The organism is Streptomyces sp. AK08-02 (genome assembly GCF_033795085.1).
Lineage (GTDB): Bacteria > Actinomycetota > Actinomycetes > Streptomycetales > Streptomycetaceae > Streptomyces > Streptomyces echiniscabiei.
This window is the reverse complement of record NZ_JARAZV010000014.1, coordinates 1-57,348: the sequence shown is the minus strand read 5'-3', so window position 1 is coordinate 57,348 and position 57,348 is coordinate 1. Positions and strand designations below refer to the sequence as shown.

Genomic DNA, 57,348 nt, shown 5'->3' with positions numbered 1-57,348 from the left:
AGGGTGTTCGAGATCACGGGCGCGGACGCCGTTTTCACCGTCCACGAGACGCTCGCCGACGCCCTCGCCGATGGGCCGCCCGGGTCGCCCGAGCCCCTCGAATCCTCCTAGCCTTTCCGGCCAGGTTCTCCTGGCCGCCCGGGCCGGTTCTTGAGCGCGCTCTTTTTGGGGGGTGTTCTGTCGGTTACGCCGGGCAGGAGACATCCTGAATATGCACACAAGGGCGTGCGTAAAGGAACTGTGTTGAATGACGACCGTGTACGCGCAACTGGTGAATCGGTGAGGTGAAGCGCTGATGAGCACCACCCGGCCCGACTCGCCGGGCTCCTCGGAGTCCTCCGAGTCCTCCGAGCGCGGTGGCGCTTCCGGGGGTCGTCAGACCCGCAACCTGAGTTTCGCGGGTCAGAGCGGTGTCGTTCCGCTCGCCCGTGACTTCGCCCGGCAGGCGCTGTACGCGTGGGGCTGGCTGCCCGCCGCGACCGCCGACCGACGGGCCGCCGCCGAGGACGTGCTGCTGGTGGTCTCCGAACTCGTCACCAACGCCTGTCTGCACGCCGAGGGCCCGGACGAGATGTGGATCACCTGCGACAACAAGGTGATCCGCGTCGAGGTCTCGGACCGTGGCACGGGCCAGCCCGCCCCGCGCACCCCGCACCGTGCCGGGCGCCCCGGCGGTCACGGCATGTTCATCGTGCAGCGCCTGTGCCTGGACTGGGGAGTCGTGCGGATCCCCGGCGTCGCGGGCAAGAGGGTCTGGGCGGAGCTGGGCGCTCCGGCGTAGTTCCCGCCGTTCCGGCGGGATGCGCACCACCGGGATCAGGCCGAATTACCGCCGATCCGGTGTGTGCTGTGTCTTCCAACTGTTGGTCCCCCGGCGTACCTTGACGGCCGATCCGCGATCTGATGTGCCGTCAGAAATGCCGCCAGGACCGCCAGGAATGGGGGACGACGATGTCGTACCACCGGACATGCCGCCGAACGCACCCGAAACGCGGCGCCGCGCTCGCGTCCGCCGCGGCCCTGGCCGGATCGGCGGTACTGCTGGCCGCTCCCGCCGCCCGGGCCGAGGTCGTGGACGTCAACTACCGCTGCGACACGCCGATCGGCGTGAAGAGCGCCCTCTCGTCCATCGACATCAAGGCCGTACAGAGCGGCGCCGCCTACAAGGTGACGATGTCCTGGCAGAAGGGTGTCTCGTCCAGCCCGGTCGAGCTGGGCAAGGGCGCGATGAGCCCGAGCGCCACGATCAGACTCGGCGGCGCGGACAGCGGCACGCTGAACGTCAGCGGGCCCGCGAACGAGGCGGCGCTCCCCGCCAACACCCCCATCAAGATCAATGACCTGAGCGGCACGTACACGCCGTCGAAGAACGGCAAGGTCACCTTCACGGCCGGCATCCTGACGATCAAGGCCGCCGGCACGACCACCACGTGCACACCCACCAACAACCCCAAGCCGTCCCTGACGCTCGACGTCACGGGGGCCTCCGGCGGCGGCGACACGGGCGGCACGAGCAGTACAGGCGGCACGAGCAGCACCGGTGGTACCGGCGGCGACCTCCCGCAGACCGGCCCCGAGGACTCCTTCGTGGCGCTGGGCACGCTCGGCGGCACCGTGCTGCTCGCGGGCGCGGCGGGCACGCTGTGGCTGACCCGCAGGAACCAGGCGGGGGCGGTACGACGGCAGCCGACGGCCCGCCGCTGAGGACCGTACGAGACCCGTACGACTCCCGGGAGCCACCGATGCGTGTCCTTAGCCCCAGCCTCAGCCGCCACCGCCTTCTCGGGCTGCTCGGCCTCGTCGCGCTGCTGTCCACGGGGACGGCGGCCGTCGCCGACGAGGGCTGGTCCGTCACGCCTCTGGGCACCGGCCGGCCGTACTTCTACGCCGAGGGCGCCCCGAAGGCGGTTCTCCAGGACACGCTCTCCGTCCGCAACCCGACGAAGCGAACCCTCGACGTACGGCTGACCGGCAGCGGCTGGATCACCCTCGCCGCCCCGGAGGTGCGGGTCCCGGCCCGGACACGTGCCGACGTGCCCTTCACGGTGCGCGTCCCCGAGGGCACGCCTCCCGGTGACCGCGCCGCGACGATCACCGCCCGGGCGTCGGGCCGGACCGCGACGGTACGGGTCCGACTCCGGGTCGGGGGACCCCGGTTGGCCGCGCTGACCGTCGAACACGTGGCGGTACGCGGCGACCGCATCGCGTACGAGCTGGTCAACCGCGGCACCACCGACCTGACCCCGACCCTCGCCGTCCGCGCGGACGGTGTCCTCGGCCCCCTCCTCGACCGGGCCCCGCGCACCCTTCCGGTACGACTTCCGCCGGGCCGGCGCCTGGCCCTCACCGAACCCTGGCCAGGGCGCCCCGGGTTCGACGCCGTCGAGGTCCGGCTGACGGTCACCGCGGCGGACGGGACGGTGCGCGGCGAGGCGGGCACGTCGGTGCGGTTCGTGCCGTGGGGCGGGGTGGCGGGCGTCGCGGGGGCGCTGACGGCGGGCGCGGTCCTTGTGGCCGTACGACGGCTCGCACGCCGTAGGCGGGACGAACAGGTTTGCGCGCACCAGGAGTTGGTGGCCAGGACGGACGAACTGACGGGGGCGATGACGTGATGCGGCGGATTCCTGCACTGGTCGCGGCACTGGCGATCGCTCTGCTCTCGGTACCCACGACCACCGCGTCGGCCGCCGACGGGCCGACCGTCAAGGTCTCCGAGTCCCAGGCGGGAACCGGCGGTTCGCTCGTCGTGACAGGCACGGGCTGGCAGCCGAAGACACTGCTGATGATGCTGATCTGCGGCCGGTCCACGCCCGGCCGGGGAGTGATCGGCGGCACCAACTCCTGCGCCAACGCGGACGGACGGGCCGTCACCACCGACGCGAACGGCGGCTTCAGCAAGAGCCTGCCGGTGGTCGAACCGCCCGTGCCGTGCCCGTGTGTGGTGCATGTGGTGACGGTGACGGGCTCGTCCCCGGCGTCGGGCGACGCGGCGTTCCAGGTGGCGGGGCACCCCGTCGAACCGCTGCCCGCGCAGGTCGGCACGGGCCGGCTCGCGGTCCTCACCGACCCGCGACTCGACGGTTCGAGCGGGCTGCTGACCTGGTTCGGGGCGCCTCCCTCACGGACGCTGGCGGTCACCGTCGGCAACCTCGGCACGGGGGCGGTCAAGGACCCGGTCTTCCACATCGGCACCTCCCACGGGGTGTTCGCCCCGCAGTGGGACGAGCAGCAGTGGCGCGGCACGATCCCGCCGGGTGGGAAGGCGCGCGTCGAACTGCCGGTGTCCCTGGCGAGCGGGGCGCACGGCGACTACACGGTCTCGCTGAAGTACGGCGGGAAGGTGCTCGCCGAGCAGCCGTGGGGCGTCGGCCGGCCGTGGGGCGTGACCCTGTTCTGGGTCCTGGCGGGTGTCGTCGTACCGGCGGCGCTGTTCCGCGTCGGGATGGCGGTGGTGGACCGGGTACGGCCACGCGGAGCGGGCGGGCGGGCGTCGGCGCGTCGTGGCACGGCGCCGCGGAGACCCGAACCGACCCTCCGGATGCCGCGGTTGGGCGCGCGGAAGGGGCGGCAGGAACCCGAGCCGGTGACCGCTTCCACCACCCTGCCGTGGTTCACCCCCGAGACCGACCCGGGAGCGGCAGCGGGGGCCGGAGCGGGAGCGGACGTGGGTACGGGCGCGGGCATCGACACGGGCATCGACATGGGCGCGGGCACTGCGACGACCAACACGACGAAGACGAAGGGGAACACGTGAGAACGCAACGGAGACGGAGCGTGAGTGCGGCAGGGGCCCTGTTGCTGCTCGGCGGAGCGGGAGGTGTTCTGCTGGGCCTGGCCGCGGCGGGGCCCGCCCAGGCCGCCGAGGTGTCGTACGCGACCAAGTGCGTGCCGCCGGCGGCCTCCGGTCTTGAGCCGGTCAACGGCACGACCAAGGTGCAGATCACCGCGCCCGCGACGGCGAAGGTGGGCGACGAGGTCGACGTGGTCTGGCAGTTCACGCAGGCCGCGTCCAAGAACCCGGACCTGATCGACCTCCCGGCCAACTCGGTGCAGCCGAGCGGGGTGTTGAAGGCGGCGGGCGCGCAGACGGCCGACATCGCGATGGTGGGCCCGCGCCAGAACCCGGCGATCCCCAAGGGCGCGGCGATGGTCCTGTCCGCGATGAAGGGCAAGGTGAAACTGACGACGGCGGGCGACGTGACGCTGACGCCGGACGCGTACACGATCAACGCGTTCGGGACGGACACGAAGTGCACGCCGACCGAGCCGGTGCAGTCCTCGGCGACGATCAAGGTGACGGCGGGCGACGGCGGTTCACCGTCGACGTCCACCACTCCGACCCCGACACCGACGGGCACGGACTCCACGTCCCCGACCCCCACCCCGACCGATTCGGACGACGAGAGCGCGTCGCCGAGCAGCACGGCGAGTCCGACGGACGACGGCCAGACGGACTTCACCGGCAAACTCGTCAAGGTCCCGTACAGGTGCGTGACGCCCATCGGTGACAAGGACGTGACGTCCCCCATCCAGATCAACGCCAAGAAGAACGGCGGGAGTTACGACATCACGGTGCAGTTCAAGGGCTCCGTGATGAACAGCCCGGCCGACCTGCCGGCCAACTCGGTGAACCCGTCCATGGACGTCGTCCTGGGCGGCTCCGACACGGGCAAGGTCTATGTCGTGGGCCCGGCCAACACGGAGCCGATCAAGACCGGTGACGCGATGACGATCTCCGACATGACAGGCACGTACAAGCCGGGCGCGACCGGTCAATCGACCCTGGCACCAGGCGTGTTGACGGTGAGCGCCCTTGGCACGACGACCACCTGCACCCCGACCACGACCATGGTCTCCCTGACGCTGGACACGGAGGAACAGGCGAGCGGGGCGTCGGGCGGTTCCTCGACGTCGGGCGGCACGACGTCCGGTTCCGGCGGTACGTCGGGCGGCCTCGCCAACACGGGCGCCGAGAACAACGGGGCCCTGAAGGCGCTGGGTCTGGTGTCCGGCACGGTGATCCTGGCGGGCGTGGCGGTGTTCACGTTCATGCCGGGGCGGCGGCGCCTGCGCTGACCGCCCGGGTCGGGACCCCGCTCCGGAGTGTGCGGCCGGGCGGGGTCCGGCGTTCTCCCGCGCGGTTCACGTGCGGGGCGTGCGGCGGTCGGCCCGGAGCCCTACGTTCGCGGCGCTGACCGCGAGGCGTGGACCGATGGGCGCGGAGTCATGACGAACTCCGCCGTCCGTGGCCGTCGTGCTCCCGCAACTCCCGCTCGCAGTCGCCGACTTCGCTCGTACGTCCGGCCTCCCGAGCCGCGTCCCGCTGTGCGGTCAGTGCCTCGCACACGTCACAGGCCGGCGTCTGGGCAGGCGTGGGGGACGTGGCTGCCGTGTTCACACCGACCACCGTGCGAGGGCGGCCTCCAGCGAGCGCAGGACCTCGGGGGTGGGCGCCGCCCAGGCGCCGGACGGGGTCCAGGAGGGGGCGGGCGCGGTGCGGTGAGGGGTGGCGCGGGGGCGGCGGGGGAGACGGGGGAGGGAGGTCGACGTCATGCGGATCACTCCTCGGGTGGAGGCTCCGGCGCCGGGGCTGTGACGCACGCGGTCGCCGGATTACGGTGCGTGTTCAGGCAGGTATGACGAGCATGCCGCCTCGACAGGGCGGAAACCGCGTGGACAGGGCCGGATGCCCACGTTCGGCGGGCCTATTTCCCCTACGTACTTCAGCGACACAGAGTCACCATGGTCGTACGTCCGTCGTCGGGTGGGCCGAACTCCTCGCCCGCCGACGGACGTACGACCGGCGCGATCTCGGACCGCCGCGCCCACCCGGACACGGCGACTCGCGCTGCCCGCGCGCCGGTTCAGGGCGCAGGTGTCAGATTCCAGCTCTGCGCTCCCGCCCAGTCGGCGAAGCTCTGCCACCCCACCTCGGGGTGGTCCCGGCGCAGACCCTCGACGTCGACGTGGAGGCCGCTGGCGCCGAAGTAGCGGAACATGGCGGCCAGATCGGCGGAGTGCGCCTCGATCTGGGCGAGCGGAACCGGCGTGAACTCGATCGGACGGCCGCAGACGCCGGAGAGGATCTCGGCGATCTCCGAACACGTCACACGGTCGGAGGCCAGGTCGATACGCCGCCCGGCGAACTTTCCGGGGTGGCGCAGGACGAGAGCCGCGAAGGCGCCGATGTCGGCGGCCGGAATGAACGGCAGAGCCAGGCCGGCGGGCAGGGGCAGGGCGAACCGGCCCTCGCGCAGACCGCTCAGCGTCCACTCGCTGGTGTAGTTGTCCATGAAGAGGCCCGGTGCGATCACCGTCCAGGGGATGCCCAGCTTCCGCAGATGGAGCTCGACCCGGTGCTTGGTGTCGAAGTGGGGGATGCCGGTGCCGCGGTCCGCGTTGGCGGCCGAGGTGAACACGATGTGCCGGACGGTTCCGCTCGCGGCGGCGGCGTCGAGCAGCGCGACCGCCTGCCGCACCTCGGTGTCGGCGTCGTTCCCGACGTCGCCCCCGGTGTCGCCGTAGCGCGTGGACATCGCGAACAGTGCGTCGGCGCCGGCGAGCGCGGCGTCCAGACCGGCCCGGTCGTCGAAGTCGGCGTACGCCACCTCCGCGCCGAGCCGGCGCAGCTCCTCGGCGGCAGGGGACGACGGGCGGCGCGTCAGCGCCCGTATCCGGGACCCCTGGCGGAGCAGGGCCCGGGCGGTGGCGCCGCCCTGGGCGCCGGTCGCGCCGGTGACAGCGATGACGGGCTGATAAATTGTCTGCGTCATGCAGTAAACGTACACGCATTGTCTGCGCCGCGCAGATATTTACCCAGTGCTCGGCGACGAGTGATTCGAGTGATTGAGGAGGGGCCGTGCCCCGAGACGACCGGATGGCCGGCCTGGAGCTGGCCTCCCGCCGGTATGTGGCCTCGTACGTGCTGTTCAACCAGGCGGTCGCCGACCACCTGGGGATGCACCCGACGGACGTGCAGTGCCTCAGCCTGCTCGGCATCGAGCCGGGCCCCTTCACGACCGGCAGGATCGCCGAGCTGACCGGCCTCACCAGCGGCTCGGCGACCCGGCTCGTCGACCGCCTGGAGAAGGCCGGCTATGTCACCCGGCAGCGGGACGCGGAGGACCGGCGGCGGGTGCTGGTCGTGCCGGTGGCCGCGGCCATGCGACGCCTCGGCGAGTTCTGGGACACGCTCGGCGAGGGCTGGCGGGCGACCTTCGAGGGCTACACGGACGAGGAGCTGGCACTGCTCGTCCGGCACATGCGCCGGACGACCGAACTGGCCCAGCGGCAGATCGAGTACCTGCGTGCCCAGGAGTGAAAGAGACCTTCGGCGGAAAACGCCCCAAGATCCATGAGAGCCGCGAAAGGCTTCTTTCGCTGCGCAATGGTTCACAGTCGTAAATACGCGGACTTGAGATGTGAATCACAGGCGGTCGGTGGACGTCGGTCGCCCTTTCCAAGGTAAGAGAGGAGTTGCCCCCGTAGGGGCGCAGGTTCGGCCGGTGGTGGGTGGTGAGCGCGGGCCGTGACGCCCCGAGCGCCCTCGTCCCGGCGTCCGAAGGTAAGAAGCAAGAATGCCTGGTCACACCCCGGGCCGCGTCCAGGGCGGTCTACCATCAGGTCATGACCCGTGTACTGCTCGCTGAGGACGACGCGTCCATCTCGGAGCCGCTGGCCCGCGCACTGCGCCGGGAAGGTTACGAGGTCGAGGTGCGCGAGGACGGACCGACCGCGCTCGACGCCGGCATCCAGGGTGGTATCGACCTGGTCGTGCTCGACCTGGGACTGCCCGGCATGGACGGCCTCGAAGTGGCCCGACGGCTGCGCGCCGAGGGGCTGACCGTCCCGATCCTCATCCTGACCGCGCGCGCCGACGAGGTGGACACCGTCGTCGGCCTCGACGCGGGCGCCGACGACTACGTCACCAAGCCGTTCCGGCTCGCCGAACTGCTGGCCCGCGTCCGGGCCCTGCTGCGGCGCGGCGCGTCCGAGCCGCAGCAGCCGCCCGCCACGCACGGAGTGCGCATCGACGTCGAGTCGCACCGCGCGTGGATGGGCGACGAGGAACTCCAGCTCACGGCGAAGGAGTTCGACCTGCTGCGGGTGCTCGTGCGCGACGCGGGGCGGGTCGTGACCCGCGACCAGCTGATGCGCGAGGTCTGGGACACGACGTGGTGGTCGTCGACCAAGACGCTCGACATGCACATCTCCTGGCTGCGCAAGAAGCTGGGCGACGACGCGGCGAACCCTCGGTACATCGCTACTGTCCGGGGCGTCGGATTCCGGTTCGAGAAGAGTTAGCGGGGCTCGTCGACTACGCGCGTAACGTCCTGGGGGCTTGTGCGCGGTGTGCGGCTGCGGGCCCGGGGGGCTGGTCGCGCAGTTCCCCGCGCCCCTGGAAGCGCCCCTGCGGGGCGGCTTCCAGGTCGTGCTCGTCGTTCATCAGCCGCCCGGAGGGGCCGTGCGTCGTCGTCTGATCCAGTCCACCCTTGCCGTAGTGCTCGTCGTGATCGCCGTCTTCGGGGTGTCCCTCGTCATCGTCGAGACGCGGACCATCAGCTCCAGCGCCCAGGAACGGGTGGACTCCGAGGCCGTGCGGCTGGCCAGCATCGTCGACAGTCGCATCCTCGGCGACGAGCAGATCAACTCCAAGGTGCTGGGCGGCCTGGTCACCGGCGACCGGTACGCCGTGGTGCGCATCCCCGGCCGCGCGCCCATCGAGGTCGGGGACCAGCCCGTCGGTGACGTCATCTCCGCCGAGGAGGACGGCGAGGAGGGCGAGACCGTCCGGGTCGAGGAACCCCGCTCCTCCGTGACCCGTGAGGTCGGCCGGACCCTGCTGATCATCGGCGCCGTCGCCCTGCTCGCCGTCATCGCCGCCGTCCTGCTCGCCGTACGGCAGGCCAACCGGCTCGCCTCGCCGCTCACCGACCTCGCCGAGACCGCCGAACGCCTCGGCTCGGGCGACCCGCGCCCCCGTCACAAGCGGTACGGCGTCCCGGAGCTCGACCGGGTCGCGGATGTGCTGGACAGCTCGGCGGAACGTATCGCCCGGATGCTCACCGCCGAACGCCGACTGGCGGCGGACGCCTCGCACCAGCTGCGTACGCCCCTCACCGCACTCTCCATGCGCCTTGAGGAGATCACCCTCACCGACGACCCGGACACGGTGAAGGAGGAGGCCACCATCGCGCTCACGCAGGTCGAACGCCTCACGGACGTCGTCGAACGACTCCTCACCAACTCCCGCGACCCGCGCACCGGCTCCGCCGTCTCCTTCGACCTCGACGAGGTCATCCAGCAGCAGCTCGCCGAGTGGCGCCCCGCCTACCGCGGTGAGGGCCGCGCCATAGTCAGCTCCGGCAAGCGGCACCTGCAGGCCGTGGGCACCCCGGGGGCGGTCGCGCAGGTACTGGCCGCGCTGATCGAGAACTCCCTCATGCACGGCGGCGGCACGGTCGCGCTGCGCACCCGCGTCATCGGCAACCAGGCCGTGATCGAGGTCACGGACGAGGGGCCCGGCGTCCCGGCCGACCTCGGCGCCCGGATCTTCGAGCGGGCGATCAGCGGCCGCAACTCCACCGGTATCGGCCTCGCCGTCGCCCGCGACCTCGCGGAGGCCGACGCGGGCCGCCTGGAGATGCTCCAGGCCCAGCCACCGGTCTTCGGCCTCTTCCTGTCCCGGACACCGCTGAAGAAGCCGCAGGGGGACGACGAGGAGCGGACGGTCCGATAAAGCGCTCCCTCAGGTAAGCGCCCCTAAGGGGCGCGAGGAACTGCGCGACAAGCCACAACGGTGCCGCACTGGATCGGACCGCTCAACCCACCCGCTGGTGCTGGTTTCGGCGCTCCGGAATCGTCCGTCCCTCAGGGAGAGGCTCCAGGAACGACTCCGCGCTGGCCACCGCCTCGCGCGCCGGAAGCGTACGGAACACCCACGTACGGTACGACCAGAACCGGAACAGGGTCGCGACCCCGATCCCGACGAACTTGAAGACGTTGCTCTGCAGCGGGCTGTCCAGGCCGAACCCGTACGTCGCCGCGTAGAGCACGCCGTTCTCGATGACCAGTCCGACCGCGCTGAACAGCAGGAACAGCGTGAGTTCCTTCGTACGGCCGCTCTTGTCGCGGTCCCGGTACGTGAAGTAGCGGAAGCCGACGTAGTTCGAGCAGATCGCGACGACCGTCGCGGTCACACTGGCCCGGACCACCGGGAGATCGGTCGTCGTGCGCACCAGGTTGAACACGAGCAGGTTGACGAGAAGCCCCGCCGTGCCCACCGCCCCGAACTTCGCCACCTCGGCCGCGAACTGGTCGAATCGTCGGCGTACGGCGCTCCGGGGCGGGGTATGAAGCCCGTCGGAACCACCGGTGGAACCACGTTTGGAACTACGTTCCATGGTCTGTCGGCCCCCGTCTGTGGGATCGCAGTGTGGGATTTCGTCAACCCAGCCATGCTAACCACCCCCTCTGGGGGTTGCCTGTGCGCATCGAGTCACAGGCGTGTAATGCGTGCAATTCAGGCCGGGATGGCCGGGCCGATACTCTTGGCGGGTGACGTTCCCGGTAGTCGGCATGGTCGGCGGGGGGCAGCTCGCTCGTATGACACACGAGGCGGGCATCCCGCTCGGCATCAGGTTCAAGGTCCTCAGTGACACCCCGCAGGATTCCGCGGCGCAGGTGGTCGGTGATGTCGTCGTCGGCGACTACCGCGACCTGGAGACGCTGCGCGCGTTCGCACAGGGGTGCGATGTGATCACTTTCGATCACGAGCACGTCCCGACCGAGCATCTTCGGGCCCTGGAGGCGGATGGCATCCCCGTCCGCCCCGGCCCCGACGCGCTCGTGCACGCCCAGGACAAGGGCGTGATGCGGGCGAAGCTCGACGAGATCGGGGTGCCGTGCCCACGGCACCGGATCGTGCGCGATCCCGAGGACGTGGTGGCTTTCGCCGAGGAGGGGGACGGCTTCCCGGTCGTCCTCAAGACGGTCCGCGGAGGCTACGACGGCAAGGGTGTGTGGGTCGTCCGGTCGGCGGAGGACGCGGCCGACCCCTTCCGGGCCGGCGTGCCGGTCCTGGCCGAGGAGAAGGTCGACTTCGTACGGGAACTGGCGGCGAACGTCGTCCGCTCCCCGCACGGCCAGGCCGTCGCCTACCCGGTCGTCGAATCGCAGCAGGTCGACGGCGTGTGCGACACGGTCATCGCCCCGGCGCCCGGGATCGCGGAGGAGCTGGCCCTCCAGGCCCAGGAGCTGGCCCTGGGCATCGCCAAGGAACTCGGCGTCGTCGGCCACCTCGCCGTCGAGCTGTTCGAGACGCGCGACGGTCGCATCCTCGTCAACGAACTGGCGATGCGCCCACACAACTCGGGCCACTGGACGATGGACGGCGCGATCACGTCGCAGTTCGCCAACCACGTCCGCGCGGTCCTCGACCTCCCGCTCGGCGACCCTCGACCGCGCGCGAAGTGGACGGTCATGGCGAACGTCCTGGGCGGCGACTTCCCCGACATGTACTCCGCGTACCTGCACTGCATGGCCCGCGACCCCCAGCTGAAGATCCACATGTACGGCAAGGACGTGAAGCCCGGCCGCAAGGTCGGCCACGTCAACACCTACGGCGACGACCTGGACGACGTGCTGGAGCGCGCCCGTCACGCAGCCGGCTACCTGAGAGGCACGATCACAGAATGAGCCCCGTTGTAGGCATCGTCATGGGTTCGGACTCCGACTGGCCCGTCATGGAGGCAGCCGCCCAGGCCCTCGACGAGTTCGAGATCGCGTACGAGGTCGACGTCCTCTCCGCGCACCGCATGCCGCGCGAGATGATCACGTACGGCGAGCAGGCCGCCGACCGCGGGCTGAAGGCGATCATCGCGGGCGCGGGCGGCGCGGCCCACCTGCCCGGCATGCTGGCGTCCGTGACCCCGCTCCCGGTGATCGGCGTCCCGGTCCCGCTCAAGTACCTCGACGGCATGGACTCGTTGCTGTCGATCGTGCAGATGCCGGCCGGTGTGCCGGTCGCCACGGTCTCGGTCGGCGGCGCGCGCAACGCGGGCCTGCTGGCGGCCCGCATCCTGGCCTCGCACGACGAGGAACTCCTCGGCCGGATGCGGGAGTTCCAGCAGGAACTGAACGACCAGGCCACCGAGAAGGGCAAGCGGCTGCGCGCCAAGGTCGAGAGCGGCTCGGGTGGCGGCGGCTTCGGTTTCGGGAAGTGACGTCCGTGAGCTCACTGGAGCGGGCCCGGGAACTCCTGCGCGAGTTCCCGGTCGTCGACGGCCACAACGACCTCCCGTGGGCGCTGCGTGAGCAGGTCCGCTACGACCTCGACGCCCGCGACATCGCCACCGCCCAGCACGCCCACCTGCACACCGACATCCCGCGCCTTCGCGAGGGCGGGGTGGGTGCGCAGTACTGGTCGGTGTACGTCCGCTCGGACCTGCCGGACGCGGTGCCGGCGACCCTCGAACAGATCGACTGCGTACGCCGGTTGATCGAGCGGTACGAGGACGATCTGCGGCCCGCGCTGACGGCCGCCGACATGGAGGCGGGCCGGCGCGAGGGCCGGATCGCCTCCCTCATGGGCGCCGAGGGCGGTCACTCGATCGCCAACTCCCTGGGCACGCTGCGGGGGTTGTACACGCTGGGCGTGCGCTACATGACCCTCACCCACAACGACAACGTGGCCTGGGCGGACTCGGCGACGGACGAGCCGGGCGTCGGCGGACTGTCGGAGTTCGGCCGTGAGGTCGTCCGGGAGATGAACCGCCTCGGCATGCTGGTCGACCTCTCGCATGTCGCCGCGACGACGATGCGGGACGCGCTGGACACCTCCGTCGCACCGGTGATCTTCTCGCACTCCTCCTCGCGCGCGGTGTGCGACCACCCGCGCAACATCCCCGACGACGTGCTGGAACGCCTGCCCGTCAACGGCGGGATGGCGATGGTGACGTTCGTACCGAAGTTCGTGCTCCAGGCCGCCGTCGACTGGACGGCCGCCGCGGACGACAACATGCGCGCCCACGGCTTCCACCATCTCGCCACGACCCCCGAGGCGATGAAGGTCCACCGGTCGTTCGAGGAGACCAACCCGCGCCCGGTCGCCACGGTCTCGACGGTCGCAGACCACCTGGACCACATGCGCGAGGTGGCCGGAATCGACCACCTGGGCATCGGCGGCGACTACGACGGCACGGCGTTCACCCCGGACGGGTTGAACGACGTCTCCGGTTATCCGAACCTGATCGCGGAGCTGCTGGACCGGGGCTGGTCGAAGGACGACCTGGCCAAGCTGACCTGGGGGAACGCGGTGCGGGTGCTGGGGGCGGCGGAGGATGTGGCGCGTGAGGCGCAAGGGAGGCGTGGGCCTTCCAACGCGACGTTGGGGGAGTTGGACGGGTGAGGGGTGCCTGAACCCTCAGAACACGCCAGAGGGGCGACCGTCTGTTGAACCATGGCCACAACGGGTAAGAACCCTAGGCACGTTCGGCGTTTCTCGGAGCGGGGCGAGAGTTGGAGGGGGCGGCGTTGGCTGCGGATCGGGGTGCGGTCGTTTGGCGGAAGAGCAGCTACAGCGCTAACCCGGAGCCGAACTGCTGCGAGGTTGCCGTGCTTCCCGGGACGGTCCGGGTGCGTGATTCCAAACGACCCGGCAGCGTGCCAGTGAGCTTTACCGCGGATGCCTGGCGGGCGGCGATAGCGTTGTTTCTTCTCCCGGACTCAACCGGGCGGGACCACGTATGACGCAGTGGTGACGCGGACCGAGTACACAGGATGTGAGATGAGCGGCGAACGCCGAGACCAGGTGACCGGCTATCCCGGGCTGGCCGGGTACTGCGTCGTGACCGGTGTGCTCGCCATGGCCGCCGGGGCAGGTGTCTCGCTGCTGGGCGGAAGTTCGTGGATGCGCCTCGTGATGTGGCTGACGGTGCTTGTCACGGTGTCCGCGGCTGCGGGTTGGTGGTGGGTGCGCTCACCGGCTACGGCCCGCCACTGGACGGTGGATCTTCTGGTCCGTCCGGCAGCGAGGAACGTACCGTCTCGAAGGTCCTGACGAACGCCCAGATCGTGAGAGGTCCTCCTCCGAAGGCGATGGCCAGGCAGAACCAGGGCGGCATACCCATCCCGACACCGGCGAAGGCCACCAGAGGCAGGGTGGCCGAGGAGAACACGACCAGTCCCGCGAGATTGCGCAGAAGCCTGAGCGCGTTGACGGTCTCGCCATCGACCCGCCCGCGCCGGTGACCGGGCGGGCGGGCAGGAGTTCCGGCGCCTTCGTCGGCAGTGGCTCCCGACTCCAGGAAGATGTTGTAGCTGGGCCCGGTGCGGCGAGAGCGGCCGGGATCCAACTCCGGTCCCTTGCACTCGTCGTCGCTGGTCATGGTGTCCCCCGGGCCTAAGCGCACACTGACTGGGTATCAGGAGCGGTGGAAGTTCTCGATCAGATCGTCGAGGAATGACATCGTGTCCTCCTCGGCGAGTGCCTTGTTCTGTAGATCCTCGAAGCATTCCTGGTAGCGGGCGACCAACTCCCGGTCGTCCCGGTTGGTGAGCGTGCCGCCGGGGCCGGCGACATACACGACGTCCTCGTCGTCGCGGAAGCCCAGGAGGGTGAAGCTGCTGTCCAGGCTGGCATGCGCGCCGGCGGTGAGCGGCAGGATCCGCAGGACGGCGCGCTCGTCGGTGACAAGACTCTTGAGGAAGGCAAGTTGGCGCCGCATGGTCGCCGGGCCGCCGATCTGGCGGCGCAGGGCAGCCTCGTCCAGGATCATCTCGACTCGGGGGCCGTCCTCCTGGAGGGCCCTCTCCTGCCGGGCCAGCCGCAGGTCGATGAGTTGCCTCGCCTTCGCGACGGGTTCGCCGACCTCGAAGAGCGCGCTGATGTAGTCCGAGATCTGCAACTGGCCCGGAATGAGACTCGGGTGGTAGCCCCGGATGACGTTCGCCGCGCTTTCGTAGCCCAGGTATTGGTTGAACGGCTGGCTGATGACGTCGTTGTACGCGGACCACCAGGACTGCCCCTTGCTGCCTCTGGCAGCCTCTTCCAGGTCCGCGACGACCGTGGGGTCATCCACGCCGTACTCGAGGAGCATCGCGCGCAGGTCCGTGACGGACAGACTGACCGTGCCCGCCTCGATGCGGATCAGCTTGGACAGCGACCACTCGAGCGCGTCGGCCGCGTCGCGCTGCGTCAGACCGCGTTTGTCGCGGGCTGTCTTCAGCGCCAGTCGCAGCTTGCGGCGATTGAGACTCGGGTCCACGGCCGTGGGCATGATGCTCCCTAATAATCTTGACAGCGGCATTTAGGCACGTGTCGTGCCGAACCTTTCATCGTTAGTAGGTCGACTAGCGTTACGTCAACCCGCGCACTTCGAATCGGCGTCACTCGAATGGCTATAAGCAAGCCGCTGCCTTCGTAATGGGCGTACCCAATCGACACATGTCTAATCGACGGCGGCTGTCGGAGTGTGGCGAAGTTGCGCAGCTCGCACGCACGGGAGGGGAGAGTGCGGTGAGTGAGCGAGGAGTGACTCCTGTGACATACCCCCGAACGCCCCACCCACCAGGAAGCCCTCCCGCCACCGTGCGACGGTGACCGTATTGCGATCACGAGGTAGATCACGACGTACGGGAGCCCGTCATGGCCGACCTGCAGGACGAACTGCGCACCACAGCCGAGGTCGGGGACTACGACCCGCCGGCCGCCTCGACCGTCCCCCTGCCGGAGCCCGACCAGTACCCCGACGAACCGCCCGGCGACGGCGGTGCGGCGGAGCTCGCGCTCGCCCTGCTGGCCGACCCGGACGCCGATCCCCTCGACCGCGCCCACGCACTCCTCGCCGCGAACCCCGTGGCCGACGGCTACAGCGGGCTGCCCTGGGCGTTGCGGCACCTGCCCTGGTACGACCTGGAGCTCGGTGAGAGCACCGTCGACACCGATGTGCCCCGGATGCGACGCGGCCACGTGGGCGCACTGTTCTGGGCGCTGCACCTCCCGGAGGGCCTCGCCGGTGACCGTGCCGTGGGCGCCACCCTGGAACAGCTCGACCTGGCCAGGACCGTGGCCCGGAGCCACCCCGAGGGCCTGCGGCTCGCCGGTACCGCCGGGCAGGTCACCGACGCGCGCAACTGCGGACGGGTCGCCGTCGTCCTCGGGCCCGCCGCCGCGGCCGCCCTCGACGACTCGATCGCCATCCTGCGCGTCCTGCACTCCCTGGGCCTGCGCGTGCTCACCCTCTCCGGGACGTCCTGGGCGAGCGAGGCCGGGCTGACCCGGTTCGGCGAGGAAGTGGTCCGTGAGATGAACCGGCTCGGCGTACTGGCGGACCTCTCGGGCGCCTCCCCGGCCACCATCAGCCGTGCCGTCACGATCTCCAAGGCGCCGGTCCTGTGCACCCGCTCCGCCGCCCGCGCTCTGCGCCCCCACCCCGCCAACCTCCCCGACGAGACGCTCGCCGAGCTGGGCGCGGCCAGAGGCCTGTGCCTGGTGCCGCTGACGGCCGAGCAGACCGGGCCGTCCGTCCGTGACGTCGCCGACCATCTCGACCACGTCCGCGCGGTCGCGGGCCCGGAGTGCGTCGGCCTGTCCGGCACCTACGACTCCGGCAGCGCCCACCCGCAGGAACTCGGCGACGCCTCCTGCTACCCGAACCTGATCGCCGAACTCCTGCGCCGAGGCTGGACCGAACCCGACCTCACCCTTCTCACCTGGGGGAACGTCCAACGCGTGCTGCGCAGCGCCGACTTCACGGCCAAGGCCGCCCAGCAGCGCCGCGAGCCGTCGACGGCCCGGATCGCGGCGCTGGACGGCTGACCCGCCTGTTCAGGAGTGCTCGACCCGGCAGAGGCAGAACGGATGCCCCGCCGGATCGGCGTACACCCTGAAGTCCCGTTTCCCGTCCTGGTCGTCCAGGTCGAGCGGGCGGGCGCCCAGCGCGAGGACCGCCTCCTCGGCCGCGTCCAGCTCCGCCCAGGTGGAGCCGGCGTCCAGGTCGAGATGGAACTGCTGGGAGCCGTGGTCGGCCCGCGGCCACTCGGGCGGGACGTACCCGGGCGCCCGCTGGAAGGCCAGCCGCGGCCCGTCAGGGACGTGGAGGACGACCCACTCGGGGTCCTCGTCCGCGGGCGTACCGCCGACGACCCCGGCGTAGAAACGGGCCAGCGGGCGAGGCTCGGGACAGTCGAGGACGACGGTCCGGAAGCGGGCTACGGGTGTCCCGGGCATGGGGGTTGCTCCGTCCGTTCGTTGCCTCTGTGGTGGTCTTCGCTCAGCCGATGCAGAGGCAGAACGGGTGCCCCGCCGGGTCCGCGTAAACCCTGAAGGAGCGGGCCCGGTCCTCCGTGTCCAGCGGCTTGGCGCCCCGCGCGAGCACCTCCCGCTCGGCCGCGTCCAGGTCGGCCACGGTCACGTCCAGATGGAACTGCTGCGAGGCGTCGGTGGACGGCCACTTCGGCGGTACGTACCCGGGGGCGGCCTGGAAGGCCAGCTTCGGCCCGTCCGGGATCCGCAGGTCGACCCAGTCCTCCTCGACCTCGGGGGTGCCGCCCAGCAGCCCGGCGTAGAAGGCGGCGAGCGCGCCGGGGTCGGGACAGTCCAGGACGACGCTGTCGAACTTGGCGATGGGCATGAGTTCCTCCGTTGTCACCTGATGACGGATACCGGCGGGTATCGGATTACCTGTTACCTGTTGATGGGCCTCATACGGTAACGGTTACCGGATGCCCCTGCATAGGAGGTAACGCAAGGAGGTACCGTCGCCGGTATGAGCGAGATCGGGTCCGCGCCCGGAGGGCTGGCCCTCGTGGAGGCACTGGTGAACACCAGGGGCCTGGAATCGGGCCGGGACGCGCTGAACACCGCCGAGGGGCGTGCCGCGTTCGGTATCGCGGAGATCGCCGAACGGGAACTGGCCGCCGTGAAGGAACTGCGCGAGTCCCTGCGCGCCGTCTGCCTCGCGCACGCCGGACATCCACCGCACGAGGTCGTCACGCCCCTGGGTCGACTGCTGTCCCGCGCCCCGCTGTTGGTGACCGTCGACGAACGGGACGGCTCGGCCCGCCTGACCGCCGCCGAGGAGGGCCCGCTGCTCTCCCGAGTGGCGGCGGCCGTCGCCGAGGCGCTCACCGACGGCACCTGGCTGCGCCTCAAGGCCTGTGAGCTGCCCGAGTGCCACTGGGCGTACTACGACCGCAGCCCCGCCCAGCGTCGGCGCTGGTGCTCCATGGCGGGGTGCGGGGCACGCGCGAAGATGCGGCGGTACCGCGCCAGGTAGCGGTTTCGCGAGAAGCGACCGCCCGGGATGTGGAATGCGCTTCCCGAAGTGTGGCCGGGATGTGGAGAATGGAGCGGGCGCCGGTCCGGCCGACTGAGCCTCGGCCGGACCGGCGTTCTTCCCGAGGGCGTACGACCGGCGCCGGCCCCCGTTCAGGCGGTCGGACGCCCCATCGCCCGGTACGTCCACCCGGCCCGCCGCCACAGCTCCGGGTCGAGGGCGTTGCGCCCGTCCAGGACGAGCCGGTGGGCCACCGCCTCGCCCAGCGCCGCCGGGTCCAGCTCGCGGAACTCCCGCCACTCCGTCAGGTGCAGTACGGCGTCGGCGCCCCGTACCGCCTCCATGGCCGTGTCGGCGTAGGCGAGCGTCGGGAAGACCTTGCGTGCGTTGGCCATGCCCTTCGGGTCGTACACCGTCACCTGGCCGCCCTGGAGGTGGATCTGCCCGGCGACGTTGAGGGCCGGCGAGTCGCGGACGTCGTCCGAGTCGGGCTTGAAGGTGGCGCCGAGGACCGCGACCCGCTTCCCGAGGAACGGGCCGCCGCCCAGCGCCTGCCGGGCCAGCTCCACCATCTGGCCGCGCTGACGCATGTTGATCGAGTCGATCTCGCGCAGGAAGGTCAGCGCCTGGTCGGCGCCCAGTTCCCCGGCGCGCGCCATGAACGCCCGGATGTCCTTGGGCAGGCAGCCGCCCCCGAAGCCGATCCCGGCCCGCAGGAACTTCCTGCCGATCCGGTCGTCGTACCCGATCGCCTCGGCGAGTTTCGCCACATCGCCGTCGGCGGCCTCGCAGACCTCGGCCATGGCGTTGATGAACGAGATCTTGGTGGCGAGGAAGGAGTTCGCGGAGGTCTTCACCAGCTCGGCGGTCGGGAAGTCGGTGACGACGAACGGCGTCCCCTCCTCGATCGGCGTGGCGTACACCTCGCGCAGCAGCTTCTCGGCCCGCTCGCTCCGGACCCCGACCACGAGCCGGTCGGGGTGCAGCGTGTCCTGGACGGCGAAGCCCTCGCGCAGGAACTCCGGGTTCCAGGCCAGCTCGGCGTCCGCTCCGGCGGGGGCGAGCCCCGCGATGGTCCGGGCGAGCCGGTCCGCCGAGCCGACGGGCACGGTCGACTTGCCGACGACGAGAGCGGGCGCGGTCAGGTGCGGGGCGAGGGACTCGATCGCGGCGTCGACGTACGACATGTCGCTGGCGTACTCGCCGTGCTTCTGCGGGGTGTTCACGCAGACGAAGTGGATGTCGCCGAAGGCGGCGACCTCGGCCCAGTCCATGGTGAAGCGCAGCCGCCCGGTGGAACCCTCGATCCCGGCGACATGCCTGCGCAGCAGCTCGTCAAGCCCGGGCTCGTACATGGGGGCCTGGCCGCGCCGGAGCAGGTCGATCTTCTCCTCGACCACATCCAGTGCCAGCACCTCGAAACCGAGTTCGGCCATGGCGGCGGCGTGGGTGGCGCCGAGGTATCCGGTGCCGATCACGGTGATCTTGAGAGCCATGGGTGCTCCTGGGGTATGGCCTGGGGGGCGGCCTGGAGTGTGGTCGTGTGTGCGATGGCGAGCATAGTCGCGGGCCTGTCAGGGGCTGTTGCGCCCCTGAGCCGGGCAGAATCCCAGCTGTCGCCAAGCTCACGTATCACTGGGGTGGGCAGGCCCTTAAAATCTGGATTGTCTACAGGGTTACTTAACGGTAGTTAGCGTCAGTCACACAGCGTCTTTGGAGCGTGAGAGACCTTGGCCGGATCGGCTGATTTCGACCTGTACCGCCCGTCGGAGGAGCACGACATGCTCCGCGACGCGATCCGCTCCCTGGCCGAGGCGAAGATCTTGCCGTACGCCGCCGTGGTGGACGAGGAAGCCCGCTTTCCCCAGGAGGCGCACGACGCGCTGGTGGCCAACGACCTGCACGCGGTACACGTACCCGAGTCGTACGGCGGCGCCGGCGCCGACGCGCTGGCCACGGTGATCGTGATCGAGGAGGTCGCACGGGTGTGCGCGTCCTCGTCCCTGATCCCGGCGGTGAACAAGCTCGGCTCCCTCCCCGTCATCCTGTCCGGCTCGGAGGAGCTGAAGAAGAGGTACATGACACCGCTCGCCAAGGGCGACGGCATGTTCTCCTACTGCCTCTCGGAGCCCGACGCGGGCTCGGACGCGGCCGGCATGAAGACGAGGGCGGTCCGCGACGGCGACTTCTACGTCCTCAACGGCGTGAAGCGCTGGATCACCAACGCGGGCGAGTCCGAGTACTACACGGTGATGGCGGTGACGGACCCGACGAAGCGCAGCAAGGGCATTTCGGCCTTCGTGGTCGAGAAGTCCGACGAGGGCGTCTCCTTCGGCGCCCCCGAGAAGAAGCTCGGCATCAAGGGCAGCCCGACCCGCGAGGTCTACCTCGACAACGTTCGCATCCCGGCCGACCGCATGATCGGCGAGGAGGGCACCGGCTTCGCCACCGCGATGAAGACGCTGGACCACACCCGCGTCACGATCGCCGCGCAGGCGCTGGGCATCGCGCAGGGCGCCCTCGACTACGCCAAGGGGTACGTCAAGGAGCGCAAGCAGTTCGGCAAGCCGATCGCCGACTTCCAGGGCATCCAGTTCATGCTGGCCGACATGGCGATGAAGATCGAGGCGGCCCGCGCCCTGACCTACCAGGCCGCGGCGAAGTCCGAACGCGGCGACAAGGACCTCACCTTCCAGGGCGCGGCGGCGAAGTGCTTCGCGTCGGACGTGGCGATGGAGGTCACCACGGACGCGGTCCAGCTGCTCGGCGGTTACGGCTACACGCGGGACTACCCGGTGGAGCGGATGATGCGCGACGCCAAGATCACCCAGATTTATGAAGGCACGAATCAGGTTCAGCGGATCGTGATGGCGAGGAACCTTCCGTAGCAGGGAGATCGCAGCGCAGCCCGAGGGACGAACGCCCCCGCCGGCAAGGGCGGGGGCGTTCGTCTGCCAAGGGGACGCTCAGTTGCCCGAGACCGTGACCTTGTCGTCGTTCTTCAGTTCGGTCACCAGTGTCTTCACCTTCGTCTTGTCCCAGACGAGGTTGCCGCCGGTCGAGCCCGAGATCGGCATGTTCATGGACTTGCCGTCGCCGCCCGTGACGCCCTTCATCGCCCAGAACATGTCGCCCAGGTCGAACAGGCTCATGTCCTTGTCGACGATCAGGGTGTCGAGGCCCGCGCTCATCGTCGGGTACAGCTTGAACGGGTTCAGGATCGTGCCCGGCGTCGCGGTCTGGCTCGCCAGCGCCGCGAGGAACTTCTGCTGGTTCTTCGTACGGTCGAGGTCGCTGCCCGCGAGGGCGTACCGGGTACGGACGAAGGCCAGGGCCTGCTCGCCGTTGAGGGTCTGCTTGCCCGCCGTGAAGTTGGCGCCGGACTTCGTGTCCTTCATCCCGCCCTTGGGGATGGTCAGCTCCACGCCGCCGACCGCGTCCACGATGTTCGCGAAGCCGGCGAAGCCGATCTCCACGTAGTGGTCGATGCGCAGACCGGTGTTGAACTCGACCGTCCGGACGAGGAGTTCGGGCCCGTCCGTCGCGTACGCCGCGTTCAGCTTGGTGTGCTTGCCGGTGCCCTTGTACGTCTTGCCGGACTCGGAGCCCACGAACGTGGGGATCTCGACGTCCGAGTCACGGGGGAGGGAGATGAGTGTCGGCCCGTTGTCACCGGTGTGCAGGATCATCATCGAGTCCGTGCGCTTGCCCTCGGCGGAGCCGGTGTGGAGCGCCTTCTTCTCCTCGGCCGACATGCCCTCACGGCTGTCGGAGCCGACGATCAGATAGTTGGTGCCCTTGCCGCCGTCCGGCCGCTCGATGACCTTGGACAGGTCGACCTGGCGGTTCAGCTTGCCGTCGGCCCAGAAGTACGTACCGACGGACACCACGACCAGGAGCGTGACCACGGTGATCGCGGTCCACTTGATGCGCTTGCGCCAGTCCGGGGCCGAGCGGGGGCCACTCATCGAACCGGGCCCGCCCTGTCCGCCACCGGGTCCGCCGCCGCTCGGGGCGCCGCCGTAGACCTGGCCGGTGTTGTAGCCGCTGTCATAGCCGTCCCCGTTTCCGTTTCCGTACGGGTCCTGGCCGTGGCCACCGGCGTACGGCTGCTGCTTCGGGACCCCGCCGCCGTAGGGCGGGGCGCTCGGGTTCTGGCCGTACTGGCCGCCTTGGCCGCGCTGGACCTGCCGCATCACGCGCGCACCCTCGGGCTGTGCGTTCGCGCTGCCGCGTCCGTGCCGGTTGTTGCGGTTGTCGTCGGACCACGCGTCGGGCCAATCGTTCATGCCGACCAGTGTGCAGTGCCCGACTGTGCCCTTCACAAGGGTCGAGGGAAATTAGGAACAGTGCTGTTGCCAAGCTGACACAAATCGCCCAGGTGTACGTCAGGCATAAGGTGGACGCCATGACAGACCAGGCCGGCGGGGCGGAAACGGCGCCCCCGGGCAAGCCGACCTCCGCCTCCCGCACCACCCTCAGCCACATCATGACCCACGCCGACACCAACCTCCTGGGTACGGTGCACGGCGGTGTGATCATGAAACTGGTCGACGACGCGGCGGGCGCGGTGGCCGGCCGGCACAGCGGTGGTCCGGCGGTCACGGCGTCGATGGACGAGATGGCGTTCCTGGAGCCGGTCAGGGTGGGCGACCTGGTCCATGTGAAGGCACAGGTCAACTGGACCGGCCGGACCTCGATGGAGGTCGGGGTACGGGTCCTCGCCGAGCGCTGGAACGAGTCGACGCCCGCGACGCAGGTCGGCTCGGCCTACCTGGTCTTCGCGGCCGTGGACGCCGACGGCAAACCCCGCCGCGTGCCCCCGGTCCTCCCGGAGACGGAACGGGACGAACGGCGCTGCCAGGAGGCCCAGATCCGCCGCACCCACCGCCTGGCGAGGCGGCGGGCGATCCTGGAACTGAGGGAACGGAGAGCGGCGGAGGGCCTGGCCGACTAACGGACCGCAAACGGTTGGGCGGGTGGGAGACAAGACCTGGCCCGCACCGACCTCACCCGATTCACCGGCACACCACCTCGTCCCCCGTGCTCACCCCGAACTCCCCGACCCGAACCTTCCGGACCCCCCGGTAGTCCGCCCCGACAGTCACCTTCAGCAGCGCTCCCTGTCCCCGCACCACCCGCAGCGAACTCCCCGGCAACGCCGCCGCCAGCGACTTCGCCGAACGGTCCCACCGGGGGTCGTACGCGATCACCGTCCGCGTCGCCGACCCCCGCTGCCGCGCGTTCACCGGCACCCGCGTCGTCCGGAACCCGGTCGCGGCCAGCTCCCGGTCCACCTTCCGGCCCAGTCCCGCCGTGAGGGTCCCGTTCTCGACCTGCACCCGGATCTGCTGCGGTGCCACCTCGACCCGCAACGGCGCGCCCTTCCTGCCGCCGCCGCCCCCACCCTTGCGTACCGCCAGCGGCTCGTCCTCGCGCAGGGCCCGGAACAGCCGGCCCGCCTTCGCCTCGTCCCACTTCAGCGTCGAACCGATGCCCTTGACGGCGAACCCCATCCGCCCGATCGGCACGGTCGTGAACTCGGACGACGAGGGGGAGAAGTTCCGCATGGCCCGCCCGAGGTCCAGCAGTTCACCCGTGCCGAACTCCTTGTCCGCCCGCACCGACCCGAGGACCGCCCGTGTGATGTCCCGGAACTTCATCGGGTTCAGCAGGACCCCGGACGACGTGGACTGTGCGATCAGCGCCGCCATGAAGCGTTGCTGGCGCTGCATCCGCCCCAGGTCGGAGGAGCCGTCGGCGTGCCGTGAACGGACGTACTGCAGGGCCTCCCCGCCGTTGAGCTCATGCTTCCCGGCGGTCAGGTCCAGCCCCGTGTAGGAGTCCTTCAGCGGTCGCGGCGTACAGATCTCCACGCCGCCGAGCACATCGACCGTCTTCATGAAGCTGGTGAAGTCGATCTCCAGGTAGTGGTCGATCTTCACGTGCGTCATGCTCTCCACCGTCCGCACGGTGAGGTTCGGGCCGCCCTCCGCGTACGCCGCGTTCAGCTTGATCACATGCCCGCCGTGCCGTCGTCCGGTGGTCCGGTCGATGTGCGGGGGCGTCTCGGCGTACGAGTCGCGCGGCAGGCTGACCACGCTCGCGCGCTCCCGGTCCTCCGAGATGTGGGCGATCATCATCGTGTCCGTGCAGTGGCAGGGCGCCCCGCCGAGCCGGTACTTCCGTCGCTCGGCCTCGCTGATCTTCTCCCGGCTGTCCGTGCCGACCAGCAGCACGTTCATACCGTGACCGGCCCGCGGACGGTTCTTCATGTCCTTGAAGGGGTCGACCCGGGCGATGTCGGCGTCGAGGCTGGTGACCACCGCGTGCCCGATCCCGGCCGCGGCGAGCACGACGACGGACAGTGTCGTCACCGCCCGCATGGCCCAACGGGGTTTCCTGCGCCGTACGGGGGGACGCGGGCGCCCGGACGTGGGTCGTGGCCGGCGCTGCGGCGAACCGGGGGAGCGGGGGGATGCGGGCATGGGGGGACACCTCCGCGAAGGCTGGCCGGGGGGAGGGAAGGGGAAGACCGAGGAAATACGGGTGGAGGGAGGGGAGCGGCGAGGGGAGGAGCGAGGGGGAAGAGGGGGAGAACGGAGGGGGCCGAACGTGGGATCCGTGAGCACCGTAGGCCCATACGATCTGTGGACCGGTTCGGCAAGCGGGCGGCGCGCGTCGGTGTCCCCCGTTCGCGGTAACGTGAGCCCCCTATGAACGCCAAGCCCGACGTGCAGCTGCCCGCCGTGTCCGTGATCATGCCCGTCCTCGACGAGGAGCGGCATCTGCGCGGAGCCGTCCAAGCGATCCTCGCCCAGGAGTACGCGGGCGAGATGGAGGTCGTCATCGCCCTCGGTCCGTCCAAGGACCGCACGGACGAGATCGCCGCCGAGCTGGTACGGGAAACGGCCGGCACGAGCAAGCGCGTCCAGACGGTCCCCAATCCGACCGGCCGTACGCCCGCCGCGCTGAACGCCGCGATCAAGGCATCCCGCCACCCCGTCGTCGTACGCGTCGACGGGCACGGCATGCTCTCGCCCGACTACATCGCGACCGCCGTACGTCTCCTCGACGAGACCGGCGCGCAGAACGTCGGCGGGATCATGCACGCCGAGGGCGAGAACGCCTGGGAGCACGCGGTGGCCGCCGCGATGACCTCGAAGATCGGGGTCGGCAACGCCGCCTTCCACACGGGAGGCGTGGCCGGGCCCGCCGAGACCGTGTACCTCGGAGTCTTCCGGCGCGCCGCACTGGAGCAACAGGGCGGCTACAACGTGGAGTTCATCCGCGCCCAGGACTGGGAGCTGAACTTCCGGATCCGCGAGGCGGGCGGCCTCATCTGGTTCTCGCCCGAACTGAGGGTGTCGTACCGGCCGAGGCCCTCCGTGCGCGCGCTGGCCAAGCAGTACAAGGACTACGGCCGTTGGCGCCATGTCGTGGCCCGCTACCACGAGGGTTCCATCAACCTGCGCTACCTCGCTCCGCCCACCGCCCTGATCGCGATAGTGGCGGGCGTGCTGCTGGGCGCCGTACTGACCCCGTGGGCCTTCCTGGTGCCCGGCGGCTACCTCGCGGCGATCACGGCGGGCTCGGTTCCGGCCGGCAAGGGACTCTCCCTGAAGGCCCGGCTGCAGATCCCCGTCGCACTCGCCACCATGCACATGTGCTGGGGCTGGGGCTTCCTGACAAGCCCCAAGTCGCTTGCCAGGAAGGTGATCGCGGCCCGTCGGCCGGCGGTGCCGGCCGGCGCGAACGCGGCCTGAACGACAACGGGGGCCTGCCGTCAGCCACTGACGGCAGGCCCCCCGTCCATGTGCGCGCCGCCTCTACCAGCGGTAGGGCGAGTAGACGTCCATGCACGCGCCGGTGTCCGAACCGACCACCTTGTCGGCGCTGGCGGGCAGTTGGCCGGCCTTCGGAGCCGTCTGCTTCGGATAGGCCTCGCCCTCACGCCAGTCGGCGCCCACGATCACCGTCACACCGGAGACGTCCGTCGACTTCCGCACCGAACTCGCCGGAATTCCGAGGGACTTCGCGACCAGCTGGGCGTCGCCCGCCAGATCGGCGCTCGGGTAGCGCACGACCGTCTTCTCCACGGACAGCGAACCGGAGGTGTCCGCCGCCGCGTTCGTGAACCCCTTGCCCGAGAGGACCCCGCTGATCGCGGTCGCCCGGCCGCCGACGGCGGCCAGCGTGGCCGTCCGCGTGCCGTTCTGCACGAGCACCCCGATCTTGCCGGGGGCAGCCGCCGGGTCCGTCGAGGCCGTCGCCGAGGCCGCGGCCGTCGGAGCCTTCGTCGCCGCGGCGCCGCCCTTCCCGTCGAAGGCGATGTCGTCGCGGAGCATCGTCCACATCGTCTCGGCGTCGGCGTCGGCCGTCACCAGATGGTTCGCGTTCTGCGGGTCCTCGACGGTCGGGATCGTCGTCATCGTGATGCGGTCGGTCGGCACCGACTTGAGCTGCATGCCCAGGTCGTACAGCTCCTTGACCGTGCCCAGCTCCTCCGACACCGTCAGGGACTTCGTGGCCGCCTCGGCCAGACCGGTCAGCCGCCCGGCGTCCGTGAAGACGTTCTGCGCCTTCAGCGTGCGGATCATCGAGTTCATGTACATGTGCTGGGCCTTCGCGCGCCCCAGGTCGCTGTAGAAGGCGTGCCGGGTACGCAGCCACTGCAGTGCCTGCTTGCCCTGGACCATGTGCTTGCCGGCCTTGAGCTTGAGCCCGGAGCCGCCGGACACGCCCGGCAGCGGGCGGTCCCACACGTTCTGTTTCACACAGACCTCGACGCCGCCGATGGCGTCGGCCATCTTCACCACGCCCGCGAAGTCGATCGTCATCCAGTGGTCGATGTAGACCCCGGTGAGGTTCTGCCAGGTGGCCAGCGTGCAGCCGGCGCCGCCCCGGGCCAGCGAGGTGTTGATGATCGCGTTGGTCGCCGCGAACTTCTCACCGGTGTCGGGGTCCGTGCACTTGGGTATGTCGACGCGGGTGTCGCGCGGAATGCTCACCACGGCCGCGCTCTTGCGGTCGGCGGAGACGTGGACGAGCATCTGGACATCGCCCAGCGGCGGATTGCCGCGGTTGGCCCTGTCACCGCCCAGGGACACGTTGGCGTCGGAGTTACGGCTGTCCGAGCCGATCAGCAGGATGTTCAGCGGGGTCTGCCCGGCCGCGTTCGGCTCGGTCTTCTCCGCCTTGGAGTCGCCGCTGCTGCGCTTGCCCTTCTGGATGTTGCTGTTCAGGTGCTCGTAGTACAGGTATCCGGCCCCGGCCGTGCCGAGTATCAGCACCGAGAGGGTCGCCGCCGACCAGCGCAGCAACTTGCGTCTGCCGGGCCGGCGTTGTCTTCCCGCCGAACCACCGCCCCCGTTGCCGCCACCGCCACCGCTGTCGCCGCCGCCGGAGTCACCCTCCTGCTCGTGCTCGTGCTCGTGCTCGTGCGAGCCGTCTCGTTGCCCCGGAACCCGAGCAGGCCGGACGCCTCGTCGCGTCCCCTCCCCGTGCACACTGCTCTGTGTCATTCCCCTGCCTCCCCACCCTTGCGCCGCCGTCGAACAGGCCTGCCTCGCGTCGGGTAAGACGCAAGGCAGGCCTGTCAGGTCAATCGGCGCACCAAAAACTTCTGGCGCAGACGCCCACTAGTCGATCGGTGTACTCAGCTGGCGCACTTCACCTTGTCCGCCGTGGACTGTCCCTCCACGGTCGGTGCCTTCGCCGGCGCGGTGAGCGAGACGCCGGCTCCCTTGAAGTCCTTGCCCAGGGTCAGCGTCATGGTGGGCAGCCCCTGGGAGTTCGTCACACTCTTGCCGGGTTTCAGCGCCGCACCGGACAGCCCCATGATGGCGGCCAGCCGCCGGGCCTGGTCGGCCTGGGCGGGCGCGTACTCCAGCGTGGTCTTCGCGAGCTCCGCCGAGGCGTTGCCCGCGTTCTCGGACTTGGTCACGCCCTCATCATTCTGCAGGTAGTTAAGAGTCTCCTGTGCGGAGCCGGCGACGGCACCGCCGTTCAGGATCTGCACCCGTACGTCGGCAGGGGCGGACTTGGTGCCCTTGAGGCGGGCGGCGACGGCAGCCGCCTCCTTGGCCTTCTGCTGCTTGACGGCGGTGAACGACACGTCATTGGCGATCGCGTTGAACACCTCGGGACCCGTGACCTGGTTGACGATCACCGTCTTGCGTACGACGCCGTCCGCCGGGTTGTCGATGACCGGCACCGTCATGAAGGTGATGTTCTTCGTCGGCACCTTCTTCAGCTCCAGCGCCACGTCCTTGAGCGTGGAGACCTTGCCGAGGCCGGTGTCCACGGTCAGCGCCTTGGTGGCCGCCTCGGCGAGCTTCAGCAGCTTGGCCGGGTTGGTCAGGGTGTCGCTGGAGGACATCTTGCGCATCAGCGAGCCGAGGAACTGCTGCTGCACCTTGATCCGGTCCAGGTCGCCCTGGTTGCCGAAGCTGTGTCGCGTACGGACGAAGGCGAGCGCCTGCTCTCCCTCGACCGTCGACTTGCCGGCGGGCAGCTTCAGCTTCGACTCCTTGTCGTTGACGGCCTTGGTCACACAGACCTCGACACCGCCCACCGCCGTCGTCAGCGTCTTGACGGCGTTGAAGTCGGCCATCATGAAGTGGTCCGGAGAGATGCCCGTGACCTCCTTCACCGTGCGCATCGTGCAGCCCGGGTCGCGCTCGTCCTGCCCGAGACTGGTGTTGAAGCGAACGTTCTGGGTGCCGCCGATGATCTTCTCGGACCCGTCCTTCAATATGGTCGGACAGTCCGGGACGTCGACGATCAGGTCACGTGGAATGCTCAGCGCGGTCGCGTTCGTCCGGTCCTTGGAGACGTGCAGCAGGATCGTCGTGTCCGCGTGCCCGACGCTGCCCGCGTCGCCGTAGGCCTCGTTGCCCGCACCGGTGCGCTTGTCCGTGCCGATGATGAGGATGTTGAAGGCCTCGTCCTTGCTGAAGCCGGACTTGCCCGCCGTGCCGATGTCCGTCGTCTGGACGTTGCCCTCAAGGTGCTTGAGGTAGAAGTAGCCGCCCGTGGCGGCGGCCACCATGACGAAGGCCATGGTCCCGCCCGTCCAGAGCAGTACCTTCTTGGCCTTCGACTTCTTCTTCTGCGGGGCGCGCGAACGGCGCCGCCCGGGCAGCGGATCCTCCTCGGGCACACCACGACGCCGTCTCGGCGGCGGTACCTGGCCGGGTGCGCCGGGCACCCCGTGCGTCTCTCGGTTCTGCTCCCGCTCCGGTGCCGCCGAACGCCCGCGTCCCGCACCCGCGTTGGCGGGTGCGGGACGACGAGGTCCCGGGACCGCTGATTGCGGTGCGGAGGGAGTCAGTCGCAGTTCGTATTCGCCGGTGCTCGGGTTGAGCACCCACTGGTCTGCGGGGTCGATGTCGCCCGCCTGCCCACGGCCTTGCGCGTCCACGGTTGTCTGCATCCTCCGTCGGGGCCACGCGGCGCCTTTCCCCCTCCAAAGGCGCTCGGGTCTCGGTCTGCCGGTGTGCACACGACACGTGTCCTGACGCACCGGATCGCTCACACTATCCGTCCAGTTGGGCGTCAAGTGACGGCGGTGACAAATTCCACGTCCCTACAACTGGGCAATCCACCCATTTTCTTGAACTAAGGTTCGCCGACTTGGCAAGCGCTTTACCCGCAGACGTCCTGGGCGGCCGTGCTCCCGCGAAAAACGGGTACCCGGGTGTGCTGGGGAGTCGCGGTGGAGGTATCGCCCGGAACCGACTTCTCCGCCCTTACCGTGACCGGGGAGTCCGTCCGCAGCCGCTTGAACAGCCGCCCGGCAGCCGGCTCGATCAACTGGTCGCGATTGGCGTCGTAGGCGTACGACTCGCGTGGAACGGTCAGGAACTGCACACGTTCGGTAGGAATGTCGCGCATACCGCGCACCAATTGATACAGGCCGCGCAGACTGGCCAGGGCGGGGTCCGTCGTCAAAGACGATGTCGCGGCGTCGAGGACCGGATAGAGCTTCACCGGGTTCAGCAGGACGTCATCGCTCTGCACCTTGTTGACGAGCGCCCCGAGGAAACGCTGCTGCCGGTCCATCCGCCCGGTGTCGCTCCCGTTGCCGAGGGACTTGCGCGCCCGCACGTACCCGAGCGCCTGTTCGCCGTCGAGAGTCACCTTCCCGGCGGGCAGCCGCAGTCTGGCCTCCCGGTCGTCGACCGGCTTCGCCAGGCAGACCTCGACCCCGTCGACGGCGTCGACCATGTCCTTGAAACCGTGGAAGTCGACGACCATGTGATGGTCGATCCGGATGTCCGTCAGCTTTTCGACGGTACGGATCGTGCAGGCCGAACCCCCCTGCTGGAAGGCCTGGTTGAACATCGTGAACACCGGCTTTCCGCGACTCCCGTCCGGCCGCAGACAACTCGGCACGTCCACCATCAGGTCGCGCGGCAGGGACATGGCGGTGGCGTTTCTGCGGTCGGCGGCCAGATGCAACAGGATCGTCGTGTCCGACCGCGCGGTCCCCGAGTCCCGTCCGTACTCACGGTTCCCGTCCCCGGCCCGTGAGTCGGACCCGATCAGCAGGATGTTCTGCGCCCCGCGCACGAGCGAGGTGGGCCGCTCCTTCTCGTACCGGGCGAGCTCGGCGGCGGCGTCGTCGTCCGGGGTGATGTTCCCGTCGAGCTTGGCGTAGACCCCGACCCCGACCCCGACGGTGGCGAGGCACAGGACGCCGATCCCGAGAGCGGCCCGCCGCACCCAACGCCGCCGCACGAGCCGGGTGGCCCCGTTACCCGGCCCGAGGGCACGTGCGGTCTCGGTCACGACTGGCCCACCCCTCCATGGCGTGTACGTGTTCTACGACCATGTCCCCGCGGAGGGGTGAGGGCGCCCGCTGTTGGGCCGAACGAATGACTGCCGGGGTGAGGTCACCGGCCCGCGGCCGGGGTGAGCGCCCCCTGTTCACCTATCTGCCTATTTGGTCTGTCCGTCTATCCGTCTATCCGCGGCGCGTAGCCGTGACGCGCTCGTCCTCCACCCGCTTGGCCACCACGCCCTCGTCCGCCCGCTCAAGATGCCTGCACAGCACCACGGACCCCCCGGTCGCGAGAGGCGAGTACAACCCCGCGCTGACTCCGTCCCACGTGTCGTAGCCCAGGCCCGACAGCAACCGCGACCCGGGCCCCGTGAGCCCCAACTCGACCGCGTCCGCCCGCGCCCGTTCGACGACCTCCGCACCCGTGAGCTGCGCCCCGGCCACGATCAGTGCGGGCGCCTCCGGGTCGACGGGCGCGTACGGCGCGAACCGGTCGCCCTGCCCCGGCACCTCCACCGCGTAGTCGGCGAAACCGGCCGGAGCCTGTGGGAACCGCCCGCCCAACGGCCGCAGCGCGAGCGCGATCCGCTCGCCGGAACACGCGCGCGCCGCGTCCAGCGTGTCCGGCCCGCTGACGACGATGTCGGCGGCGCCGGGCTCGCCCGCCAGGTCGGCGACGACACCCACCGACGAACACGCCAGCAGCCACACCGCCGTCTGCCAGTGCGCGGGCAGCAGCAGCGCGACCCGGTCACCGGGTTCGGCGGACAACTCGCCCTGGAGGAGATTCGCGGTCTTGGCCACCCAATTGGCGAAGGTGGCCACGGACAATTCGACACGTTCACCCGTGGCGTCGTCGTAGAAGGTCACCAGGGGGCGCGCGGGGTCCGCGGCGAGCGCGGAACGCAGCAGGTGGGCAGGGGTGCGGTCGGTGGCGTTCACCCGCGCAAGAGTACGCAGGAGCGCGCGCGGCCGTGGGCCGGGGCAGCCCTGCGGAGCCACCGGTTCGGGTGAACGCGCCGGACTGTCCGTCAGTTCATCGTTGGACAGGTATGTATGACTATGTCCAGGATCAGGGGCATGCGTGGATACCTTTCTTCTTCCATCGGCGTCGTATGTGCAACAGCCCTGGCGCTTCCGCTGACCCTGCCCGCAACCCCGGCTTCGGCCTCGGCGAGACCCGCCGAGACGCGACCGGCGACAGAGGCCCCCGCAGTCCCTGTGGCCGCCGCTGCGCCGGCCGTCCCCGGCAGCACCCAGTCGCTCCCGCTCGCCCCCCGCCCCGGTGACCGTACGCTCGGCCCGGCCGCCGAACAGGGCCTGTACCGTCCGGACGTACGGCACTTCTCGCTGGTCGGTGTCATCTGGGACAACCCGGACACCGAGCTGTACGGCAAGGTCCAGGTCCGCACCCGGGAGGCCGCCGGCGGTCACTGGTCCGGCTGGCAGGACGTCGAGACCCACAACCACGAGCACTCGGCCGACCCCGACACCGCCGAACGCGTCTCGGGCCGGGTCCGTGGCTCCACGGCCCCGCTGTGGGTGGGCGACTCGGACGGCGTCGAGGTGCGCGTACGGGCGGACGGCGAGGGCCGCGCCTCGGAGACTCGTTCCCCCCTTCCCGCAGGTATGCGCCTCGAACTGGTGGACCCAGGCATGGCGCCCGCCGACCCCGCAGGACAGCCCGCCCGCACCACGGAACCGACGGGACAGACAGGACAGCCGGGACAGGAAGGGCAGGAAGGGCAGACGGGATCGAGGGGAACGACGGAGACCGAGTACGCCACCGCGTCCGCGCGGTCGGCCGCTGAGTCGGCCGCGGCCAACGGGGACCTCGCCCCTCTGGGCGCGACCGAGATCCCGGCACTGGACAGGCAGCGGACCGAAGAGGAGGCGCTGACCCTGCGGGGACAGGAGGCCCGGCCGGAAGAGCGACAGGTGACGCCGTACATCGGCCCGCGCCCGCGGATCGTGACCCGGCGCGGCTGGGGTGCGGACGAGGGCCTGCGTGAAAGCGGCTTCGTCTACACGAAGACGGTGAAGGCGGCCTTCGTGCACCACACGGCCTCGGGCAACAAGTACTGGTGCTCGGAAGTCCCCTCCCTCATCCGCAGCATCTACCGCTACCACGTGGAAAGCAGCGGCTGGCGGGACATCGGCTACAACTTCCTCGTCGACCGGTGCGGAAACATCTACGAGGGGCGGGCCGGCGGTGTGGCGAAGCCGGTGATGGGCGCGCACACGCTCGGCTTCAACACCAACAGCATGGGAATCGCCGTCCTCGGAACTTTCGTCGACTCCAAGCCGTCCAAGCGGGCAGTGGGTGCGATCGCCCGGCTCACCGCCTGGAAGCTCGGTCTGTTCGGGGGCAATCCGAACGGAAAGACATACCTGACGTCAGGTGGTGGGAATCTGTACCCAAAGGGAAAGAACGTACGACTGAACGTGATCTCCGGCCACCGGGACGGCTTCGCCACCGAGTGTCCGGGCCGACTGCTCTACGGGAGGCTCGGCTCGGCGCGCAAGTCGGCGGCCGCGTACCAGGGGCGCTGAGCACCTTCAGCGGGCCACCGGAGTTCGGTTCTGCATACAAACGGTCTGCATACACTGGCCGGCCGAACGACGTTCGGTCGGTCCCGGCAGGAAGCAGAGACGACAGGTGACAGAAGCGATCCTCCTGGTCGGCGGCAAGGGCAGCCGACTGCGTCCGCTCACCGTGCACACCCCGAAGCCGATGGTCCCGGCCGCCGGTGTCCCCTTCCTCACGCACCAGTTGGCGAGAGCGAGAGCGGCGGGGGTGGAGCACATCGTCCTGGCGACCTCCTACCTGGCTGAGGTCTTCGAACCGCACTTCGGTGACGGCTCGTCGCTCGGCCTCCATCTGGAGTACGTCACCGAGGACGAACCCCTCGGCACGGGCGGCGCGATCCGCAACGTGGCCTCGCGTCTGCACTCCGCTCCCGACGACCCGGTCCTCGTCTTCAACGGCGACATCCTCACCGGCCTGGACATCAGGGCACTGGTACGCACCCACGAGTCGACGTCGGCGGACGTCTCGCTCCACCTCACCCGGGTGACGGACCCCAGGGCCTACGGCCTCGTCCCCACCGACGAAACCGGCCGGGTGACGGCGTTCCTCGAGAAACCCCAGACCCCCGAGGAGATCGTCACCGACCAGATCAACGCGGGGGCGTACGTCTTCCGCCGCTCGGTCATCGACACGATCCCGGCGGGCCGCCCGGTCTCGGTGGAAAGAGAAACGTTCCCTGAACTCCTCTCCATCGGCGCACACCTCCAGGGCCTGGTCGACTCGACGTACTGGCTGGACCTCGGCACCCCGGCGGCCTTCGTCCGCGGCTCGGCGGACCTCGTCCTGGGCCGGGCCCCGTCCCCCGCGGTGCCCGGCCGCTGCGGCGACCGGCTGATCCTCCCCTCGGCCCGGGTGGCCCGCGACGCCAAGCTGACCGGCGGCACGGTGGTGGGCGAGGGCGCGTTCGTGGCGGAGGGGGCACGCGTCTCGGGCAGCACGATCCTGGCGGGCGCGGTGGTCGAACCGGGCGCGGTCATCACCGACTCCCTGATCGGTACGAGGGCCCGCGTCGGCGAACGCTCGGTCCTCACCGGCACGGTGATCGGCGACGGCGCCATCATCGGCGCCGACAACGAACTGAGGGAGGGCGTACGGGTCTGGTGCGACGCCAGAATCCCAGCGGGGGCGCTCCGCTTCTCGTCGGACCAGTAGCCAACGCAGGGGCCGGCCCCCCTTCCAACCCCGGCCCGCACACTCAGCCCGTCCGGCGTTTGAGGACGAGGCCCGTTCAGGGCCGTTGGGGGGTCTGGGGGCGCAGCCCCCAGGTCGAGGATGGGACGGGTAGGGGCGGCGGGGGCGAGAAACCGCCCCGCCGCCTCAAAGCCGCCCGATATCCCCCTTGCGCATACGCGGCGCCCGCCTCCCCGGCGTACGCCCACTCAGCAGAATCAACCGAGCCGCCCGATGCCGCTGCCCCGCATACGGCTCCAGCAACGACAACATCACCTCGTCATCCGCGTCCCGATCCCCCGCCAGCGCGAACCCGACGATCCCCGGCAGATGCAGATCCCCCACAGTCACCGCGTCCGCCGCCCCATGACTCCGCTGCACCACCTCCGCCGAGGTCCACGGCCCCACCCCCACAACCAGCTCCAACCGAGCCCGCGCCCGCTCCGGATCCAGCGCCACAGCCTCCTCCAGCCGCGCCGCGACCCGAACCGCCCGCAGAATCGTCGACGCCCGCTTGTTGTCGACCCCTGCCCGATGCCACTCCCAGGACGGAATCAGCGCCCAGTCCCGAGCCGCGGGCACAACGAACAACCCTTGGGGAACCTCTGGACCTACAGGCCCAGGAGCCGGCTCCCCGAACTTCCGTACGAGCAACCGCCAAGCCCGATACGCCTCGTCGGTCGTGACCTTCTGCTCCAGTACGGACGGAATCAGCGACTCCATGACCAGGCCGGTCCGCGTCAGCCGCAACCCGGGGCGCCGATGCCGTGCGAGCGCGACAATCCGGTGCCGAGGCGCGAACGCCTCGGGGTCGTCGGCCGCCCCCAGCAACTCGGGCAACTGTTCCAGCAGCCACTCGGCCCCGGGCCCCCACGCCTCCCCCCGGACCACCCCGTCCCGCAGTGCGACCCGCAAGGTCCCGGGCCCGGCGGGCGTACGGCAGGCCCGCCACACCGACCCGTCCGGCGCCGCCCGGAACGTGGGATCGCCCGGCCCCCGCCGCAACGGCCCCAGCACCAGCCCGAGGTCGAGCGCCACCCCGGGCACCCAGGTCCGCGTCCGCCCCGGCGCGTCAGCCTGCCTCGGCACCCCACCGGGCACGGCGACATGCCCACCCCGCACAGTCGTACGAGTGGGCAGGGAAGGCTGGGAAGGCCGAGAAGCAAACAAAGCGAACCCTCTGAACTGAATAGGACAGAACCCCTACGGAGTCAGCTCACCGAACCTCAATAAACGCCCCCGCATCCCGATCCACCCGAGCCCGCGGCGCCTCCGCCGGATGCCCGACCGCGACCGCCCCCATCGGATCCCACCCCGCGGGCAGCGCCAGTACCTCCCGCACGACATCCCGGCAGAACATCGTCGACGACACCCACGCCGACCCGAGCCGCTCCCCGGCCAGCGCGACGAGGAAGTTCTGCACCCCGGCCCCGGTAGCCACCACGAACATCTCCCGTTCGGCAGCGTCCCGCCGGGCGTCGCCGTACGTGTGCGACCCGTCCATCACCAGACAGGGCACCACCAGACAGGGCGCCCCCCGCAGCACATCCCCACGCCGCACCCGCTTCTCGACGGACGCCTCGCTCTTCCCGTCCCGCCGCAGATCCGCGATCCAGGCGTCCCGCATCGCGTCGAGCAGCTCGGTCCGCGACCGCTCGGACTCCAGCAGTACGAAGCGCCAGGGCGTCGTGTGATGCGGAGCGGGAGCGGTCACCGCTGCGGCGACCGCGCGCCGTACCGCACCGGGGTCGACGGGCTCGTCCGTGAAGGCCCGTACCGTACGCCGCTGGGTCACGGCCTCCCGTACGGCCTCCGACGTACCGAGCCGGAACATGTCGTCGCGGGCGTCGCGCACCAGGTCCCGCGCCCCCGACCCGTCGGGGTCATCGCCCTCGACCACCACATGCGGCAGTCCGCGCACGACGGCGACGGGCAGCCCCGAGGCCTTGCCCTTGACGAGATCCCCGGCGGCGGCCAGCTCATCGGCGGTCGCCACGACCGTCGCGGAGAGCGGGTTGCCGTAGGCGTCCGTGCCCCCGCGCAGATCGTCGAGCACACGTACGCCCGCGGCGCCGATCGCCACGTCCGTGAGCCCCGCGCGCCACGGTCGCCCGAAGGTGTCGGTCACGACGACGCCGATGTTGACGCCCAGCGCGTCCCTCAGACCGTCCCGGACCGCACGCGCGGACGCGTCGGGATCCTCGGGCAGCAACAGCACTGTCCCTGAGGGCGTGTTGGAGGCGTCGACGCCGGCCGCGGCCATCACCAGCCCCTGCCGGTTCTCCACGATGCGCAGGGCTCCGCGGCGGGCGACGACCCGCACGGTCTCGGCGTCGATGGCGGCCTCCCGGTCCGCCGCCATGACGACGCGTCCCTCGGCCTTGGACACGATCTTCGACGTGACGAGCAGCACGTCCCCGTCGAGCAGCCCGGGCTCAGCGGCGGCGATGAGCTTCGAGAGATCGTCCCCGCGCTGTACCTCGGGCAGCCCACCCACGGCCCAGACCCGATACCCGCCCCCCGAACCAACACCACCGTCAGAGGCGCCCGGACCCCGACCGCCCTTCCCTTGGACTCTGTCGTCAGGGACGCCTGGGACCCGCCCACCCTCGCCCTGGACTCCGTCGCCAGGGGCGCCCGGAACCCGACCGCCCTCCCCTCGGACTCCGTCGCCAGGGGCGCCCGGAACCGAACCGCCACCGCCCTGGACTCCGCCGTCAGAGGCGCCCGGGACCCGCCCGCCCTCGCCGCCGACTGCCCCCTCAGAGGCGCCCCCGACCGGACCGCCCCCGCCACCCGCACCGGAAAACTCGCCGTTCACGCGCCCCGCACCTCCTCCGCCAGTGCCAGCGCCTCGCGCGCCATCTGCGCCGACGCGTCCACGTCCGTCATCATCAGCGGCACGGCACGGCAGCGGATGCCCGCCGACTCCACCCGCGCCACCGCGCCCGCGTCGACCGTGTCGACGAGCCAGCCGTCCAGCAGCCCGGAGCCGTAGTGCTCGGCGACGGCCGCCGCCGTGGACTCCACGCCCACCGCCGCGAGCACCTTGTCGGCCATCCCGCGCACGGGCGCGTCCCCGACGATGGGGGAGAGGCCCACCACGGGCACCCCGGCCTCGGCGATCGCCTCGCGGATCCCGGGCACGGCCAGGATCGTGCCGACGGACACGACCGGGTTGGACGGCGGGAAGAGGATCACATCGGCGTCGGCGATCGACTCCAGGACCCCCGGCGCCGGCTTCGCCTGCTCCGCGCCGACCGGCACGATGGCCTCGGCCGGAACGGAGGCCCGCAGCCGCACCCAGTACTCCTGGAAGTGGACGGCCTTGCGCTCGCCGTCCACCTCGACGGCGACATGCGTCTCCACGCGGTCGTCGGACATCGGGATGAGCCGCACCCCTGGCTTCCACCGGTCGCACAGCGCCTCGGTGACGGCGCTCAGCGGATAACCCGCGCCGAGCATCTGCGTCCGCACGATGTGCGTGGCGAAGTCCCGGTCGCCGAGACCGAACCACTCCGGCCCGACGCCGTACGCCGCGAGCTCCTCCTTCAGATGGAAGGTCTCGTCGGTCCGCCCCCAGCCCTGCTCCTCGTTGATGCCGCCGCCGAGGGTGTACATCACCGTGTCGAGGTCGGGGCAGACCTTCAGCCCGAAGAGGTGAATGTCGTCCCCGGTGTTGCCGATGACGGTGATGTCGGCGTCAGGCACGGCCCGCTGAAGACCGCGCAGGAACCGGGCACCGCCGATGCCGCCTGCCAGAACCACAATGCGCATGCCGCCAAGTCTTGCAGGCGGGTACGACAACGCGTCGACCGGTCGTCGAGCCGTGGACGGGGGCCCGCCCTCAGCCGGTCACGGCCGCCGCCGGCGCGCAGCGCGCCGCGTGCATCGGCATCTCCGTCAGGCCCGGGAAGTAGACGTGCAGGCTCACGGCCGGTTCAAGGGTGTCGTTGACCACCTCGTGCACGTAACCGGGCGCGAACGCCCTCTGCGCACCTGCCCGCAACGCGCGCGTGCCGCGCTCCGTCCGCTCGGTCAGCTCCCCGTCCAGGACGGTCAGGACGCCCGACGAACCGCCGTGGTCGTGCGGCCCGCTGCCCTGCCCGGGAACCCACGACAGCAGCCACACCTCGTATCCCGGGCCGGTGCGCAGCCGGTGGTACCAGCGCGACGTCGCGTCGTACTGGACGAGGTGCTCCCACTGCGAGCGGTCCCCGGCGATGGCGCGGGCCAGACCGACGAAGTCGGCGACGGTGGCCGGGTGCTCGCGCGGGGCCTGGAGAAGGTGCGGTACTTCGAGGATGTCGCCGGCGATCTGGAGGTCGCTGTCGCTGTTCATGGAGTGCGGAGGTCCTCGGCGGGAGAAGTGTGGGGGTTGGCTGGGTGTCGCGTACCGTCCGCCCGGGTCGCGGGCGGGAAAGGCATCGCCCTGATGTGGGCTTCGAGGGAGCAGCAGCCGAGTCGCGGTGGACTCAGAGGCAGCCGGAGCGCGTTGGGCTCAACAGCTGGAACAGCGACAACAGCTACAGCGAGCAGCACCGAGGGACCGCGCAAGGCGGGTCGAGGTGAGTGCCGGGTTCGCGAGCATGCCCACAAGGACACCGGTTCACACCTGCACTGTCAACTCGACACCCGGTATGTGGGACGAGTTTCACCACATCCGGTCCATCTCGAAGGTGAAAGGTTTGTGCGTCTGCCCCCGGGGACACATGGCGCACAACCGGGCGTACGGACCCCACCGCGACCCAGTGATCCGCAGGCGACCCGCAGGCGGTCCGATGTGATCCGGTTCGCTTCGGCGCGTATGTCGGAACGAGATCGAACTTCTGGGCGTCATCCCCTGTACAAGCTGCGCGCGGGGGTAGTCGCCCTCCAGGGGCCTCTTCTGCCCTGTCAAGGTTTATGCCGATTTGAACACTTTCCGCATGGCCTTGGTTCCGCAGAGTGAATAAGGGGCCCAATAGCAGATCTCAGCTTGACTCGCCCGGAGCAGCACACTTGTAATTTCACTCGTGTCGTTCGGCCGATATCGGTTGACGGCAACCTCACGGGGACGCGAAAGACAGACGAGGGGCGCACATGACCGAGACGGTGCAGCAACTGCTGGTCGACGACGCGGACGAGGAACTCGGCTGGCAGGAGCGCGCACTGTGCGCCCAGACCGACCCCGAGTCCTTCTTCCCCGAGAAGGGCGGCTCGACCCGCGAGGCCAAGAAGGTCTGCCTCGCCTGCGAGGTCCGCTCCGAGTGCCTTGAGTACGCCCTCGCGAACGACGAACGCTTCGGTATCTGGGGCGGCCTGTCCGAGCGCGAACGCCGTCGGCTGAAGAAGGCCGCCGTCTGAGACGTACGGCACCGGGTTCCACGTAAGCGACACGCACGCAACGCACGACGCAACACAGCGAACGGCCCGTCGCGGGTGGTTGTCCACAGGCGGCGGGCCGCCGTGCTGCCCAGCCGATAGTGTGGCTGCTCGTCCGAGACGCCCCGCCGCTCACACAGGGCACAGGCGTCCACCGCAGTCCACCGAACCGGGGCCCGTACCTCGATGTCCGCGCACAGCCACACGGCAGCCGACTACGGCACTGCCACCACGCCCGAGTTCCCGCGTCACGTGGTGACCGCGGTACTCGTCTCCCACGACGGCGCCCGCTGGCTGCCCGAGGTGCTCGCCGGGCTGCTCGGGCAGGAGCGCCCGGTGCAGAACGTCATGGCGGCCGACACCGGTAGCGCGGACCACTCCGCCCGACTGGTCACCGACGCCCTCGGCGCCGACCGCGTCCTGCACCTCGCCCGCCGCACCGGCTTCGGCCAGGCGGTCGAGGAGGCCAACCGCACCGCGCCCGTCCTCACCCCGGACGAGCTGACGTACCTCAAGCGCCCCAGCGGCTGGGACCCCGTCACCCGCAGCTGGCGCGACGACGCGTACGACATGCCGGAGCTTCCCCACGGGGAACCGGTGCAGTGGCTCTGGCTGCTCCACGACGACTGCGCCCCCGACCCGGACGCGCTGGCCCAACTGCTGCGGGTCGTGGAGAGCGAGCACGAACTGGGCCGCGACGACATCGCGGTCGTCGGCCCCAAACTGCGCGGCTGGTACGACCGCAGACAACTCCTCGAAGTCGGTGTGACCATCGCCGACTCCGGCCGCCGCTGGACCGGCCTGGACCGCCGCGAGCAGGACCAGGGCCAGCACGACCACGTCCGCCCGGTGCTCTCCGTGTCCACCGCGGGCATGCTCGTACGGCGCGACATCTTCGACGAACTCGGCGGCTTCGACCGCCGGCTGCCCCTGATGCGCGACGACGTCGACCTGTGCTGGCGCGCCACCACCGCCGGCCACCGCGTCCTCGTCGCCCCCGAGGCGGTCGTACGGCATGCCGAGGCGTCCTCCCGCGAGCGCCGCACCGTCGACTGCGTGGGCCGTACCTCCGCGTCCCCGCACAAGGTCGACAAGGCCGGCGCCGTCTACACCCTGCTCGTCAACAGCCGTACGGCGCAGCTGCCCTGGGTGCTGCTGCGGGTGATCCTCGGCACGATGGTGCGCATGGTGGCGTACCTCGTCGGCAAGGCCCCCGGACAGGCCGTCGACGAGATCCGCGGCCTCCTGGGCACTCTGCTGCGGCCCGAGCGGATCATCGCCGGACGCCGCCGACGAGGTGTTTCCCAGATCGACAAGGGCGAGCTGCGAGCCCTGTTCCCGCCGCCCGGCGCGACCGTGCGGGCCACCATCGAACAGGTCGCGGGCGACCTCCTCGGCCGCTCCGACCCCGAAGTCACCTCCGGCGCCGGCCGGCACGGCAACGCCGTGGAGTCCGGGCCCGGCGGCGACGACGCCGACTTCCTCGAGGTCGAGCAGTTCGTCCGCCTCAAGCGCATCGCCCGCAAGCCCGGGCCGGTGCTCTTCCTCGTACTCCTGCTCGTCTCGCTCGTCGCCTGCCGCGAACTGCTCGGCGGCGGTGCCCTCGCGGGTGGCGCCCTGCTGCCCGCCCCGGCAGACTCCGCCGACCTGTGGGCGCGCTATCTGGACGCCTGGCATCCGGTGGGCGTGGGCGACACCTCGTCTGCACCCCCCTATCTGGCGCTCGTCGCGATGCTCGCCTCCACCTTGTTCGGCTCGGCGGGCCTCGCGGTCACCGTCCTGCTGATCGCCTCGGTGCCGCTGGCCGGCTTCACCGCGTACTTCGCCTCCCGTCCGCTCGTCGAATCACGGCTCCTGCGCGCGTGGGCGGCCGTCGTCTACGCCTTCCTGCCCGCCGCCACCGGCGCCCTCGCCGGCGGCCGGATCGGCACCGCCGTACTCGCCGTCCTGCTGCCCCTGATGGCCCGCGCGGGCGTCGCGGCAAGCGGCCTCACGCATGCGTCGGGAGCGCGCGGCAGCTGGCGCGCCACCTGGGCGTACACGCTGCTCCTGACGGTCACCACCGCCTTCACACCGATCGTGTGGCCCATCGCCCTGCTGCTCGGCCTCGCGCTCCTCGTCGTACGGCGAGGCGAGATCACCGCCTACGGGCTGCGCTTCCTGGCCCAGTTCGGTGTGCCCCTGCTGGTCCTCGCCCCCTGGTCGCTGTCCCTGCTCCCGTTCGGCTTCTTCCAGGAAGCCGGCCTGGAGTACGGGTCCGGCGCCGCCGGCGCCCTCGACCTCCTCAGCGCCAGCCCGGGCGGCCCCGGCACGGTCAGCGGGCTGATGCTCATCGGCATCGTGCTGGCCGCACTGGCCGCCCTGCTGCGCACCGAGCGCCAGTTCGGCATCTGGACCGCCTGGACGGTGGCCCTGGTGGCGCTAGTCTTCGCGGTCCTCTCGAACGCTTCGACGTGGGCCGGACCCGCCACCCTCGTCTACGGCCTCGCCCTGCTGGCCGCCGCCGCGCTCGGTGCCGACGGGGCACGCTCGCGCGTGGCCGAGCAGAGCTTCGGCTGGCGTCAGCCGGTCGCCGCCCTGATCGCGTTCGCCGCCGCGGCGGGCCCGCTGCTCCTGGCCGCCGGCTGGATGATCCGCGGTGCCGACGGGCCACTGGAACGGCGCGACCCGGTCCAGGTGCCCGCGTTCGTCGCCGAGGAGAGCGGCACCCGCGACCAGGCCCGCACCCTGGTCCTGGCCAGCGACTCCACCGCCCGTGTCGGCTACACCCTCGTCCGCGGCTCCGGTGCCCGCCTCGGCGACGGCGAACTCGCCGCCCAGAGCGGCGAGAACGCGTTGCTGGACAAGGTCGTCGCCAACCTCGTCGCCGGCTCAGGCGCCGACCAGGCCGACGAACTCGGCGGCTTCGCCGTGCGCTACGTCCTCGTCCACCGGGGAGCCCCACGCCAGATCAGCCGCGTCCTGGACGCCACACCCGGCCTGAGCAGGCTCAGCCAGCAGGACGGCGGCGCGCTGTGGCGCGTCGACCAGGAGGTCTCCCGCGCCGCCATCGTCCCGGCGTCCGGCTCCGGCGCCGCCCAGCCCGTCGCCGCGGGCCCCGTCGACATCCACACCACGATCCCGGCCGGCTCCGGCAGCCGTGTCCTGCGCCTCGCCGACTCCGTCGACGAGGCCTGGACGGCCACGCTGGACGGCGAACCACTCACCCCCACCACCCTCGACGGCTGGGCCCAGGGCTTCGAGCTTCCCTCCTCCGGAGGGAAGCTGGACGTCACCTTCGACACCCCGATCGGCCACACCGCCTGGCTGTGGACCCAGGGCGCGCTCGCCGTCGTCCTCGTCGTCATGGCCCTGCCGGGCCGACGCCGGGACGTCGACGACGACCTGCCCGAGGAAGAGATCGAGATCCCCGCCCAGACAGCCACAGGCGACGGCCGCCGAGCCCGCCGCCTGCGCGCCCAGGCGGACGCCGACCAGGCCGAACAGACCGACGAACAGGCCGGGTTCCCCGCCGACACCAGCTCCCCTCCGCCTCCGGAGGAGGCCCCGGCCGGGATTCCGCAACAACAGCCGTACGGCGACGAATGGAACACCGCGGCCTACCCGGGCGCGCAGTACGACGGCTACAGCGCCGACCAGTACCAGAACGCCCAGCAGTACCCGCCGGGCACCTACGACCCGGCGTACCAGGGGGATCCGTACCAGAACGGCCAGTACGACCCGTACGCGTACGGCGGTTCGCCGGAGACGACGGCGTACGACCAGACGTACACCCAGGGTTACGACCCCGCGTACGACCCGGCGCAGCCACAGCAGCCCCACCCACAGGGTGAGCGCCCCGACGGGAGCCAGCAGTGAACCGCACCACCATCTCCCTGATCGCCGGCACGACCGTGCTCGTCGCCGTCACCGGGTTCGCCTCGGTCCACACGCCGGACGCGGCCGACGCGGGCACGGCGAAAGCAGCCGCCCAGCTCCCCGTGGAGCGCACGAGCCTGCTCTGCCCGGCTCCCAGCACGTCCGACCTCGCGGAGACGACCTACACGTCCTTCACTCCCGTCACGAAGGGCACCGGGAGCGGCGGCAAGGCCGAACTGGCCGCGGCCACCGCGCAGTCGGCGCCCGGAGCGAAGGGGAAGGGCAAGGCGAAGACGGTCAAGCCCGTCCTCACCCCCAAGGAGCCCGGCAAGCCCGCCACCGGGGACACCTCGGGCGGTGACTCGCCCGCGCTCGTCGGCACCGCCGAGGGGAAGTTCGCGCCGGGCTGGACCGTGCAGGAGACCACCGAGGTCGCCGCGGGCACCGGACGCGGTCTGCTGGGCGTCAACTGCACCGTCCCGGACACCGAGTTCTGGTTCCCGGGCGCCAGCACCGCCGCAGGCCGCACGGACTACGTGCACCTGACCAATCCGGACGACTCCGCCGCGGTCGTCGACATCGAGCTGTACGGCAAGGACGGCAGCCTCAAGTCCGAGGTGGGCGAGGGCATCACGGTTCCGCCGCACGGCAGCGAGCCGATCCTGCTGTCCACGCTCACCGACGGACCGCAGCCCGACCTCACGGTGCACGTGAGCGTCCGCAGCGGCCGGGTCGGCGCCGCCGTCCAGGCCCTGGACGCCAAGACCGGCGGCGACTGGCTGAGCGCGTCGACCGAGCCGGCGGGCAGCCTGGTCCTGCCGGGCATCCCCAAGGACGCCACCGCCGTACGCCTGATCGCCTTCACGCCCAGCGACAGCGACGCCGACCTGAAGGTCCGCCTCGCTTCCCCGACCGGCCTGATCACCCCGGTCGGCAACGAGACGATGCACATCAAGGCGGGCATGACGGCCGCAGTCGACCTCGGTGACCTCACGCGCGGGGAGGCGGGCTCCCTGGTTCTCACCCCGACCGGCACGTCGGTGCCGTTCGTCGCCGCCCTGGAGGTCGTACGCGGCAAGGGTGCCAAGCAGGAGACCGCTTTCATCCCGGCCACGGGCCCGGTCTCCGCGCGTGCGACGGTCGTCGGCAACACCGCCAAGGGCACCACGCTCTCCCTGACCGCCCCCGGGGGCGCCGCCGAGGTCAAGGTCACGGCGTCCGCGGGCAGCGAGGGCGGTACAGCGGCGACAAAGACGTACACGATCAAGGGCGGCACCACCCAGGACGTCGAACTCCCCGTCCCGGCCGGCCTGAAGGGTACGTACGCGCTGACGGTCGAACGGGTCTCTGGGGGAGACGTCTACGCCTCCCGGACCCTCGCGGCCCCGGCGGAGGGCATCCCGGCGTTCACCATCCAGACGCTGCCGGACGACCGGGGCACGGTGGCGGTACCGGACGCGGAGCAGGATCTGTCGGTTCTGCAGAAGTGACCGACGGGAGAACGTGATGGACGAACGGAAGCGATCGCCCCGGGGAGGGGCGATCGGCTCTGTCATTCCTCGCCGTACCGCGGGTCCACGGTGTCCGGGGTGAGTCCGAGCAGTTCGGCGACCTGCTCGACCACGACCTCGTGGACCAGGGCCGCGCGTTCGTCGCGGCCCTTGGTCCGGATCTCGACCGGGCGGCGATAGATCACCACGCGCGCGGGGTGCCCCTCACGGGCGGGAATCGTGCCCCCCAGGGGGACTGCCTCCTCGGCCCAGGCCTCGGGCGGTCCTTCGAGCTGGGGCACTTCGAGGACCAGGAAGTCGAAGTCCGAGAGCTGCGGCCACCGGCGCTCCAGCCGCTCCACGGAGTCCTGCACCAGATCCGCGAACGCCTCGGCACGGCTCGCGGAGAGCGGAACCTGCGGCGGCGCCACGGGGCCGCGCATGCCACGGCCGTGGCGATCACGGCGGCGAGGCCCGGGGCCTGCGGCTCGGGGCGGTACGGGGTTGTCCATCACTGACGAAGCGTAGTCCCCGCGACCGCCGCACGGGTGCCGGGCACGCTGCGTGGGTCGGCGTCGCCGATCGGCATCACCCGAGGCCAACCGCCCGCCGCCGGACTGACACAGGATGATCATTCAAGCCAAGGTTGGGCTCGATTTCGCACGTCCGCAGGCGGGGGAAATCGGGGCAATTGGCATGGTTTTTACCAACTAAGGATCGATATCAGGGCTGTTCGGTATCTCGTTACCCGATGTCGCCCCAGGTCAACGAGTTGTCCCGGAAGACCCGTGTGGGCGGTTTCACACCACGACACGGGAGAGTGGCCTGCTGGGGAGTCGTCGCGGCCCGCTCAAGAGTGCGGTACCGTCCAACGTCGTGAGCCCTGTACGTCGCTGTTCGCGCACCGCTTGCGGCCGTCCGGCCGTCGCGACGCTGACGTACGTCTACGCCGACTCGACCGCGGTCCTCGGCCCCCTCGCGACCTATGCCGAACCCCACTGCTACGACCTGTGCGCCGAGCACTCCGCACGCCTCACCGCGCCACGCGGCTGGGAGGTCGTCCGACTTCTCGACGCCTCCGCTCCCGCGCGCCCCAGTGGGGACGATCTGGAAGCGCTTGCCAACGCGGTCCGTGAAGCGGCCCGTCCGCCGGAGCGGGCGGCCGACGCCGGTGGCAGGGCACGCACCGCGGACCCGCGCGAGGTCGCTCGCCGCGGACACCTGAGAGTCCTGCGCTCACCGGACAACTGAGCCCATCCGCAAGGAGAGTGGCGCGGGCGGGTCGGCTGTGACACCGCCCCGAGACACCTGCCCGGTCGGTCGGCTGCCGGACATCGCGAGTGCCCGATTCCCCGCCTCCGGCCACGGTTTCCCGCCACGGTCTCCCGCAACTCGCCGACGCCAAAGCCGCCTTGACGCGCACGGGCGCCTCGACGGCCGTCCCCGGGGCCGGCGGCCGGCACCTCCCGGCCCGGACGGCCTTCGCGGCACGGGCGTGCACCCGGGCGTACGGGAGAAGCGCCGTACAGCGGGGATGTCAGTGCGGGCGGGTAGTTTGGGGCGACCGATGGGACTTCAAGATGGGGTGGCCGTGACCGCAGATCTGTCGCAGCTCGTGAAGGCGTACGACGTACGCGGTGTGGTCCCGGACCAGTGGGACGAGCCGCTGGCGGAACTGCTCGGCGCCGCTTTCGTCCAGGTGACCGGGGCGGACGCGATCGTGATCGGGCACGACATGCGGCCCTCGTCGCCCGGCCTGTCGCGGGCCTTCGCGCGCGGAGCGGCGGCACGCGGCGTCGACGTGACCGAGATCGGCCTGTGCTCCACGGACCAGCTCTACTACGCGTCGGGCGCCTTCGATCTGCCCGGCGCCATGTTCACCGCCTCGCACAACCCGGCCCAGTACAACGGCATCAAGATGTGCCGGGCGGGCGCCGCACCGGTCGGCCAGGACACGGGCCTCACCGACATCCGTGAACTGGTCGAATCCTGGCTGGACTCGGGCACACCGGAACCGCGGCCCGTGACCCCGGGAACGATCACACAGCGGGACACGTTGGAGGACTACGCGGCGCACCTCCGCTCGCTCGTCGACCTGACCTCCGTCCGCCCCTTGAAGGTCGTCGTCGACGCGGGCAACGGCATGGGCGGGCACACGGTCCCGACGGTCTTCGCCGGCCTGCCCATCACCCTCGTCCCCATGTACTTCGAGCTGGACGGCACCTTCCCGAACCACGAGGCCAACCCGCTCGACCCGGCCAACCTCGTGGACCTCCAGAAGCGTGCCCGCGAGGAGAACGCCGACCTGGGCATCGCCTTCGACGGCGACGCGGACCGCTGTTTCGTGGTCGACGAACACGGCGACCCGGTCTCGCCGTCGGCGATCACGGCCCTGGTGGCCTCCCGTGAACTCGCCCGCAACGGCGGTTCCGGCACGGTGATCCACAACCTGATCACGTCCTGGTCGGTCCCGGAGGTCGTCCGCGAACAGGGCGGCACACCGGTACGCACGCGCGTGGGCCACTCCTTCATCAAGGCGGAGATGGCACGCACGGGCGCGATCTTCGGCGGCGAGCACTCCGCGCACTACTACTTCAAGGACTTCTGGAACGCCGACACGGGCATGCTGGCCGCCCTGCACGTCCTCGCCGCGCTCGGTGGCCAGGACGGCCCCCTGTCGGCCCTCGTCGCCCAGTACGACCGGTACGCCGGCTCCGGCGAGATCAACTCCACGGTGGCCGACCAGACAGGCCGCCTGGCCGCGATCAGGGCGGCGTACGAGGGCCAGGAAGGCATCGCAATCGACGAGTTGGACGGCCTGACGGTCACCGCGGCGGACTGGTGGTTCAACGTCCGCCCGTCCAACACGGAACCCCTGCTCCGCCTGAACGCGGAGGCCCGAGACGAGGCGACGATGACAAAGATCCGGGACGAGGTCCTGGCCGTCATCCGAGGCTGACCGGCACCCTTCAGCCCGTCCGGCGTTTGAGGACGAGCGCTTTCGGTGCGAAGGGGGGCCTGGGGGCGCAGCCCCCAGGTTCGGGATGGGACGGGTAGGGGCGGCGGGGGCGAGACAACCCCACCCCACCCACCCCCGTCCACCCCCGACACCCCGCCCCCCACGGCGGTACCCTGACCAGGCCACATCAGCGCACCCCCGAAGGGACACCACATGCCGCTCGAAGCCGGCCTCCTGGAGATCCTCGCCTGCCCGGCCTGCCACGCTCCCCTCAAGGAGCAGGACGCCGAGCTGATCTGCACCGGTCAGGACTGCGGTCTGGCGTACCCCGTCCGGGACGGAATCCCCGTACTGCTCGTCGACGAGGCCCGCCGCCCCGCGTAAGCCCGCCCCGGCGATCGGAGGTGCCACCCATGCTCGACGAATCGCTGCTCGACGCCCCCGAGGCGTTGGCGGACGCAGACCGCCGCGGCCTCCTGCGCGGTGCGGCCGAAGCGGGCGCCCGCGTCCGCACCGCCGCCCGCCACGCGGCAGAGGCGGGCATCAACAACCTGAAACCGGACGGCCGCCCCCGCGCCGTCCTGATCGCGGGCCCCGGCGCCGCCGCGACCTGCGTCGCCGACCTCCTCGGCACCCTCGCCGGCGCGGCCAGCCCCGTCACCCGTCTGGCCCCCACCGGCGTCGCCCCCGCGGCAGGCGCCCTGCGCTGGGAGCTGCCGGGCTGGGCCGGCTCCGTGGACCTGCTCCTGATCGCGACCCCCGACGGCACCGAACCGGGCCTGTCCCTGCTCGCCGAGCAGGCGTACCGCCGCGGCTGTACGGTCGTCGCCGTCGCCCCCGACGGCACCCCGCTCACCGAGACGGTGCAGGGCGCGGCCCACGGCCTGTTCGTACGGATGGCAACCGCCCCCTACGACCATCGGGAGGCGGACCAGCCGCCCGCCGCGTCCGCATCCGGCGTCCTGTGGGCGCTGCTCACCCCGCTGCTGGCCCTCCTCGACCGCACCGGCCTGCTCAGCGCCCCGCCGGACGCGCTGGAGAAGGTCGCCGACCGCCTCGACCACATCGCCGAACGATGCGGCCCGACCGTCGCGACGTACAGCAATCCGGCCAAGACGCTCGCCGTCGAACTGACGGACAGGCTCCCGGTGATCTGGACGGAGGGGACGTCGGCCGGGCCCGTGGGCCGCCGGTTCGCCGCAGCCCTCGCCGAACTCGCCGGCCGCCCCGCGCTCGCCGCCGAACTCCCCGAGGCGCTCGCCGCGCACGGCGCCCTGCTCGCGAGTCGGCTCGCCGCCGGCGCCGACCCCGACGACTTCTTCCGCGACCGCGTGGACGAGGCACCCGCCCTGCACGCGCGCGTGGTCCTGCTCCGCGATCGCCCCACCGGCGGCCTCAGTGCCGCCCCCGCCGCCCGCGAACTCGCCATCGGCCACGACACGGCGATCAGCGAGCTCGAACCGGAGGAAGGCGCCGAACTGGAGACCCTGGCGGAACTGATCGCCACCACGGACTTCGCGGCGGTGTACCTCGCACTGACCGCCGGCACCTGACCCTGATCCTCACCCACTTCTCCATCTGCACGCAGAAAGACCGGTATGGACCGCCTCGACAACACCATCCGCCCCTATGCCTGGGGTTCCACCACCGCCATCGCGGAACTCCTCGGCATCGAGCCGACCGGTGAACCCCAGGCGGAGATGTGGATGGGCGCCCACCCCGGCGCCCCCTCGCGCACCGGACGCGGCACGCTCGTCGAGGTCATCGACGCGGACCCGCAGGGCGAACTCGGCGCGGCGGCCGTCGCCAAGTTCGGCCCCCGCCTCCCCTTTCTCCTCAAGATCCTCGCGGCCGGAGCCCCCCTCTCCCTCCAGGTGCACCCCAACCTCGCCCAGGCGAAGGAGGGTTACGAGGACGAGGAAACCCGCGGGATTCCGGTCGACGCCGGACACCGCAACTACAAGGACGCCAACCACAAGCCCGAACTGATCTGCGCCCTCACAGAGTTCGACGGCCTGTGCGGCTTCCGCGACCCCTCGCAGACCGCCGACCTCCTGGCAGGCCTGGAGGTCGACTCCCTCAAGCCGTACGTCGACCTGCTGCGTGCCCACCCCGAGGAGGCGGCGCTGCGCGAGGTCCTGACGGCCGTACTCAGCGCCGACCGCGAGGACATGGCCCGCACGGTCACCGAGGCCGCGACCGCCTGCGCCCGCCTCGGCGGCGACTACGCCCCCTACGCGGACATCGCCCAGCACTACCCCGGCGACCCCGGCGTCATCGCCGCCATGCTCCTCAACCACGTCCGACTCCAGCCGGGCGAGGCCCTGTTCCTCGGCGCGGGCATCCCGCACGCCTACCTCAACGGCCTCGGCGTCGAGATCATGGCCAACTCCGACAACGTCCTGCGCTGCGGTCTGACCCCCAAGCACGTCGACGTCCCCGAACTCCTGCGCGTCGTCCGCTTCGAGGCGAGCGGCCCCGGCGTACTGCGCCCGGAGGCCTCCGCCGACGGCGAGGAGGTCTACGAGACGCCCATCGACGAGTTCCGCCTCTCCCGCCACGTCCTCCCGCAGAGCGCGCCCGCCCGCGACCTCACCCTCCCGACCCCGCAGATCCTGCTCTGCACCGCAGGCTCCGTCCGTACCGGAGACATCGAACTCGCCCCCGGCCAGTCCGTCTTCGTACCGGCGAACGAAAAGGCCGAGGTCTCCGGCTCCGGGACGGTGTTCCGGGCGACAGTCGTCGTCTGACACCAGCCGAAGCCCCGGCGACCGGAGACTGCCCGAGCGCATTCCGGGCACTGGTTGCCGGGGCCCGTGTGGCAGCCCGGCGGGTTGTTGTCGAAGAGGGCTGCGACAATGACCCACCGGCAAAGGGCGGGCAAAGCCCGGGACAGCGAACGTACGAAGGGACAACGCGAACACATGAGCGCGTCAGGCGGCACCAAGGCGATCGTGGCGGCACTCGGCGCCAACCTCGCGATCGCGGCAGCGAAGTTCGTGGCGTTCCTCTTCAGCGGTTCGTCGTCAATGCTCGCCGAGTCCGTGCACTCGCTCGCCGACTCCGGAAACCAGGGACTGCTCCTCCTCGGCGGTAAGAAGTCCCAGCGCGAGGCGACCCCCCAACACCCCTTCGGTTACGGCCGCGAGCGCTACATCTACGCCTTCCTCGTCTCCATCGTGCTCTTCTCGGTCGGCGGCATGTTCGCGATCTACGAGGGCTACGAGAAGATCAAGCACCCGCACGAGATCGAGCACTGGTACTGGCCCGTGGGCGTCCTCGTCTTCGCGATCATCGCCGAGGGCTTCTCCTTCCGCACGGCCATCAAGGAGTCCAACCCGCTGCGCGGCAACGAGTCCTGGAAGGACTTCGTCCGCCACGCCAAGGCCCCCGAACTGCCCGTCGTCCTCCTGGAGGACCTCGGCGCGCTCGTCGGCCTGGTCCTGGCCCTCGGCGGCGTCGGCCTCGCCCTCGCCACCGGCGACGGCGTCTGGGACGGCATCGGCACCCTCTGCATCGGCATCCTGCTCATCCTGATCGCCCTGGTGCTGGCCGTGGAGACCAAGTCCCTGCTGCTGGGCGAGGCCGCGGGCCCGGAAACGGTCGTCCGGATCGAGAAGGCGATCGTCGACGGCGACACCGTCACCGGCATCATCCACATGCGCACGCTCCACCTCGGCCCCGAGGAGCTTCTGGTCGCCGCCAAGATCGCCGTCCAGCACGACGACACCGCCGCCGAGGTGGCCACCGCGATCAACGCCGCCGAGTCCCGTATCCGCGCCGCCGTCCCGATCGCCCGTGTCATCTACCTGGAACCGGACATCTACAGCGACAAGGACGCCGCCAAGGGTCCCGACCGCGAGGCCACCCCGGGCGGCCCGGCCCAGCCCGCCGCCCACTGAGTTCCCCTCCGCTCGGTGCGGATATGTCCTGATGTGTTCGCGGGCGGACTGGGGACGGCCGGGCCGACAGGTGTAGCTTGGGACGGAGCCAGACGTCGCTGCTGATGGCGGTCGGGCGGTCCCACCGCGGACCGACCGAGGGAGAGAGGGCCTCCGACGGACTGCGCTGCGCGTACTCGGGCATGCCTGTGCCCTCTTCGGGCACCTCTGTGTCCGCCGCCGCGCAGTACAGCCGTACCCACCTCACCCCATCTCTGAGGAGCAGCCCGTAATGACGACTGTCGACAACCGACAGGACTTCAAGGTCGCCGATCTCTCCCTGGCCGAGTTCGGCCGCAAGGAGATCACCCTCGCCGAGCACGAGATGCCCGGCCTGATGTCGATCCGCCGTGAGTTCGCCGCCACCCAGCCGCTGGCCGGCGCCCGCATCATGGGCTCGCTGCACATGACCGTGCAGACCGCTGTCCTGATCGAGACCCTGGTCGCCCTGGGCGCCGAGGTCCGCTGGGTGTCCTGCAACATCTTCTCCACCCAGGACCACGCGGCCGCCGCCATCGCGGTAGGCCCGAACGGAACGCCCGAGAACCCGCAGGGCATCCCGGTCTTCGCCTGGAAGGGCGAGACCCTGGAAGAGTACTGGTGGTGCACGGAGCAGGCCCTGACCTGGCCGAACACCCCCACCGGCGGCCCGAACATGATCCTCGACGACGGCGGCGACGCCACCATGCTCGTCCACAAGGGCGTCGAGTACGAGAAGGCCGGCAAGGTCCCCTCGGCCGACACCGCCGAGTCCGACGAGCACCGCGTCGTCCTCGAACTCCTCGACCGCACGATCACCGAGGGTTCGCAGAAGTGGACTCAGGTCGCCTCGGAGATCCGCGGTGTGACGGAGGAGACCACGACCGGTGTCCACCGGCTGTACGAGATGCAGCGTGACGGCGCCCTCCTGTTCCCGGCGATCAACGTCAACGACGCCGTCACCAAGTCGAAGTTCGACAACAAGTACGGCTGCCGCCACTCCCTGATCGACGGCATCAACCGCGCCACCGACGTCCTCATCGGCGGCAAGACCGCGGTCGTCTTCGGCTACGGCGACGTGGGCAAGGGTTGTGCGGAGTCCCTGCGCGGACAGGGCGCCCGTGTCATCGTCACCGAGATCGACCCGATCTGCGCGCTCCAGGCGGCGATGGACGGCTACCAGGTCGCGACCCTCGACGAGGTCGTCGACAAGGCCGACATCTTCATCACCACGACCGGCAACAAGGACATCATCATGGCCTCGGACATGGCCAAGATGAAGCACCAGGCGATCGTCGGCAACATCGGCCACTTCGACAACGAGATCGACATGGCCGGCCTGGCCAAGATCCCGGGCATCGTCAAGGACGAGGTCAAGCCGCAGGTTCACACCTGGAAGTTCCCCGACGGCAAGGTCCTCATCGTGCTGTCGGAGGGCCGCCTGCTCAACCTGGGCAACGCCACCGGTCACCCGTCGTTCGTGATGTCCAACTCCTTCGCGGACCAGACCCTGGCCCAGATCGAGCTGTTCACCAAGCCCGACGAGTACCCGACCGACGTCTACGTGCTCCCCAAGCACCTCGACGAGAAGGTCGCCCGTCTCCACCTCGACGCACTCGGCGTGAAGCTGACGACGCTCCGCCCGGAGCAGGCCTCGTACATCGGGGTCGAGGTCGAGGGCCCGTACAAGCCGGACCACTACCGCTACTGAGCCGGCGCCCAGCCAGTGGTGAGCACGTCAGCGCACTGACGCGCTCACCACCAGCAGGACCTCCGAGGCAGGCCCCCGCACCCCCGTGCCGGGGGCCTGCCCCTTGCCGAGGCTCAGAGACCCGAAGTCTCCAGCGACAGTCCGAAAATCTCAGGACCCTCATGCCCCGCGGCCGTTATTCGCTTCACGATCCGCACGATCACACCCCTCTCGCAGAAGAACACTTCCACTGCGCCCCCGGCCCCTCCGGCTGGCGCTATGTCTCCCAACTGACCACACCCTCGGGCGACCACAGCGGCTCCGTCGACCTCACCCTCGACGACCTGGGCCGTCCGATCCGCCTCGAACTCCACGCGGCGAGCTGGCAGGTCCGTGGTGCCGCACTCGACGGTGTCACCTGGGTCCGCACCGATCCCACCGGCATGCACGCCACCGAAGGCAACGTCCCCGCCCATGCCTTCACCGGTACATCCCCCGCATTCCTGGTCGCCACCGCCCGTCTCCTGCGCCTCACCCCCTCCGCCGCCGCAACCCGCGTACGCCTCGTCGCCCTCACGGACCCGGTCCTCGCCCCCCGCACCGTGGACCAGTCCTGGGCCTTGGTGAAAAGAGAAGCACACGCCACTGACAACGACCCCCTGACAGTGGACGAATACCAGGTCACAGCCCTGGACACGGGGGAACGGCACGCCGTGCACATCGCCGGCGACGTGGTCCTGGCCGCACCGGGCATCGAGCTGGAACACCTGGAGTCCCCGCCGTCCACGTTCGCCGACTAGGCGGGCGGCGCGAACCCGCCGGAGGAACGGCGATCACTGGTCTCGCCCCGGTCCTGCGGCGCGGCCTCGGCGACCGGCACGGGGGCGGCGGCTTCGGCGGCCGCAGGATGGATACCCCAAGCCGGCGACTGCGGCACCGGAGCCCGAAACAACTGAGGCGCCCCCGGGCCGCCGCTCACCGGTGCGCTCCCGAACGCCCGCCGAGCCTCTCGTACCTGCCGCTCCTGCAGCACGGCCGCGAGATAGGCCGCAGGTGGAACATCCGGCGGCGCCGGAGTCCCCGTACGCGCCGCCACGTCGGACGCGAGCCGCTCGGCCATGGCCCAGCCCACCTGCGGATCCAGTTGCCGGATACGCGTCAGATACTGACGTACGGCCAGCCACAAGCCGTCGGGCACGGCCGACAGATCGAGCTCCGCGAACCGACCGGACAACCAGGGCGGTGGCGGAGGAACGAAAGCGGCCCGGCCGACGGGCACTCGCTCCCGTACGACGAGCGTGCCCGCGACGACATCACCGAGCCGCCGGCCCCGCGCCGAGACGAGCGAGGCGATACAGGCCACGACCCCGAACGTCATCAGAATCTCGACCACACCGACCGCACCCCGCACCAGAGCGTGCCGAAACCGGATCGGCCCCCCGTCGTCCCGCACCACCCGTAGACCACATGCCATCTTGCCGAGCGAACGGCCATGGCTGAGCGTCTCCACCGCGATCGGCGCACCCACCAGAACCAGAAGAAACGCGGCGATGGAGACAGCGACCTGCGCCGCCTCGTCCAGCGAGGCCGTGGATATGACCAGAACTACGGTCACGACGGTGTAGACCAGCCCGACCACAACAAGGTCCAGCAACACGGCAAGCGCCCTGCTGGGCAGTTTCGCGGGGCGCAACTCCAGCGCCACCGCCTCACCCGTAACCAGCTCACTCACGCCTGCCGTCCTTCCCCTGACCTGCCCATGGAACCGCCAGTCTGCCAAGCTGAAGGCGTATCGCGCCGCAGTACGACAAGCCGACACCGACGACGTGCAGTCGACGAACAGCCGAGGAGCAGGCAAAACGATGGACCTCGACGTCTTCGTCTCCGCCCACCGCGCCGAGTGGGACCGGTTGGACGCACTGCTGCGCCGCCAGCGCCGCCTCACCGGAGCCGAGGTGGACGAACTCGTGGCCCTCTACCAGCGCACTGCCACCCATCTCTCGCTCATCCAGTCGAGCGCGCCGGACCCCCAGCTCACCGGCCGGCTCAGCCAACTCGTGGCACGCGCGCGTAGCGCCGTGACAGGAACCCGCCGGGCGTCCTGGCGTGACGTCACCCGCTTCCTCACGCACGGCTTCCCCGCGGCGGTCTACCGATCACGCCATTGGTGGGTGCCCACCGCGCTCATCTCCACGGCGGTGGCGGTCCTCCTGGGCTGGTGGATAGGAACGCACCCCGAAGTGCAGTCCTCCATAGCGGCCCCCGACGACCTGAGCGCCCTCACCCGCCCCGGCGGCGAGTACGAGACGTACTACTCCAGCCACCCCGCCGCTTCCTTCGCCGCCCAGGTGTGGACGAACAACGCCCAGGCCGCCGCGATGTGCCTGGTCCTGGGAGTCTTCCTCTGTCTCCCGGTCATCTGGATCCTCTTCCAGAACATGCTCAACGTGGGTGTCGGCCTCGGTCTGATGTCCTCGGCGGGCCGGCTCGACACCTTCCTCGGCCTGATCCTGCCGCACGGCCTCCTGGAACTGACCGCGGTCTTCGTGGCGGCTGGTACGGGCCTGCGCCTCGGCTGGACAGTCATAGACCCGGGTCCGCGTTCCCGCCGCACGGCACTGGCGGAGGAAGGACGAGCAGCCCTGGGCATGGCGATAGGCCTGGCCCTGGTCCTCTTCGTCTCGGGCGCCATAGAAGGCTTCGTCACCCCGTCCGGCCTGCCCACCTGGGCCCGCATCACGATCGGCGTCGTCGCCGAACTGGCCTTCCTCGCCTACGTATATGTTCTCGGCGGTCGAGCGGCCCGCGCCGGCGAGACGGGTGACCTGGAAGCGGCCGAGCGCAGTGCCGTTGTCCCTGCGGCTGCCTGATGTGCGAACACGGCTGCCGGGCTGCTAGTCTCCTCTTCGCCCCACAAGAGCCGTTGACGCGGAGGTAGTGGGGAGGTAGATTAGAGCAGTTGCCTAGAGCCGGACAGGTTCGGTGGCGGCGGTGAAAATCTACTGGTTTCTCGAGAACTTGGATTCTTGAGGGCCACATCCCGATGAATCTCAGAAATGAGCAGCCGGTCAGTCCGGCCGAAAACTTCTGATAAAGTCGGAGTCGCCGGAAAGGGAAACGCGAAAGCGAAAACCTGGAAAGCGCCGAGGAAATCGGATACGGAAACGGTCTGATAGAGTCGGAAACGCAAGACCGAAGGGAAACTGCCCGGAGGAAAGCCTGAGAGAGTCTCTTGGGTGAGT

The 57,348-nt window shown here is 70.5% G+C and carries 53 protein-coding genes (1 of these 53 only partly in view); 32 read left to right on the top strand and 21 right to left on the bottom strand.

All coding sequences use genetic code 11. The annotated features are described in order from the left end of the window. The 6 genes from PV734_RS28270 to PV734_RS28245 form a co-directional block, all read left to right on the top strand. Positions 1-111: the 3' portion of an STAS domain-containing protein gene (locus PV734_RS28270; protein ID WP_319292572.1), read on the top strand. 294 nt of this gene lie to the left of the window's left edge; the window shows 111 of its 405 coding nt (coding positions 295-405); its start codon lies off the left edge, out of view; it ends in the stop codon at positions 109-111. Between the two features lie 184 nt (positions 112-295). Further along, positions 296-781, top strand: a complete 486-nt coding sequence (locus PV734_RS28265; RefSeq protein WP_319096804.1) for an ATP-binding protein — start codon at positions 296-298, stop codon at positions 779-781. Positions 782-951: 170 nt separating this feature from the next. Beyond that, entirely contained in the window at positions 952-1,704 is a 753-nt protein-coding gene (locus tag PV734_RS28260) for an LPXTG cell wall anchor domain-containing protein (protein ID WP_319096805.1), read from the top strand. A gap of 38 nt (positions 1,705-1,742) precedes the next feature. Next, positions 1,743-2,612, top strand: a complete 870-nt coding sequence (locus PV734_RS28255) for a hypothetical protein (RefSeq protein ID WP_319292571.1) — start codon at positions 1,743-1,745, stop codon at positions 2,610-2,612. Next, positions 2,612-3,754 carry a hypothetical protein gene (locus tag PV734_RS28250; RefSeq protein WP_319292570.1) on the top strand — a complete coding sequence of 381 codons (1,143 nt, stop codon included), beginning with the start codon at positions 2,612-2,614 and terminating at the stop codon, positions 3,752-3,754. The genes PV734_RS28255 and PV734_RS28250 overlap by 1 nt, the downstream gene beginning before the upstream one ends. A 20-nt stretch (positions 3,755-3,774) precedes the next feature. Further along, complete coding sequence (locus PV734_RS28245; RefSeq protein ID WP_319292569.1) at positions 3,775-5,076, top strand: hypothetical protein; 1,302 nt, start codon at positions 3,775-3,777, stop codon at positions 5,074-5,076. 148 nt (positions 5,077-5,224) lie between these two features. Here PV734_RS28245 and PV734_RS28240 read toward each other — a convergent pair whose 3' ends face one another. The 3 genes from PV734_RS28240 to PV734_RS28230 form a co-directional block, all read right to left on the bottom strand. Next, positions 5,225-5,398 carry a hypothetical protein gene (locus PV734_RS28240; RefSeq protein ID WP_319096809.1) on the bottom strand — a complete coding sequence of 58 codons (174 nt, stop codon included), beginning with the start codon at positions 5,396-5,398 and terminating at the stop codon, positions 5,225-5,227. Beyond that, positions 5,395-5,553 carry a hypothetical protein gene (locus PV734_RS28235; protein ID WP_319096811.1) on the bottom strand — a complete coding sequence of 53 codons (159 nt, stop codon included), beginning with the start codon at positions 5,551-5,553 and terminating at the stop codon, positions 5,395-5,397. The genes PV734_RS28240 and PV734_RS28235 overlap by 4 nt, the downstream gene beginning before the upstream one ends. A gap of 311 nt (positions 5,554-5,864) precedes the next feature. Continuing rightward, a complete protein-coding gene (locus tag PV734_RS28230) occupies positions 5,865-6,773 on the bottom strand; it encodes an NmrA/HSCARG family protein (protein ID WP_319096812.1) in 909 nt (302 codons plus the stop codon). A gap of 104 nt (positions 6,774-6,877) precedes the next feature. On the opposite strand from PV734_RS28230, the gene PV734_RS28225 reads away from it, so the two are divergent. From PV734_RS28225 to PV734_RS28215, 3 genes are all read left to right on the top strand, one after another. Then, complete coding sequence (locus PV734_RS28225) at positions 6,878-7,321, top strand: MarR family winged helix-turn-helix transcriptional regulator (protein WP_319292693.1); 444 nt, start codon at positions 6,878-6,880, stop codon at positions 7,319-7,321. Positions 7,322-7,626: 305 nt separating this feature from the next. Next, the gene (locus tag PV734_RS28220; RefSeq protein ID WP_006383781.1) at positions 7,627-8,304 is read left to right on the top strand and encodes a response regulator transcription factor; all 678 of its coding nucleotides are present in this window, start codon (positions 7,627-7,629) and stop codon (positions 8,302-8,304) included. 160 nt (positions 8,305-8,464) lie between these two features. Next, positions 8,465-9,739 carry an ATP-binding protein gene (locus PV734_RS28215; protein ID WP_319096813.1) on the top strand — a complete coding sequence of 425 codons (1,275 nt, stop codon included), beginning with the start codon at positions 8,465-8,467 and terminating at the stop codon, positions 9,737-9,739. Positions 9,740-9,821: 82 nt separating this feature from the next. Here PV734_RS28215 and PV734_RS28210 read toward each other — a convergent pair whose 3' ends face one another. Next, complete coding sequence (locus tag PV734_RS28210; RefSeq protein ID WP_319096814.1) at positions 9,822-10,403, bottom strand: GtrA family protein; 582 nt, start codon at positions 10,401-10,403, stop codon at positions 9,822-9,824. A 154-nt stretch (positions 10,404-10,557) separates the two neighbouring features. On the opposite strand from PV734_RS28210, the gene PV734_RS28205 reads away from it, so the two are divergent. The 4 genes from PV734_RS28205 to PV734_RS28190 all read left to right on the top strand — a co-directional run bounded on the left by PV734_RS28205 (position 10,558) and on the right by PV734_RS28190 (position 13,749). Further along, on the top strand, positions 10,558-11,697 hold the full coding sequence (locus tag PV734_RS28205; protein ID WP_319096815.1) for a 5-(carboxyamino)imidazole ribonucleotide synthase: 1,140 nt from the start codon (positions 10,558-10,560) through the stop codon (positions 11,695-11,697). After that, a complete protein-coding gene (purE, locus tag PV734_RS28200; RefSeq protein ID WP_319096817.1) occupies positions 11,694-12,224 on the top strand; it encodes a 5-(carboxyamino)imidazole ribonucleotide mutase in 531 nt (176 codons plus the stop codon). The genes PV734_RS28205 and purE overlap by 4 nt, the downstream gene beginning before the upstream one ends. 5 nt (positions 12,225-12,229) lie before the next feature. Further along, positions 12,230-13,408, top strand: a complete 1,179-nt coding sequence (locus tag PV734_RS28195; RefSeq protein WP_415924276.1) for a dipeptidase — start codon at positions 12,230-12,232, stop codon at positions 13,406-13,408. Positions 13,409-13,518: 110 nt separating this feature from the next. Further along, entirely contained in the window at positions 13,519-13,749 is a 231-nt protein-coding gene (locus tag PV734_RS28190) for a DUF397 domain-containing protein (protein WP_319198816.1), read from the top strand. Positions 13,750-13,985: 236 nt separating this feature from the next. On the opposite strand, the gene PV734_RS28185 is transcribed toward PV734_RS28190, so the two are convergent. Both PV734_RS28185 and PV734_RS28180 read right to left on the bottom strand, forming a co-directional pair. After that, entirely contained in the window at positions 13,986-14,387 is a 402-nt protein-coding gene (locus PV734_RS28185; RefSeq protein WP_319292568.1) for a hypothetical protein, read from the bottom strand. Between the two features lie 36 nt (positions 14,388-14,423). Further along, positions 14,424-15,278 (bottom strand): helix-turn-helix transcriptional regulator, encoded by an 855-nt coding sequence (locus PV734_RS28180; RefSeq protein ID WP_319096826.1) that lies wholly within the window; start codon positions 15,276-15,278, stop codon positions 14,424-14,426. Between the two features lie 368 nt (positions 15,279-15,646). Here PV734_RS28180 and PV734_RS28175 point away from each other — a divergent pair, with 368 nt between their 5' ends. Next, positions 15,647-16,819, top strand: coding sequence for a dipeptidase (locus PV734_RS28175; RefSeq protein ID WP_319096827.1), 1,173 nt, complete (start codon positions 15,647-15,649; stop codon positions 16,817-16,819). Positions 16,820-16,828: 9 nt separating this feature from the next. Here the strand turns inward: PV734_RS28175 and PV734_RS28170 are convergent, their stop codons facing one another. Both PV734_RS28170 and PV734_RS28165 read right to left on the bottom strand, forming a co-directional pair. Beyond that, on the bottom strand, positions 16,829-17,230 hold the full coding sequence (locus PV734_RS28170; RefSeq protein WP_319096828.1) for a VOC family protein: 402 nt from the start codon (positions 17,228-17,230) through the stop codon (positions 16,829-16,831). Positions 17,231-17,273: 43 nt separating this feature from the next. Further along, positions 17,274-17,633 (bottom strand): VOC family protein, encoded by a 360-nt coding sequence (locus tag PV734_RS28165; RefSeq protein ID WP_319096830.1) that lies wholly within the window; start codon positions 17,631-17,633, stop codon positions 17,274-17,276. A gap of 135 nt (positions 17,634-17,768) precedes the next feature. On the opposite strand from PV734_RS28165, the gene PV734_RS28160 reads away from it, so the two are divergent. Then, positions 17,769-18,278: a CGNR zinc finger domain-containing protein gene (locus PV734_RS28160; protein WP_319292567.1), complete on the top strand. Its 510-nt coding sequence runs from the start codon at positions 17,769-17,771 to the stop codon at positions 18,276-18,278. A gap of 152 nt (positions 18,279-18,430) precedes the next feature. Here PV734_RS28160 and PV734_RS28155 read toward each other — a convergent pair whose 3' ends face one another. Continuing rightward, on the bottom strand, positions 18,431-19,774 hold the full coding sequence (locus PV734_RS28155; RefSeq protein WP_319096835.1) for a UDP-glucose/GDP-mannose dehydrogenase family protein: 1,344 nt from the start codon (positions 19,772-19,774) through the stop codon (positions 18,431-18,433). Positions 19,775-20,008: 234 nt separating this feature from the next. On the opposite strand from PV734_RS28155, the gene PV734_RS28150 reads away from it, so the two are divergent. Further along, complete coding sequence (locus tag PV734_RS28150) at positions 20,009-21,166, top strand: acyl-CoA dehydrogenase (protein WP_319096836.1); 1,158 nt, start codon at positions 20,009-20,011, stop codon at positions 21,164-21,166. A 78-nt stretch (positions 21,167-21,244) separates the two neighbouring features. On the opposite strand, the gene PV734_RS28145 is transcribed toward PV734_RS28150, so the two are convergent. Continuing rightward, positions 21,245-22,567: an LCP family protein gene (locus PV734_RS28145; RefSeq protein WP_319292566.1), complete on the bottom strand. Its 1,323-nt coding sequence runs from the start codon at positions 22,565-22,567 to the stop codon at positions 21,245-21,247. A 119-nt stretch (positions 22,568-22,686) separates the two neighbouring features. On the opposite strand from PV734_RS28145, the gene PV734_RS28140 reads away from it, so the two are divergent. After that, on the top strand, positions 22,687-23,235 hold the full coding sequence (locus tag PV734_RS28140) for an acyl-CoA thioesterase (protein ID WP_319096838.1): 549 nt from the start codon (positions 22,687-22,689) through the stop codon (positions 23,233-23,235). 61 nt (positions 23,236-23,296) lie between these two features. Here the strand turns inward: PV734_RS28140 and PV734_RS28135 are convergent, their stop codons facing one another. Next, positions 23,297-24,664, bottom strand: coding sequence for an LCP family protein (locus tag PV734_RS28135; protein ID WP_319292565.1), 1,368 nt, complete (start codon positions 24,662-24,664; stop codon positions 23,297-23,299). A gap of 330 nt (positions 24,665-24,994) precedes the next feature. On the opposite strand from PV734_RS28135, the gene PV734_RS28130 reads away from it, so the two are divergent. Next, positions 24,995-26,044, top strand: coding sequence for a glycosyltransferase family 2 protein (locus tag PV734_RS28130; RefSeq protein ID WP_319096842.1), 1,050 nt, complete (start codon positions 24,995-24,997; stop codon positions 26,042-26,044). Between the two features lie 63 nt (positions 26,045-26,107). Here PV734_RS28130 and PV734_RS28125 read toward each other — a convergent pair whose 3' ends face one another. From PV734_RS28125 to PV734_RS28110, 4 genes are all read right to left on the bottom strand, one after another. After that, complete coding sequence (locus PV734_RS28125; RefSeq protein WP_319292564.1) at positions 26,108-27,802, bottom strand: LCP family protein; 1,695 nt, start codon at positions 27,800-27,802, stop codon at positions 26,108-26,110. 134 nt (positions 27,803-27,936) lie between these two features. Beyond that, on the bottom strand, positions 27,937-29,703 hold the full coding sequence (locus PV734_RS28120) for an LCP family protein (protein ID WP_319292563.1): 1,767 nt from the start codon (positions 29,701-29,703) through the stop codon (positions 27,937-27,939). 224 nt (positions 29,704-29,927) lie between these two features. Continuing rightward, on the bottom strand, positions 29,928-31,073 hold the full coding sequence (locus tag PV734_RS28115) for an LCP family protein (RefSeq protein ID WP_319292562.1): 1,146 nt from the start codon (positions 31,071-31,073) through the stop codon (positions 29,928-29,930). A 175-nt stretch (positions 31,074-31,248) separates the two neighbouring features. After that, a complete protein-coding gene (locus PV734_RS28110; RefSeq protein WP_319096847.1) occupies positions 31,249-32,007 on the bottom strand; it encodes a TIGR03089 family protein in 759 nt (252 codons plus the stop codon). Between the two features lie 120 nt (positions 32,008-32,127). Here PV734_RS28110 and PV734_RS28105 point away from each other — a divergent pair, with 120 nt between their 5' ends. Both PV734_RS28105 and PV734_RS28100 read left to right on the top strand, forming a co-directional pair. Continuing rightward, complete coding sequence (locus PV734_RS28105) at positions 32,128-33,618, top strand: peptidoglycan recognition protein (protein ID WP_319292561.1); 1,491 nt, start codon at positions 32,128-32,130, stop codon at positions 33,616-33,618. Between the two features lie 106 nt (positions 33,619-33,724). Then, positions 33,725-34,807, top strand: coding sequence for an NDP-sugar synthase (locus tag PV734_RS28100; protein WP_319096849.1), 1,083 nt, complete (start codon positions 33,725-33,727; stop codon positions 34,805-34,807). A 165-nt stretch (positions 34,808-34,972) separates the two neighbouring features. Here the strand turns inward: PV734_RS28100 and PV734_RS28095 are convergent, their stop codons facing one another. The 4 genes from PV734_RS28095 to PV734_RS28080 form a co-directional block, all read right to left on the bottom strand. Continuing rightward, positions 34,973-35,947, bottom strand: coding sequence for a DNA-3-methyladenine glycosylase 2 family protein (locus PV734_RS28095; RefSeq protein WP_319292560.1), 975 nt, complete (start codon positions 35,945-35,947; stop codon positions 34,973-34,975). A 94-nt stretch (positions 35,948-36,041) separates the two neighbouring features. Beyond that, positions 36,042-37,322 (bottom strand): coenzyme F420-0:L-glutamate ligase, encoded by a 1,281-nt coding sequence (locus PV734_RS28090; RefSeq protein ID WP_415924275.1) that lies wholly within the window; start codon positions 37,320-37,322, stop codon positions 36,042-36,044. 320 nt (positions 37,323-37,642) lie between these two features. Beyond that, a complete protein-coding gene (gene cofD / locus PV734_RS28085; RefSeq protein ID WP_319096852.1) occupies positions 37,643-38,602 on the bottom strand; it encodes a 2-phospho-L-lactate transferase in 960 nt (319 codons plus the stop codon). 70 nt (positions 38,603-38,672) lie between these two features. Then, positions 38,673-39,167: a cysteine dioxygenase family protein gene (locus PV734_RS28080; protein ID WP_319096854.1), complete on the bottom strand. Its 495-nt coding sequence runs from the start codon at positions 39,165-39,167 to the stop codon at positions 38,673-38,675. Between the two features lie 740 nt (positions 39,168-39,907). Here PV734_RS28080 and PV734_RS28075 point away from each other — a divergent pair. The 3 genes from PV734_RS28075 to PV734_RS28065 all read left to right on the top strand — a co-directional run bounded on the left by PV734_RS28075 (position 39,908) and on the right by PV734_RS28065 (position 45,537). Then, entirely contained in the window at positions 39,908-40,171 is a 264-nt protein-coding gene (locus PV734_RS28075) for a WhiB family transcriptional regulator (protein WP_010034659.1), read from the top strand. A 204-nt stretch (positions 40,172-40,375) separates the two neighbouring features. Then, positions 40,376-44,047 (top strand): glycosyltransferase family 2 protein, encoded by a 3,672-nt coding sequence (locus tag PV734_RS28070; protein ID WP_319292559.1) that lies wholly within the window; start codon positions 40,376-40,378, stop codon positions 44,045-44,047. Beyond that, positions 44,044-45,537: a DUF5719 family protein gene (locus PV734_RS28065; protein ID WP_319292558.1), complete on the top strand. Its 1,494-nt coding sequence runs from the start codon at positions 44,044-44,046 to the stop codon at positions 45,535-45,537. The genes PV734_RS28070 and PV734_RS28065 overlap by 4 nt, the downstream gene beginning before the upstream one ends. Positions 45,538-45,599: 62 nt before the next feature. On the opposite strand, the gene PV734_RS28060 is transcribed toward PV734_RS28065, so the two are convergent. Next, entirely contained in the window at positions 45,600-46,049 is a 450-nt protein-coding gene (locus tag PV734_RS28060; RefSeq protein ID WP_319292691.1) for a metallopeptidase family protein, read from the bottom strand. Between the two features lie 316 nt (positions 46,050-46,365). Here PV734_RS28060 and PV734_RS28055 point away from each other — a divergent pair, with 316 nt between their 5' ends. From PV734_RS28055 to PV734_RS28020, 8 genes are all read left to right on the top strand, one after another. Then, positions 46,366-46,788 (top strand): DUF3499 domain-containing protein, encoded by a 423-nt coding sequence (locus PV734_RS28055; RefSeq protein WP_319096889.1) that lies wholly within the window; start codon positions 46,366-46,368, stop codon positions 46,786-46,788. A gap of 340 nt (positions 46,789-47,128) precedes the next feature. Then, on the top strand, positions 47,129-48,496 hold the full coding sequence (locus PV734_RS28050) for a phosphomannomutase/phosphoglucomutase (RefSeq protein ID WP_319292557.1): 1,368 nt from the start codon (positions 47,129-47,131) through the stop codon (positions 48,494-48,496). Between the two features lie 213 nt (positions 48,497-48,709). Then, complete coding sequence (locus tag PV734_RS28045) at positions 48,710-48,880, top strand: Trm112 family protein (RefSeq protein ID WP_020940431.1); 171 nt, start codon at positions 48,710-48,712, stop codon at positions 48,878-48,880. A gap of 29 nt (positions 48,881-48,909) precedes the next feature. Then, on the top strand, positions 48,910-50,049 hold the full coding sequence (locus PV734_RS28040) for an SIS domain-containing protein (protein WP_319096858.1): 1,140 nt from the start codon (positions 48,910-48,912) through the stop codon (positions 50,047-50,049). Positions 50,050-50,094: 45 nt separating this feature from the next. Continuing rightward, entirely contained in the window at positions 50,095-51,246 is a 1,152-nt protein-coding gene (gene manA, locus PV734_RS28035; RefSeq protein WP_319096859.1) for a mannose-6-phosphate isomerase, class I, read from the top strand. Positions 51,247-51,420: 174 nt separating this feature from the next. Next, positions 51,421-52,398, top strand: a complete 978-nt coding sequence (locus tag PV734_RS28030) for a cation diffusion facilitator family transporter (RefSeq protein ID WP_319096860.1) — start codon at positions 51,421-51,423, stop codon at positions 52,396-52,398. Positions 52,399-52,669: 271 nt separating this feature from the next. Then, positions 52,670-54,127: an adenosylhomocysteinase gene (ahcY, locus tag PV734_RS28025; protein ID WP_319096861.1), complete on the top strand. Its 1,458-nt coding sequence runs from the start codon at positions 52,670-52,672 to the stop codon at positions 54,125-54,127. A gap of 161 nt (positions 54,128-54,288) precedes the next feature. Then, complete coding sequence (locus tag PV734_RS28020; protein WP_319292556.1) at positions 54,289-54,906, top strand: hypothetical protein; 618 nt, start codon at positions 54,289-54,291, stop codon at positions 54,904-54,906. Here the strand turns inward: PV734_RS28020 and PV734_RS28015 are convergent. Next, positions 54,903-55,838, bottom strand: a complete 936-nt coding sequence (locus tag PV734_RS28015; RefSeq protein ID WP_319292555.1) for an RDD family protein — start codon at positions 55,836-55,838, stop codon at positions 54,903-54,905. The two genes, PV734_RS28020 and PV734_RS28015, sit on opposite strands and share 4 nt — an antisense overlap. Before the next feature lie 130 nt (positions 55,839-55,968). Here PV734_RS28015 and PV734_RS28010 point away from each other — a divergent pair, with 130 nt between their 5' ends. Then, positions 55,969-56,976: a stage II sporulation protein M gene (locus PV734_RS28010; protein ID WP_319096865.1), complete on the top strand. Its 1,008-nt coding sequence runs from the start codon at positions 55,969-55,971 to the stop codon at positions 56,974-56,976. Positions 56,977-57,348: the final 372 nt, after the last annotated feature.

Bases quoted from the DNA above. Each gene is read 5' to 3' on its own strand.
- PV734_RS28265 (WP_319096804.1), top strand. From the start codon at position 296: ATGAGCACCACCCGGCCCGACTCGCCGGGCTCCTCGGAGTCCTCCGAG.
- PV734_RS28260 (WP_319096805.1), top strand. From the start codon at position 952: ATGTCGTACCACCGGACATGCCGCCGAACGCACCCGAAACGCGGCGCC.
- PV734_RS28255 (WP_319292571.1), top strand. From the start codon at position 1,743: ATGCGTGTCCTTAGCCCCAGCCTCAGCCGCCACCGCCTTCTCGGGCTG.
- PV734_RS28250 (WP_319292570.1), top strand. From the start codon at position 2,612: ATGCGGCGGATTCCTGCACTGGTCGCGGCACTGGCGATCGCTCTGCTC.
- PV734_RS28235 (WP_319096811.1), bottom strand. From the start codon at position 5,553: ATGACGTCGACCTCCCTCCCCCGTCTCCCCCGCCGCCCCCGCGCCACC.
- PV734_RS28230 (WP_319096812.1), bottom strand. From the start codon at position 6,773: ATGACGCAGACAATTTATCAGCCCGTCATCGCTGTCACCGGCGCGACC.
- PV734_RS28225 (WP_319292693.1), top strand. From the start codon at position 6,878: ATGGCCGGCCTGGAGCTGGCCTCCCGCCGGTATGTGGCCTCGTACGTG.
- PV734_RS28220 (WP_006383781.1), top strand. From the start codon at position 7,627: ATGACCCGTGTACTGCTCGCTGAGGACGACGCGTCCATCTCGGAGCCG.
- PV734_RS28210 (WP_319096814.1), bottom strand. From the start codon at position 10,403: ATGGAACGTAGTTCCAAACGTGGTTCCACCGGTGGTTCCGACGGGCTT.
- purE (WP_319096817.1), top strand. From the start codon at position 11,694: ATGAGCCCCGTTGTAGGCATCGTCATGGGTTCGGACTCCGACTGGCCC.
- PV734_RS28185 (WP_319292568.1), bottom strand. From the start codon at position 14,387: ATGACCAGCGACGACGAGTGCAAGGGACCGGAGTTGGATCCCGGCCGC.
- PV734_RS28180 (WP_319096826.1), bottom strand. From the start codon at position 15,278: ATGCCCACGGCCGTGGACCCGAGTCTCAATCGCCGCAAGCTGCGACTG.
- PV734_RS28175 (WP_319096827.1), top strand. From the start codon at position 15,647: ATGGCCGACCTGCAGGACGAACTGCGCACCACAGCCGAGGTCGGGGAC.
- PV734_RS28170 (WP_319096828.1), bottom strand. From the start codon at position 17,230: ATGCCCGGGACACCCGTAGCCCGCTTCCGGACCGTCGTCCTCGACTGT.
- PV734_RS28165 (WP_319096830.1), bottom strand. From the start codon at position 17,633: ATGCCCATCGCCAAGTTCGACAGCGTCGTCCTGGACTGTCCCGACCCC.
- PV734_RS28160 (WP_319292567.1), top strand. From the start codon at position 17,769: ATGAGCGAGATCGGGTCCGCGCCCGGAGGGCTGGCCCTCGTGGAGGCA.
- PV734_RS28155 (WP_319096835.1), bottom strand. From the start codon at position 19,774: ATGGCTCTCAAGATCACCGTGATCGGCACCGGATACCTCGGCGCCACC.
- PV734_RS28145 (WP_319292566.1), bottom strand. From the start codon at position 22,567: ATGAACGATTGGCCCGACGCGTGGTCCGACGACAACCGCAACAACCGG.
- PV734_RS28140 (WP_319096838.1), top strand. From the start codon at position 22,687: ATGACAGACCAGGCCGGCGGGGCGGAAACGGCGCCCCCGGGCAAGCCG.
- PV734_RS28135 (WP_319292565.1), bottom strand. From the start codon at position 24,664: ATGCGGGCGGTGACGACACTGTCCGTCGTCGTGCTCGCCGCGGCCGGG.
- PV734_RS28130 (WP_319096842.1), top strand. From the start codon at position 24,995: ATGAACGCCAAGCCCGACGTGCAGCTGCCCGCCGTGTCCGTGATCATG.
- PV734_RS28125 (WP_319292564.1), bottom strand. From the start codon at position 27,802: ATGACACAGAGCAGTGTGCACGGGGAGGGGACGCGACGAGGCGTCCGG.
- PV734_RS28105 (WP_319292561.1), top strand. From the start codon at position 32,128: ATGTCCAGGATCAGGGGCATGCGTGGATACCTTTCTTCTTCCATCGGC.
- cofD (WP_319096852.1), bottom strand. From the start codon at position 38,602: ATGCGCATTGTGGTTCTGGCAGGCGGCATCGGCGGTGCCCGGTTCCTG.
- PV734_RS28080 (WP_319096854.1), bottom strand. From the start codon at position 39,167: ATGAACAGCGACAGCGACCTCCAGATCGCCGGCGACATCCTCGAAGTA.
- PV734_RS28075 (WP_010034659.1), top strand. From the start codon at position 39,908: ATGACCGAGACGGTGCAGCAACTGCTGGTCGACGACGCGGACGAGGAA.
- PV734_RS28070 (WP_319292559.1), top strand. From the start codon at position 40,376: ATGTCCGCGCACAGCCACACGGCAGCCGACTACGGCACTGCCACCACG.
- PV734_RS28060 (WP_319292691.1), bottom strand. From the start codon at position 46,049: ATGGACAACCCCGTACCGCCCCGAGCCGCAGGCCCCGGGCCTCGCCGC.
- PV734_RS28045 (WP_020940431.1), top strand. From the start codon at position 48,710: ATGCCGCTCGAAGCCGGCCTCCTGGAGATCCTCGCCTGCCCGGCCTGC.
- PV734_RS28040 (WP_319096858.1), top strand. From the start codon at position 48,910: ATGCTCGACGAATCGCTGCTCGACGCCCCCGAGGCGTTGGCGGACGCA.
- manA (WP_319096859.1), top strand. From the start codon at position 50,095: ATGGACCGCCTCGACAACACCATCCGCCCCTATGCCTGGGGTTCCACC.
- PV734_RS28030 (WP_319096860.1), top strand. From the start codon at position 51,421: ATGAGCGCGTCAGGCGGCACCAAGGCGATCGTGGCGGCACTCGGCGCC.
- ahcY (WP_319096861.1), top strand. From the start codon at position 52,670: ATGACGACTGTCGACAACCGACAGGACTTCAAGGTCGCCGATCTCTCC.
- PV734_RS28020 (WP_319292556.1), top strand. From the start codon at position 54,289: ATGCCCCGCGGCCGTTATTCGCTTCACGATCCGCACGATCACACCCCT.
- PV734_RS28010 (WP_319096865.1), top strand. From the start codon at position 55,969: ATGGACCTCGACGTCTTCGTCTCCGCCCACCGCGCCGAGTGGGACCGG.